Below are 57,671 nucleotides of genomic sequence, written 5' to 3' on the forward strand. Positions count from 1 at the left end.
CCACAAAATCCGGTGCGGTTCAAAGCTATATAAGGCACGCAGCGTTGCTCGATACACGAGCAATGGGAGGCCATATCGAAGATAGCCATAACGATGTGGCATATCAGACTCCCCGCCAACCGAGTTCGCGACTTTATGTCGCCACGCAACGATGTCGACCGGAGCAGCAAACTCCCACCGCAATCGCGCTGGCAAGGGATGGTAGAGCGCCATGGCTCCCGTTAAGAGCCGATCGTGCAACAACTTGAAGGGTGAATCTGAATCCGTCCAACGACAAGCAATCTCATTTAAAAATTGTAGCTTGCCAGCGGCCTCGGCAAACCATGTACTTACCGGTGCAAACCCGAATTCGATCGAACTGCGATGCCTTCGTAAGTCTTCTCCACCTCCATGAATGAACGGCGCTCCGGCGATCCAACCAGCGCATTCTGAACACTTAAACGGAGTGGCGAACAGTTTCGCGGTGAAACGATAGGCGCCTACGAGTGTGCCACATGACTGGCATCGGTCCGTCAACAAACATCGATGCATCGGACACTCCTGCATCGCGGAAAATTGGAACCACAAGCTATGAAAGCCATTTGACAAGCATATCGGGCAGAATCGCAGTACCTGAGACCATAAAGCGTCGTTCAGATGTGGCAGACGGCCGTCGACGTCCCGCTCCGCCGGTTGCCAATTCCAGCCTGTCATTTCAATGATTCGTTGCTGCAGTAGATTGTCACCGTCATAGAAGCTGAAATTATGCGCTGCATTGCCTACCTCGAAAACGCGGCAGATTCCGCGACGATTCCAAACATTGCGCGCGGCAAGTCGCAATAGTACAGAGAAGGTTGATTCGTGTTGTACTGGCGGGAGGTCAGTTCCGATAATCGGATCCCGGCGGTGCAGCGCTTGGCACTTGAGATGCGACATTGCACCTCCCTCAACGGCCACAACTCCCCGCTCCCGTGGCGAGTCGTTTCATCATTTCGCCCGTTTGTGTCAAAGGCCGATCACCCGCGGTTGCGCTCTATCGCCCCGCTCGACCCGACTCCGCATACTTGGTCCGATGTACTCTTGTCGGTGACGGGCGGCGTTCGCCCACCTGCTCCCCGGCTACAGGTTAGTGTCGCGTGGACGCGCACCATGACCATTCTCGTCGATCATGTGGCAATTCGGCGTTCTTTGTCGCAGAGCCAAGTCGCCCATCGTAGCCCGAGCCCTCCAACGGCATTTGTGTGGCGATTTCGCCAACCAGGATATCAGGCACGGCGACACGTGCCCCCCACAGAAGCGTAGACGCCTCTTGGAGACTCACGCAATGAGTCGCGCCTATGCGGAAATTTGCCATATGCGAGGTTCGCCTCGTGACAGTGCGGCCACAGCCTTCGCAATGCGCCCCCATGCGACCGCTTGCCTCCACGCATCGTCACCTATCACCATATCTGCCGCGTCACGTTCCCAATGAGCGTGGACGCATGCCTTGATCGCGGCAAATACGTTCGCAGTGGGTAGTGCCAAGCTCTTGCCGCGCGTTGCCTTTGCCAATGCGTTCACAAAGCTCGGGGCCTCGTTCTCCAGCCGAAACCCGGCGGCGTAGGCGGCAGGAAAGAGTGTGCTCGTCCAAGTATCATCGCTGCCGATCGAGAACGGCGCGGAATCGATTTCTCTGAGGACCCGCACGATATCTTCCTGCTTGTTCAATCCCCTGAGCGAGCACTTGTGCTGGGCGAACCTTGCGTCGATGCATTCTGGCCAGCTTGCAGCTACATTGTAAAATTTGGGGGCTTCCCCGAAGAGCAGTGAAACGAGTCGCACGCGCTCGTTATGCAATGCATTAAAGATGTCTTTCAGAAACTGCATGTCTAGTTCTCTGAGTTCCTGCGCTTCATCGACCATCAAGATCACGGTAGAAGTGCCTGATTGGCGTGCAGCGTCGGAAAGATAGTTTGTCACTCTCTGCCGCAAGTCGCCCGTTTCCCCTATCGCGCTGTCGTATCCGAGGCCATAAAGAAAATTCTTGAAGAAGCCGCGGATCGTGTTCGCATGCAGGTTCAACGCGTTATATAGCACGACGGGAATATCGCCGTAGTCACGCTGCAGCGCGCCGCGGAACTTTGCGATTGCAAACGTCTTTCCGGTGCCACTCGGTGCGGCAATCGCGCACGATGTCGCACCCGTCACCATGACAAGCCGTATGACGGCATACATTTCATCAAGTGGCGGCGTTCCAAGGGCATCGACATTCATGAACAGTGGATGCAGCCATGGCTTGACGCGGCCGAAATCCCCTGCATTGGCGATTACTTGAGGTTCAGTATAACTAACCGTATTCATCTCTTGCTCCTGTTGGCTCGCGATTGATCGTCTCAAACGCCCAGCTCGTTACGTCGCTAACCGCCCCTGCCTGTCCGACGGGGGGATGGTGGATCATGAGGGTCCGATGCGCACAAATACCCGTTGACGTCAATTTCGTCCGGTGATCGGAATGATCGAAATACCCAAAGCTTTAACAAGGTCGATCGATGATTGCCACCCCTCTTCAACAGTGGGTTCCGGATTCTCTCCTTGTTTTTTTTCGTTCAGCTCATATCGTGCCGCATCCAGCGCCAAATTCTTGGCGCTCATTGCACCTCGCTTGGTTTTCGCGGCCTGTGCAAGGGCCTTCATCTGTTCTTCCTGATAGATGCTGACCACCGCGCGGTATTCGTCGTCTCCGCGGCGTATGCGGCGGTCGCGCGCGATCAAAAGTGCATCGGACCAGGATACCCTGTACTCGCGCCACTTCCGTTCTGGCACAAGCTCAACGGATTGTTTGATGTCCGGTATAAAGCCAACTGCATGGCGAATATCCCGCAGGTCGACGTAAACCTTAATAGGCTTGCCAATCAGCCAAGGTTTGTCGGCAAAATCCCGGCTGCGATAGGTACAGCGAATGCCGTGTATCTTCACACTCGGCTGCTCACCTTTGGCCGCTCGTCCCGTGATGCGCGCCTCTTCGAGATGAGCGAAAAACATCCAGTCGTCTTTCCGTTGTGGAAGCGGCTGTGGAAGGTACGGTTGCTCCGGAAAATCAACCGCTGCGCGCACGAGTTGCTCCGGGCTGGCATTGTGCAAACCTTCGTTAGTCTGCATATTATGGTGCCTTATTTCACCGACGATGATGGCTATAAGGTCGCTTACCTTAATTTCGTAGCGAGTGGCCTTGCCGACGGGATCGTCTCGACGTCCATCTGTTGGACCACTGCCCAACGTCGACGGCACGCGCTGAACTCCTCGGCGAGTTAGCGTTCCATTTATCCGCTCAATAATGGCCCGTGCCCACCAAGCGCGTGCAGGACCAAAATTGATCGCGCACCCGAGCACATCCATCAGGTTGTTCGTCACATCAGCGCATGTGTTGCACCATGCTCGGTCCATCCTCAGCACCGTAAAGCCACTTCGGCGTACCTCTGGTATCAATGCACCGATCAGGTAACTTCCATCCGGCGCGTATCTAAAAAAGGGATGCCCGGAATCGACGGGGTCGGTACGAATCGCACTATCGACAATTTCGAGTACGTTCTGGGCGGTGGGAGCCGGCCGAAGCACCGCATTAAACCCATACACAGATTGGTTGCTTTCGTCGCACATCAACCCGATATAGAAGCGCGCAACAGGAATCCGGTGTTGTACCTTCCGCGCATCCTCGAAGATGAGGCAACCAATGGCGTCCGTGAAGTGGAAATCCAACTGCATGAACGAGCCGACCCTCTGGGCTCGAATAAGCGGGCTCGGGCCGCGCCCGTCCGCACGACGCGCCGCATCGGCCGACAACCGCGCCCGTCGAGCAAGAAGCGGGTAATTTTCCTCGAGCTCTTTACAATACTCGCGAACGGCTTTTTCACCTTGATTATCGGTCTTAAATGGCCAATCGCCGTCACCTACACCTCGTTCGCGAAGCGCAAGCTTGAAGTCTATCCAGATGGAGCGATACGGCACACGTTTCTCCGGCAATCGCTCGCTACCGTCAGGGAACAACCTGTCCTTAATGAACTCCGCCAAGTCCTCATAGCGCTCCAGCACCTGACCGAATACGCCCGCGTAACCGGCGGAGCCACTGCCTTGCTGAACCTCCACGCTTTTCGTGCGTGTGTACCCAACACGATAGCCACGCATCAGTGCGGGAAACCCGACAATGCCGCCAGCGCCATCCGGGAGCAAACACCGCTTTGTCCAGTAGCGTACGGCGGGTGCTGCACACCTTGTCCATAGATAGATCACGTCGTATTCGACGCCTTCGATGGCAAGTTGGACCGCCCACCGGCGGCTCTTGAACATTTCTCTGTCGGTTTCACTCAAGAACGTGAGCGTAAGATCGTCGACGTCCGGCCAGCGCGTAAAGTCGCGATGCTCCGCGGAAACAATGCAACGGGGACGACCGCGCGCGCTGCGAATTTTTAGTCCCTCGCATCGGTGTTCCGAATCAGGCGCGTCGACGGAATCGATGCTAGGCAAGGCGATAGCCGGCGCAACGTCACTGGCGCGTCCCGGGTCGTGCTGTGCAGGGCGCAGTTCCGACAGTCGACCCAGCAGTTGCGTAGCCAGGTCCACTTGCAGTTCGCCATTGAGAATGTAGTGTCCGAGCAAACCCAGCATAACTGCGGGATCGACATTGTCTTGCTGCAGTGTGTCGATCAGTTTGAAGGGCTTCCCGGCTTCTAGGCGTTTTACGGCGAGCCGTGCTTCATGCCATGCCGTGCACGAGCGAGCACGATTCACGAATCCGCAAAGATGTAGAACATTGTCGAACCTAATTGCTTGTGACTCGAGTGCCTCGCCAGCCTTCAGCACGATGTTCGACTCGACATCGGCTCCGCGCTCTCCGTGCGCGTCATTCGGGTTCGGCATAGTGGGCTGCCGCGCGGCATCAACGAACCGCCAGACTTCATGGCGGCCGTCCGCATAGTAGACCCACATATCCTGAGTGCCAGCCCGTCCGCCATTCTGCGCTATTCGGTCTCTAAAGAAGTAGCCAGCTACCGCAGGATCGGCTTCGAGTAGCACGGCGTGCATGAACGGAACGTCGCCGCTGATCACCTGCCGCTCGTTCATTTTCGGCGAATCAAACAGCCAGACGTTGGCAAGCTTATTCTTTTGGTCGCGGACGGCCATTGCGGCTGATCGACGTCTCCGAACGATTTCGCCAAGCGGGAATGCAGACAATCGTGCCATTGCAGTCTCGGTTCAAGGGATAAAAAAGAAAGCAACTCCCCTTGACTTCGACGTGTCGAAGTACGAGACTGTTACTCGAGGGCAAGAGAAGTTATGGTCTCGAGCGCTGCAACGCTCGAGAGTCACCGTGAGTGTCAGATCATCGGACTTGTCTCCTGTAAATGCGATGCGGCGTCGTTATCAACGGCGCCGTTTTCTTTTGGCGCTACCTCGCCACGAATTCACTCCGTGCAGCAATGGCGTGTCGTCGACGCCCACTCAGTAGGCGAGCGTAGTGGGACGATGGCCTCTTCGGTCTGGATAGCCCGCGGCACCGCCAAGGCGTCGCACGTCAGCGGTGTGATGGATAAGGTGGGAACACGCGCCGTACTTCCCGGCAGCCTAAGCCACCGCCACCAGCACGTGGGAAGTCACGTACCACAGTGTTTAGTGATAGCCAGCAAAATATCGTTTGACAAGCAATCGCTTCAAAAATCCCCCCACACATGTTGGATTTTTATCTAGATTTTTCACTGAAAGCTAAACTACGTCTTATTTCTAAAGCGTATATAACCCACTGCCCCGATATGGATTTCAGCATTTAATTATTTTTCCCTCGGCCGATTTATCGATACAAATTACGTAGGCGCGCTGACGATGCGCGAGCTGGACAGGTTCAAGGTCATCCAGAACGTCGCGGACGGCAAAAAAGTCATGCTGATTCCATGATGGCCGTGCCGCGGCCGTCGGCATCGAATTTGATTCGATAATCCGTGCGATTTTCGATCATCGCGAAATATTCGTGAAACTCGGTGTTAATGCGTAGCCTGTGGTGTTTACCGCAGGCATGCATCCGCTATCCGGCTGACGTCATTTTTCCATGACAGGGAACGTGGGTCCCCGGAAAGATGCATCGGGTCGGTCGATTATTCTGGATTTCGTGTTCGATCGATGCGATTGCTTCGAAAAATCGCTTGAAAATCGAGAACAGTTCATCCGCTGATCGAACAGTTGGCTGCGGCAAATTGTTGCATTGTTCGAATTCCCGCTTCACCCGATCGGCCGCAGCATCTGTTACTGCGCGGTTCCCGGCATTTGTCACGGCGATAGTTCGCGCGATCGCAATAACGAATGCAATCGTGAATGCATGGTTCGCATGCGGCAAAGTTTTAGCCCATGGTCAGTTCCTGATCACGACGGCGATCGATTATCCTATTCAGGATCCGCCACGCGCACGATCCGCAATCGAGATGCGCGAAACCCTCGTGGACCAACCCGCCCGCGCTCGCTCGCCTGCCGCTGCGTGCTACTCTCGCAACCGGCACCGGCCAGGACAGTACAGTGGTGCGCGACCAGTGAACATTGTGGATTCACGCATCATGTACTCGATCTTGCCCGCGTTCGTCTCTGCGTTGTTTCTCGGGTTCGGCCTCTACGTGCTGGCCACGAAGGGCCTCACGCGGGTCTCCGTCCCGTTCGCCTTGATGTGCGCGGCGACCTTCGTCTGGCAGGGAACGTGGGCCTTCCTGTTCCAGACGACCGACGCGGACGTCGCCAACTTGCTGGTCAAGGCTGGCTATCTGTTCATCCTGTTCCTGCCGACGACCTTCTATCATTTCGTGACGGAGATCGTGTCGCGTCGGGACGAGCGGCCGTTCATGTTCGCCTCCTACGGCCTTTGCGTGCTGCTGGCCGTGCTGCTGGTCACGGGCAATGGGGTCGTCGATGGATTCCGCCTGCATTTCTTCGGCCCGTATCCCAACGCGGGCCCCCTGCATCCGCTGCACGTCGTGCAGACCGTCCTCCTGGTCGGCCGCAGCGGCTGGCTCCTGATCGAGGCACGACGACAGACGCGCGCGCGAGATGTCCGGCAACTGCTCACGCAATGTCTCGTCAGCCTGGGCCTCTACTCGCTCGCGGCCACCGACTACGCGGTGAACTACGGCGTCGAGTTCTATCCGGTGGGCGTATTGTTCATCGCGATGAGTCTCGGGATTCTCGCGACGTCGATCGTCCGCTATGGCCTGATGGGCCCCTATCTCCTGGCCGCGACGGTCGCGCACGAAGTGGCCACGCCGCTGGCGGCGATCGGCCTGCACGCGGACGAGCTGCGCAACGTCCTGCCGGCGCTGCTGCGCGGGTATCGGCTGGCGGTGGAGCACCGGTTGTGCGCCGACAGCTTGTATCCGGGGCAACTGGACCGGCTGCCGACGCTCGCATCGTCGATCCGGCGCCAGGTCGACACCACGAGCACCGTGGTCGAAATGTCGCTGGCGTCCTTTACGCTGGACCGACTCGATCGCCACGGCTTCGCGGCCTATCCGATACGGGCCTGTGTCGACGCCGCGGTGGATCGTTTTCCCTTCCGGCCGGGTGAGCGCGACCGCGTGTCGGTCGGCGCGATCGATCCGGACCTCCGGTTCTCCGGAACCGACTCGCTCGTGATCTTCGTCATCTTCAACCTGCTGAAAAACGCCCTGTATGCGATCGACGCAAGCGGCCGTGGGCAGATCGAGATCGACGCGCATCGCAGCAACGGTTATTGCGTGGTGCGTTTCAGCGACACGGGCCCGGGCATCGCGCCCGAGGTGCTCCCTCAGATCTTCGACGCCTTCTTCTCGACCAAGTCGCACGGGTGCGGCGCGGGCATGGGCTTGAGCTTCTGTCGCCGCGCCTGCGAAGCGCTCGGCGGCGCCATCGCGTGTGAATCCATCCCCGGCGTCCGGACCACGTTCACGATTCGGCTGCCGGAGCCCGGCTCGCCGGCGGACCAGGCATTGCGCGATCCGCCGGCGCCCACCCGGCACTATCGCATCGGGTAAGGCAGTCTCACCTTCAGTTCGCGGCGGACGGCAGGATCAGTTCATACGCCTTGACGCGCTCGATGATGCCCGCCGGAAACCGGCTGATCCGCTTGTCGGGACCGGCGAACACGATCTGCTGGTACCCCAGCGACACCTGTCGTCCGTCGACGTAGAAGCGAAACAGCAGATACGCCGAACACTGCCGAACCTCGAACGTATTGAGGAAGCAGTCGACCCGCTGGAACGGAAAAGTCTCCTGGACGTATTCCTGATGCGCGCGCTTCGTCACGAACGAACCGCCGGCCGCCAGCAGGTTGTTGTGGATGCATTCGTGAAACCAGCGTTCACGGCACACGCCCTGCCATTCGAAGTAGCGTGCGAAATAGGTATTCATGAAGGCATTGGAATCCTTGAGGTAAATGTCGACCACGTGGTGGAAGGTTTTTTCGGACTGATGTGCCGTTTCGTTTGAAAGGACGTGAAGAATCGCGTCTTGCGTCAACATGGATAACTCCTTGAATCGCTACTGGCGGTAGCGGCGCATTCCTTCAACGAGAAGGAATGGCCAGATTCTCGCCGTGCAATTCTGTTGAGCGCTTCGGTCAATACATGCCAAATTAGTGGTTGACAAATGGTTGATGCAAATCCCACTTTCGCCGGATAATTGGCCCGGTCATGCAACGCGGCCGTCATTTTTGGAAACGCGTCTCCGTTATCGAATCTTTTTCTGCTGATTTATCGACACTCGTATGCAAACCTTCGTCAGGCAGCCGGTGCTTTATCCCGTGTCCGTGGTGTTTGTCGACGACAACCCGGATTTCCTGCAGGCGCTGCGGGGCGCATTTCCGGATGAACACCTGAACCGCTTTTTTACGCAACCCCGGTTGGCGCTCGACTTCGTGTCGTCGCGTGACGTGGAGATCCCGCCAACGGCCGCGGACTATTTCGGTGCGGAGAAAAAAGGCGGCAATGCGATCGGCGAGGATGCGCTCACCGATCCCGCCCGATTCGAGGCGGTGGGCGCGGTGGTCGTGGACTTTTCGATGCCGGAGGTCGACGGCATCCAGCTTCTTTCCTCCATCCGTAACGCAAACTGCATGAAAATCCTGCTCACCGGCGTTGCCGACGAGCGCGAGGCGGTGGACGCGTTCAACGCGGGACTGATCGATTGCTTTCTGAAGAAAACCGACGTCGAGATGCCGCGCAAGCTGGCAACCGTGCTGGACAACGCGAAACGCAAGCACTGCGCGGCTCGCGGGCACATCAGCCTGCATGAAGCAGGGTCGACCTACCGGGATCCGAGGATCGTCAAACTGATCGACGAGGTGGCCGCGCGGGAAGGCATCGTCGAATATTACTGGCGCCCCAATCAGGACGCGGTGCTGATGTTCGACGCCGCGGGCGCGCCAAGCGTATTTCTCGCCTGGAACGAGGAGGACTGGTCGTTTCACTGCGATATCGTGTCCGACGCGAACGGTCCGGCCGAATTGCGTCAAGGCATGGAGGCGCGCAGCATCATGCCGCTGTTCTGGCCATCGCAGGCCTATCGACCGGGCCTCGCCGACGTCAAATGCGCGGCGCCCCTGCCCGTTCCGGGATGGAACGGCACGTTTTACAGCTGGACCCGTCTGGACGATACGGCCACCGAACGCGAGCTGCCCACGTTGGCAAAATGGCGTCACGCTTGACGGATCATCCGCCTGTCTTCAATCAGGTCGTGCTGTCGTCGAGTCGGCAAGCACTCGATTTGAAGCAATCCCTGTCAATGTTGACAGTTATCGGCGGCGCCGACTTTTGTTTCAATAGCGCCCTATTCCGAGGGCCACCCACTATTCCAATCAGGTGGCACATTCATTCAGGGCAGGTATCAGAGGCGCGGAAGGGCCATTCAGCAAGCGACTGATACCGCTGAGTATTGTTTCAGGTGCCGCTTGGCAAGCCTTGGCGGATCTGGTTCGATCTACGCCGATAAAACGCAGCAAAATCAAGGCTCCCTGATATCCCCGCGCGACCTCGATCGGTCGGCGGCACGTTTCCGGATCCGGTGCCCATCGCGGTCGACCATCAATGAACGGATGGATCTTCGCGAATCGCGTGTGCAGCTCCGCCGCCCGCTCGACCGGATGCATGTCTCCAGCCGCTTCATACCAGTCGATCAGCGCGGCCATTTCAGCAGGCAGATGCATGAAATCCGGCGGGGTTGTACTCGCACCCGCGATCACCACGTTTTCGCGGCGATACCGGCCTGCTTCTTCAGCATCGATGCCCTTCGACCATAGTCCCCGCCACCTGCTCCGGTCGGGCGTCGTTGCTTTGCTGCGCTTCCAGCGCCATTCGACGTATCGGCTCAGGGCCGCGCGGTTTTCGGGTGATTCAGGGAGACATATCGGTGATCACACCTCGAAGGCCCACTTCCTCGCAGCGCCCACAGCCATCGCGCGACATGGCCGATTTTCGGTGGATCCTCGGGCAGCGTTAGAATAGCGCCCCTTCTCATGGGAGACGAAAATGTCCTGGTTCGTTTACGAAGTACCCGAATACCACGAAGACGCTGCGCGCATCGAGCCCTTCAGCGACCTGCGCAACCGTGTGTTGAAAGTCGGTGACCCGGCCATGGCTGACGAACTGGAAAGCGTTCGCGAGAACGCCGCAGCGACCGCCGACACGCCCGAGCGCCCCCTGCGGACTCCGGAAAATCCGCATGTCTTTCCGATTCCTTACGCCGAATCCATGATCCTGGTCGGGTTCATCTTCGATCTGAAACGCGAATTCCGGCAGCTGGTAGTGTCACCCGTGGAAATGCCCTGGCTGAAAGACGCGTAAGAAGCGGTCGGAACGGAAGCGCGACCTCGCGCTCGCGCGCGCTTCCCGTTGACGTTTGGTCAGGCCCGGCACTCACTTGCAGAAGAAACCGGTGCCTGCGTCGGGCATCGGCGCAGGAGCGAACGTCGGCGGCAACTCGAAGGCGCGACAGGCGCAAGGTGCCTGCGATCGGCGGTTCTCTACAACAACGACAACTGAGCCGGCATGCTTGTGCGACCTGTCTGATCGCTTTCCTTTGCCGCCAGGTCCTGCCGGTCCGTGGGCTGTGCATCGCCGTCGTCCTGTCGATATTTCCGCGCCCAATCGACGCCAAGCACATCAGATGAGAACACAACGCCGGGCGCAATCTGAACAAGCTGGCTCATCTGCGGATTCTCCTGGAGCCTGTTGACAATATCAAGCAAACGAAATCAAGGATCGGGGAAGCACGCGCGCTACGGATATCCACTACTGCCGCCTTGAGTTGCGGCAGGCCCTAACGGTAAATCATGGCCAGAGGCTACCCTTCTCGCCCAACCCACGCACAGCCAGACGGACCTCGGCGTCGTCGTTCCATTTCATGCTGCCCGAAAACAGGCTGACAGAACGAGTAGCCGGAGACCAATCCCGGTCACGCAATGCATTCAGGTCAAGCGCCACGCCCGAAGCGCGAAACTCCCGCAACCGGTCCTGCACGTCTAGTCCGGGTAATTCGGCCAGGTTCCGGCAATTGAACAGCGACAGCCGTTCCAACTTCGCGCCGCACAGGTCCAGCCTCGAAAGCTGCAACTGGTCCTCGATGCGCAGGGCAGAAAGCGAGGGCAAGCGTGATAGGTCGCCCAACGTGGAAAGCCCGCGCACGCGCAGGATTTGCAGCATCTCGATGGTTGTACTAGACAGGTCGTCGATGTCATCGCGACCGCCCAGGATCAGCGTCATTTCCCTCAAGTTCGAGATGGCCGAGATGAAGCCGAGCGGATGCTTTTTCGCATAGGAACTGAGCGTCAGCTTGCGCAGGCGGGATAGACCTGCGATCGCGTCGATATCCTTTGAATGGCCTTGGATGAATAGTTCGGTCAGCGATCCGCACCGCGCCAGAGGCGACAGATCGATATTCCGCTTATGGTTTTCAGCCAGCACAAGCCGCTCAAGTCGGCCAACGTCGATCGTGTCGAGGAAGTCGGGCCGATTCAGCTTGAAAACCCCGAAGCTCAGGCGTTTCAGCTTTGGAAGCAGGCCGACTTCTTCTTCATGGACGATCTCGGAAAGGCAATCGACTGCAAGGTCGCGTATTTCGGGCAAATGGCGCAGCGAGGCCGCATCGAACGGCGTCCGGTAGTGCCCGTAGAACCGGACCTGAAGGCGGTCCCCGGCTAGCCGGCAAGCTTCGTTCAGCGATTGCAGGATCACCGGGTTGTAGGCTTCGGGCGTGCTGAACTGGACAACCAGCTGCCCGTGCTCCCCGCAGGCCTCCGCGATCTCGATCGGCGAAAGCGTATTCGGGTCGGTAACCCGGCCACGGTCTACCTGCAGCATGCACTCCCCCGTTATTCGTTAATGGCCACGTCATTAGATGGCTACGGGCCACATCTTAGCGCCTCCTGAAGCCTGCTTGATATTCCGAACGCTGGTGGCACTTACTCAGCGTCGTGCGTTATCCGACAGTGATTTAAACAAGCCATATGAACGAAGCGGCTGCAGCAACGAAGGACGCGTAGCGCCGGGACAATTTATCGTATCGGGTAGCCATGCGACGGAACTGTTTGATTCGAACAAGGAACCGTTCGACCAGATTGCGGGAGCATGCCGGCCTGGGATCCGCGCGCGAATCGCTTGTATATGCTGTTCCAGCGGCCGAATTCTTCTGGGAGGTCGCGCCACGGGCTGCCTGTGCGGGCAATCCACGAAACAGCCTCGACAAATTCCCGGTTGTCGATTGCCGGTCGGCCTCGGCCTCCCGCCTTGCCGGGCAGCAACTGCGCAATGTGTTCGTATTGGTCACCTCGCAACAGCCTCCGCACCATCCCCGCCTCGCAAAAGACAGGATGTAAACAGATTGCCGTTGAAGGTGACAGCGCCGGACGTCGTCTCGTTGCTTTTGGTCGACAGCCCCTAAGCAGCCTGAACGTCGAAGTGTGCGGCTGCATAACGTGCACTGCAGTTCCACACCTCGACGCCGTCGCGGGTGAAGGTGGCCCATCCATCCTTGACGATCACCTCTGCACCGGGAAAGACATCACCATATCCATTTGCCGTGGCAGCGAAAACCGTTCGCTCGCGACACGTCGCCCAGTATCTCCCGTTTTCCAAGGTTAGCGGCTTTGTGCTCAATCGACGACTCGACTCATTGTTTGTTCAAAAAACGATCGCGCTTCTTTGCTCCCGCAATCCATTGAGGCGCCCTGTCAGGGGCATGAGCAAGGTAAGCGCAATTCCCTATCATAAGCCGTGACGTCATGAAATCTGTTGTTATCGGCCCGGCATCGACCCTACGCTTTCTCGTCGCTTGTATTCACGGTCGCTAACCGGCCGTAGCCATCGGAACCGGGAACGAATCGACCATCAATTCCGCAGGTGCCTGCTTCGCGCCCGGCCCTCGGCTTTCGACCGGCACGCTAGATCCGCCGGACATACCGCTCCGAAACGACCGAGCGTTGCTGGATCCATGCGACGGCAAGCTCCAGCGCTTCATCGCGTGCCTCCTGGGCGTTGGCGAAATCACCATCGACGCCGAGCGTGCGTGTTTCGCCAGCCCGGTCGGTGACCATGGCCGCCGCTGCGTAGCGATTGTTTTCGGTGGCGGTTACCACCGGCCGGACCTCGCAGCCGTGATACGCGATGACGTTGTCCGTTTGCATATGACACCTCCTGCAGCGTGTTGCGCCCGAAGCGAGCCCGGCGATGCGGGATCTTTGCGTGCTTGCCCTAGCCGATATCGATCGCGCGACTGGCGGACTGCACCGGCTCCGATTTCGGCACGGTCAACGTGAGCACACCGTTGTCAAACTTTGCCAGGGTGTGGTCGGGGTCGGCGTTTTCAGGCATCGGGATCGTGCGCATGAAGCTTCCATGGGCGCGCTCCAGCCGGTAGCAGCCGTTTTCCTCGTCGCGCACATCCTGCTTTTTCTCTCCGCGCAGCACGATTGCCCCATCCTCGACGCTCAGCTTCAGATCTTCGCGGTCCATTCCGGGCAGTTCGGCGGTCACGCGCAGCACCAGCCCCTCATCGACGACGTCGATACGCGGCTGGAAGCGCGATGAACTGAAGTCGCCAAACCAGCGCTCGAGCACGCCACGGCCGGCAAACGGGTCGTGAAAGAACGCCTCCATTGCACGCCACGAGTCGCGTGAGAACAGTCGCGGGATGTCAGGCCACGAGGCCCGCCACTGTTCGTCTGTCGGCGGACTTTCCGTGCCTTCCACATCGGACTTGCGGGCAGTTCCGCGAAGGAACTTGAAGGGGTTCCACTTTTTCAAATCGGTATTCATGGCGTCCTCCGATTCAGCTTCAATCTGATTTCACCGCGTACTCGACCGCATCCCACCGCGCTTCGGTCGCGCTTGTCCAGCGTTCGCTGAAACCCGGCAGATGCCGGTCGGTCAACACCTCATCGCTCCGTTCGATTCGGACTATCCGGACGATGGCGACGTAGCCGTCCAGTGCGGACAGGCGGGTCACGATCCGTCACACGGGAATCGCGTGGAGATCGATCGTGTGTCCTTTACAGGACTCCTGTATAAAATCAGACACCCGCCCCCCTGCTCCCGGTTCGCGCAGGCGGCAGCGCGATCGCTGCCGCCCTGGTTGCCGACCTTGCCGTTGCCGACGGGTCAGCCGGTCCTGACTTCAACGCGCCGTGGGCGCGCCTCGTCGCGGCGCGGGATTGTCAGCTTCAGCACCCCGTCCTGGAGGCTCGCCTCGATCCTTGACGTGTCGAAGTCCGGTGACAGCGTGAACGTCCGGGCGAAGTGCGGTTCGCGGACCTCGGCATGCTGCAGCCGCAGATTTGCCGGCGTCGGCACCGCCGCCTCGGCCTCGATCGAGAGGTTGTTGTCGTGAACCTTGACGTCCAGCTTGTCCTTCGTCACACCGGGCAGATCCGCCCATAGCGTGACGACCTGGCTGTCCTCGTATATGTCGACGGCCGGGACGAGCGTGATCCGGCGCCTGGGTTGTTCGGTGCCGCGACGTGCGACGTTGGACGGGCCGCGTTCGGCCAGTTGGGTCGTGTCATTCATGATCGGCTCCTCGGATTACTGGACAGTGATGGCGCGCGGCCTGGACGATTCTCGCCTGCCGACGCTGATCGACAGGCAGCCATTTTCGTAGCGCGCCTGGACCTTGTCCGGATCGGCGGTGTCGGGCAGCTCGATGACGCGCCTGAAGGCACCGGCAAAGCGCTCCTGCGCATACGTACGCGTCGCGCTTCCCGTGTCGGGCTGTGTCGATTTGCGTTCACCGCTGATGGTCAGCAGGCCCTTGTCGATCGATACGTCGAGTTCGGTGGCGTTGATGCCCGGGGCAAAGGCGACGATCTCGATCGACTCGTCGGTCGCACCGATATTGATCTGGGGAAACGCGCCCAGCCGGCCAGCGCGGATGCTGGACGGGAAGCCGCCGAAGTGTTGCGCCATCTGCTGCTGCAGGCGGTCTAATTCGCTGAAGAGGTCGGTTCCGAAGTAAAGATCGCTCACGATCGTATCCTCCTTGAATGCAGCCGGGGGGCGAACGGGCCTACGCGCTCCAGTTCGCCTGCCAGACTGCCGGCAAACAAATAGAAACACGCAGCACGCGGGATCCGGAGGCCCGCGCGTCTGCCTGAGCGAAACTCAAGATAGACACTCTGCGAAAAATTTCAAGGTCCGTCGGCAGATTTTTGCACTTGAAATTCCGGTGCTGGAACCTATCATCGCAGCGGCTTGGAACTGCATGCGGAGGACGCCATGGAATTCGACACGGACTGGCTTACGCTGGGCAGGCATCGTATCCGGCTACGCTCGACGAAGGGCTTTCCGACCGAGACGATGCGTACTGTGACCGAGGTCGTCAGGCTCGCGATCGACAACAACATGAGCGCGCGGGCGCGACTCGTCGAGGTCGTCTGCCGGCACGAACAGACCTACGACGTGCTGGTCGGCACGACGATGGCGGAGGACAAGGTTTGTGCACCGCAACTTGAAGCCGCGGTTGCGGTTGTGCTGGGCCTGTTGCCCGACCAGATCAACATCACGGTCACCCCGGTCACGCAAAAGGAGGTCGATCTGCACTTTGGCGTGTACGAGCGGATGCTGTCGGAGAAGCTGAGTACGGCTCCGCCGACCCGCTGACCGATCGGTGCAGCGCTCCGCCGCGCGTCAGCAGCGTCGTGGCCGACATTCAGCTCGGCTGGACGCCAGGCGGGCAGGACCGGGCACTTGCTGCTGTTGCCGTGTCTGAACCAGCGGGGCGCGGTGAAAGGACGCATTGCCTGCCCGGGTTACGGAATCCAGTTTGCGCCGACGTGTGATCCACGAGCATCGTTTCGACCGGCGCGGGACGACGAAGCGCACCATCGCGATGGGATCACCGCAGCTCAGCGTGCATCGGGAGGCCGGCAACGCCGGCCTCCCATGCGCACGTCGCGGCATCTCCAGGCCCACACGTCGCAAGCGGCTGCTCCGCTGCCGGAAAGCGGGATTCGAAAGACGTCACGCTCAGCCGGCGTTGCGCTCGATCAGGAACCGGTCGCGACGGCCGCCTTTGATCCAGGCCGGCTCGCGCCCGCGCCCGCTCCAGGTCGCGCCGGTCTTCGGGTCGCGATAGCGCGGCGCCGATGCGCTCTTTCGCGGCATCGCTTTCGCCGCGCCGCCGTGGCGGCCGAATATCTGCCCGGCGGTCAGCCCATATTCGGCGACCCGGGTGCGAATCTCCTGTATGACGGCCTCGAGTTCGGCGAGCCGGGCTTCCTCGACGCGCTTCATCAATTCATCGGCTTGCGCCTTCAATTCGCGATAACCGGGCATGCAATTCCTCCACATTCTCTTGATGTAAAAAGACGAACGGCCGCGACGGTGCAATCTCGTGAAAAGGCGCGACCGGAACATCCATTCGGGAAAACCGGAAAACGAATCACGCGCGGCCCGGCGCGTTTTCGGCACGAAATTCACAAACCAGCTCGCCGCCGGCCGCGAGTTCATCGATCTGATCCAGCGTCAACGCGTCGATCGATGCAGCAATGGCATCCGAGATACCCAATTGCCGCTTGCCTTGTTCGTAATCGATACGCAATATGCGCTGCGCGAGCACGAGATACGCCCGGTTGAATTCCGCAATTGCATCGAAGATATCGCCCTGTCCGGTCATGACTGCTCCTGAGCCGACGGCGGTCGTCGCATGCCGCACGCGCGGCGCCGCGACCAGCCGTCCAGTAATGGATGCCTGAATCTATGTCAGGCAATCGACGTCATGCCGACAAATCCTAGATGGCATCCGACATATTCGAAATCGGCAATTGCAATTCACCATTCGCCATTCATCCCTGTCGGATTCGGCCTAGATTCGGTCGCCACTCGAAACGGGAACGCCCATACGATTGTCGAACGGCGCGGGTCCGGCCGCGCGAACGATATGGCACCGGCGAGCGACGATTGCATGCGCGCATCGCCACCTTCCCTCGGCATTGTTGATGCCTGATCCTGAACGGATGGAATTCGAAAATCATGTTGAAAGTGACGAAAGCCGTATTTCCGGTTGCCGGTCTCGGTACGCGATTTCTGCCGGCGACCAAAGCCAGTCCGAAAGAAATGCTGCCGGTCGTGGACAAGCCGCTTATCCAGTATGCGGTCGAGGAAGCGATCGACGCGGGCATCACCGAAATGATTTTCGTGACCGGGCGCAGCAAGCGCGCGATCGAGGACCACTTCGACAAGTCCTACGAGATCGAGGCCGAGCTCGAAGCGCGCGGCAAGGAAAAGCTGCTGTCGCTGGTGCGCGGCATCAAGCCGAGCCACGTCGACTGCTTCTACGTGCGTCAGGCCGAAGCGCTGGGGCTCGGCCATGCCGTGCTGTGCGCGGAGAAGCTGGTCGGCGACCAGCCGTTCGCGGTGATCCTCGCCGACGACCTGCTCGACGGCCCGACGCCCGTGCTGCGCCAGATGATCGACGTGTTCGATCACTATCACGCGTCGGTGATCGGCGTGGAGGAAATCGCGCCCGACGCATCGAGGTCGTACGGCGTGATCGAAGGCAAGCGCTGGGAGGACAACCTTTTCAAGCTGTCCGGCATCGTCGAGAAGCCGGAGCCGGCCAAGGCGCCGTCGAATTTCGGCGTGGTGGGCCGCTACGTGCTGAAGCCGAAGGTGTTCGAGCATCTGCGCGCACTGCGGCCCGGTGCCGGCGGCGAATTGCAGCTGACGGACGCGATCCAGTCGTTGCTGTCGGACGAGCAGGTGCTCGCCCATCGCTACGACGGCACCCGTTTCGACTGCGGCAGCAAGCTCGGATATCTGAAGGCGACGGTCGAGTTCGCGCTGCGGCACCCTGAAGTGGCCGCGGATTTCGAAAGCTACCTGGCCACGCGCATGTCGGCGCTGCTGGTCGCCTGACCAGGCGGGCATCGATCGCGAACCCGGTCATGTGGACCGCCGTCAGCGATCTCGGCGACGCGGCGATGACGCTGCCGCTGGCCGTCGTGTGCATCGCCTGGCTCACACGCTCGACGGCTGGACTGCGTCACGCGGCATCGTGGGCGCTGATGCTCGCGGCCGGCATGGCGCTCGTCGGCGCGACCAAGATGCTGTACGCCGGCTGCGGAATCCAGATCCGCCCGATACATTTCCGCGTGATCAGCGGGCACACGATGCTCGCGTCGGCAGTCTGGCCGATGGTGTGCGTGCTGGCGCTGAGCGGTGGCGTGCAACCGCGGGCGAGTTCGTCGCGATCGCTGCCGCTCGGGGTCGGTCTCGCGCTCGGCGCGCTGATCGGCGTCGCGCGCGTGCTCGACGACGCGCACACGCCGTCGGAAGTCGTCGCCGGCTGGCTCGTCGGCTCGGCGGTCGCGCTGGCGTTCATGTGGCGGCACGGCACGCCGCGCGTCGACGCACGCTACCGCGCGCTCGTCGCCGGCTCGCTGCTGGCCGTGTCGGCCGCCGCCTATGGGCGCCACGCGCCGATTCAGGCGGCGATCGAGCTGTATTCGCCGTTCTTGTGCGGGCGATTCGCGTTTCAGCCGTGACGGGCGCCGCGCGAACACCCGTCGCCCGCCTCCGGCACGTGCCCCGCTCGGCCGCCCCCGCCGGGAACGGACAGAATGCCGCCCGGATCGGACATCCCGGCTCGCCTGGCCGTCCCGTCGTCTATCCTCGGTCGCCGAAGCGCTTCGTCCCGGACGACGGACGCGCATTCCGCGTGCGACGCGGCACGCAAGCCTGCCCTCCCGGCAGGCATCTTGCCGCGCGTTGCACGACATCTCGCCGCGCGGCGCCGGCACGGCCGGCACGCAGCGGATCCGGAGCCTCCGATCGGGCACACGCATGTCGACCTTGCTCTTTTCAGCCAGCGTACTGTTCTTCTCGCTCAACGCGTTCAGCGTGCGGGCGACCTTCGCCGCGTATGTGCTGCTCTGCGCGCTCGCCTTCCTGCGCGCGCCGACGCTGATGAACCGGCAGCGCCACCTGTTTCCCGTTTGCACGTACTGGCTGATCAGCACCAGCCTCGCGTTCATCCTGTCCGCGTTCGGCGATTTCTACGTGAACTTCTTCATCAAGTTCGTGCTGATCCAGACGTACATCGCGCTGAGCTACTGGATGTTCGCAGGCGGCGTGCTCACGCGGGCATCGCTCGACACCGCGTGCAAGACGCTGATCTACGTGCACGCCGCATTCTTCACGTTCCAGCTCGTCTTCTACCTCGGAACCGGCACCTTCATCGACTTCGACAGCTATGTGCGCGAAGCCGACTCCGAAGCGCTCTATGCGACCAAGGCGCTGTCCGACAGCCTGATTTCGATCCGCGCGCTGGGCCTGTATTCCGAACCGTCGTTCTATGCGATGACGGTCGTCCCGAGCGCGGTGATCCTGCTGTTGTCGAAGCGGCGCATCACGCTCGCGCCCGTCGTCGGGTTCGCCACCGCGCTGCTCAGCTTCTCGGTCGCGTCGATGGCCGTCTGCGCGGCGCTGTGCGGGCTGCACGTGCTCACCGGGCGCGGGCGGCTGCGAACCCGGATCGCCGTCGTCGTCGTCGCGCTCGCATGCGTGCCCTGGCTCTACAGCGTGTACGACCAGCGGGTGAACCAGTCGGTCGACTACGATGCGGTCGGCAGCCGGACGCTCGTGCTGACCGAGCTGACCGAGCGCGACGTCGTCGCGGGCGTGTTCGGCGGCGGCCTGTTCTGGGACGAGCGCAACAACGTCGGGAAAACGCATCTGCGCGGCTACCAGGTGCGGGACAGCTCGTTCTACGTCTACCTCGTGTTCGCCGCGGGCATCGCCGGTTCCGTCGTGTTCCTCGGTACGCTCGTCATGCTGTTTCGCCGCAAGGGCCGGCGCAAGTATCTGCTCTATCTGCTGCCGATCCTGCTGTTCAAGTATCACGTGCTCTATGGCATGCTCTGGCTCACCATCCTGCTGTTCGTCGTGCTGGCCGACCAGGACGCGCCGTACCGGCGCACGGTTGCCCGTCCCATCCCGAACGCGTCCGGCGGCAAGCCGCTCGCGCACCTGACATGAACTCACTTCGACCTGCTTCGACGTTCCACGCGCTGAAACGGTCGCTGATCGCCGCGCTGTGCGTGGGCTGCGTGGGCTGCATGGCGACGGCGGCGCACGCGCAAGCCGTGCCCGCGCCGCCCGGCGAGGTGATCGCGCACAGCCGGGCCGCCACGCGCGTGTATCTCGGCTCGCCGTCGCTGGCCGTGCTGCCGAACGGCGACTACGTCGCGAGCTTCGATACGTTCGGCGCCGCGTCGGCGCAGAACGAGGTGTCCGTGTTCACGTCGCACGACAAGGGCACGACCTGGTCGAAGCTCGGCGACGTGCAGGATCAGTACTGGTCGTCGCTGTTCGTGCTGAACGGTGCGCTGTACCTGATGGGCACCAACCGCTCGATGGGCACGCCGACGATTCGCCGCTCCGACGACGGCGGCGAAACCTGGACCACGCCGGTCGACGCGTCCACCGGGCTGCTGCCGTATGCGGGGCGCTACATCACCGGGCCGGTGCCGGTGCTCGTCGATCGCGGACGCGTGTGGCGCGCGTATGAAAGCGTCGAGGACGGCGACCTGCGCGCGCTGGTCCTGTCCGCGCCGGTCGATCGCGACCTGCTCGACGCGCGCAACTGGCGCGTGTCCGCGCACCTGCCGTCGGACAAGCACTGGCTCGACGGCAAGTTCCAGTCATGGGAAGAAGGCAACGTGGTCGGCCGGCAAGGCGCCGCGCCCGCCGTCATGCTGCGCGTGAACACCCCCAACGGCCCGGAGAAGGCCGCGCTGGTGGCGACGGGCAACGACGGCCGCACGCTGTCGTTCGACCCTGCACGCGATTTCGTCGACCTGCCCGGCGCCGGCAAGAAATTCACGATCCGCTTCGATCCGCAGTCGAAGCAATACTGGACGATCACGAACGCGGTGCCGAAGCGCGCCGGGCGGATGAACCTCGAACGTATGCGCAACACGCTGGTGCTGCTGTCGTCGCCCGATCTGCGGCAGTGGACCGCGCGGCGCGTCGTGTTGCAGCACGCCGACACGAAACGGCACGGTTTCCAGTACGTCGACTGGCAATTCGACGGCAGCGACCTCGTCGCGGTGCTGCGTGTCGCGTTCGACGACCCGGAAGGCGGCGCGGCAAGCCAGCACGACTCGAATTTCATCACGTTCCTGCGCGTGCGCCGGTTCCGGCAGGACGCGGCATCCGGCGCGCTGACGCAAAGCCTGCAATAGCGCGCCGGTGTGCCGGCACGCTTCCCGCGCGTCACCCGACGCCGCGGGAGCCGCCCGTTCGCTATTTCTTGAACACGCCGACGACGTCGCCGCCGTCGACCACCAGCAACGCGCCGATCCGCTGCTGCTGCATCAGCAGCAACGCATCCTCGACCCGCGTGCCGGGCCGCACCGTCGACGGCTCGATCGACATCATGTCGGCGGCCGTGCGCCGCAGTACGCCGTCGCCATGCCGCTCGATCGCGCGGCGGATGTCGCCGTCGGTCACGATGCCCCAGCCGGCGGCGCGCCTCACGATCGCGAGCCCGAGCCGCCCGCGCGTCATCGCATCCAGCACGTCGAGCGTCGACATGTCCTCCGTGACGAACGGCAGGTTGCCGCGCGCCATTTCGTCGTCGACCGTCGACAGCAGCCGGCGGCCGAGCGAGCCGCCCGGATGGAAGCGCGCGAAGTGTTCCGGCTGGAAGCCGCGCGCCCGCATCAGCGTGACCGCCAGCGCATCGCCCATCGCAAGCGTTGCCGTCGTCGACGCGGTCGGTGCGAGCTGCAGCGGGCACGCCTCGCGCTCGACACCGATGTCCAGATGAACCCGCGCGGCGCTCGCAAGCGTCGACGCCGGGTTGCCGGTCAGCGCGATCAGGTCGTTGCCGTTGCCGCGCAGGAACGGGATCAGCTTGATCACTTCATCCGTTTCGCCGGAATTCGAAATCGCGAGAAACGTGTCGGCCGGTGTCACCATGCCGAGGTCGCCGTGATAGGCCTCGCCCGGATGCATGAAGAAAGCCGGCGTGCCCGTGCTCGACAGTGTCGCGGCGATCTTCCGGCCGACGATGCCGGACTTGCCCATCCCGCAGACGACGACGCGGCCGCTCGACGCGAGGACGATCTCGACCGCCTGCTCGAAATTCGCGTCGAGCCGCGCGGCCACGCCGGCCAATGCCCGCGACTCGATCTCGAAGACCTGCCGGGCGGATTCAATATGGTTCTGTCGCATCATGGGTTTGCCGTTTGAGAAGGGAGACGACACGGGCGACGTCGTCGGGCGTATCGATGCCGGCGGGCGGCGCGTCGGGCCAGCGCATCACGTCGATCGGCATGCCGAGCCACAGCGCGCGCAACTGCTCGAGCTTTTCCAGTTGCTCGAGTTCGCACGGTGCCGCGCTCGCCAGCGCCTGCAACGTCGCATTCGCGTAGCCGTACAGGCCGATGTGACGCAGGAACACGCCGCCGATCGAGCCGTTCGAGCCGTTCGCACCTTCCGCCTCCGCCGGCCGCCCGTCGCGGCAGAACGGAATCGCCGCGCGCGAGAAGTACAGCGCGCGGCTGCGGTGATCGACGACGAGCTTGACGATCGCCGGCTCGTCGAGCAGCGCGACTTCCCCGACCGGGCAAGCAACCGTCGCGACACCGAGATCCGGCGCCGCGCCGCAGAACCCGGCGAACGCCTTCAGCAGTGCCGTCGGCACGAGCGGTTCGTCGCCCTGCACGTTGATTACCGCATCGGTGCCGGGCCAGCCCAACACCCGCGCGACTTCCGCCGAACGGTCGGTGCCGGACGCATGACCGGTATCGGTCATCGCGAACCGGATGCCGCGTGCGTCAAGCACGTCGGCAATGCGTGCATCGTCGATCGCGACGACGATGTCGGTATCGGGCAGCGCGCGACGCACGCGCGCATGCACGCGGACGATCATCGGCTCGCCGTCCAGATCGACGAGCGGCTTGCCCGGCAGCCGCGCCGACCCGTACCGCGCCGGAATCACGACGCGCACCGTCCGCCCGTTATTGAACGACGTCATGACCGCTCCATTGTTCGAGCAACGGCCGGTACGCGTCGTCGAGCGACAACCCGGCATCCATCAGCAGATGCTCGGCCACTTCGCGCGCGACGCCGCGGCCGCCGGCCGTGCACGCGACATGGTCGACGCGCGCGCGGACGAGCCGATGCGCATCGGCCGGCGCATACGACACGCCGACGCGCTCGATGACCGCGAGATCGTTCACGTCGTCGCCGACATACGCGACCTCGTGATCGTCGACCCGTTGCCGCGCCTTGATGTCCGCATAACCTGCCCCCTTGTCGTCGCAGCCGCTCACGAGCACGTCGACACCGAGCTGCGCCGCGCGCCATGTCAATGCGCCGCTGTGCTTGCCCGACAGGATGCCGGTGCGGATGCCGTGCGCGCGCAGCAGCGCGACCGCGACGCCGTCGTGCGCGTGAAAGCTCTTCATGAACTCGCCTTCGTGCGTCACGTGCAGCAGGCCGTCGGTCAGCACGCCGTCGACGTCGAACAGCACCAGCCGCACGGGCCCGCGATACGTCGCGCCGCTCACCGGATATCGAGCGGCGGCAGCCGCTTGACCAGGTCGTCCACCGCCTTCACCTGCTGCAGGAACGCGTCGAGCAGCGCGAGCGGCAGCGCGCTCGGGCCGTCGCAGCGCGCGCGGTCGGGGTCGGGATGCGCTTCGAGGAACAGCCCGGCCAGCCCGACCGCCATCCCGGCGCGCGCGAGGTCGAGCACCTGGCGCCGCCGGCCGCCCGACGCGGCGCCGCCCGGATCGCGCATCTGCAGACTGTGCGTGACGTCGAAGATCACCGGGCAGTCGCCCGTCGTGTCACGCATCTGGCGGAAGCCGAGCATGTCGACGACGAGATTGTCATAACCGAACGACGAGCCGCGCTCGCACAGGATCACGCGGTCGTTGCCGGCTTCGCGGCACTTCGACACGACGTGCTCGATCTGCGTCGGGCTCATGAACTGAGGCTTCTTGATGTTGACCGCGTTGCCGGTCCGCGCGATCGCGACCACGAGGTCGGTCTGACGCGCGAGGAACGCCGGCACCTGCAGCACGTCGACGACCTTCGACGCCGGCTCGGCCTGCCACGTTTCATGCACGTCGGTGATCACGGGCACGCCGAACCGGCGCTTGACCTCGTCGAAGATCCGCAGCCCCTCGTCGAATCCGACGCCGCGATACGAGTGGATCGACGAGCGGTTGGCCTTGTCGAAGGACGCCTTGAACACCAGCGGAATGCCGAGACGGCGCGTGACCTCGACGAACGTGCCGCAAACGTCGAGCGTGAAGTCCAGGCTTTCGAGCACGTTGAGGCCGCCGAACAGGACGAACGGCAGGTCGTTGCCGACGGTGACGTCAGGGTTGAGGGTTACATTCATACAGTTCTCCACGAAATTGGGGCGGTGTCGGGCGCGTTGCGCCGCGGCGAAAGCCGCGCGCGCCGGTCGGGCGCAGCCGGATGCGGGTGTCAGCGCGCCACCCACGCAGCATAGAGCGGCACGAGCTCGGCCAACAAGCGCGCCTCGCCGAAGCGATGCCGCGCCTCGCGGCTCGCCTGCCGGGCCAGGTCCCGGCGCAGCGCGCCGTCGACGGCGAGGCGCTCGAGCCACGCGACCGCGTCGGCCGCCGTCGCGTAGATCACGCCGGTCTGCAGATGGCGCACGACATCCACGTTGCCGGCGCACCCGGACACGACGACGGGCCGCCCCGCCAGCATCGCCTCGATGACCGACACCGGCATGCCTTCCCACGACGACGTCGACAGATACACGTCCGTGCCGGCGAGCCGCCGCGCGACCTCGTCGTGCGGCAGCCATCCGGTCACCTCGACGCCTGCCTCGGCCAGCCGCGCCTTCGATGCATCGTCGCCGTCGCCGATCCAGACGAAGCGCATGCCGCGCGCACGCAGGCCGTCCGCGATTTGCGCGAACAGCGCCGGATTCTTTTGCGCGCGAATGCCGCCGACGGTCACCACGCGCAGGGGGCCGTCCGCCGGCCGCCCTTCGTCGCCCGCCCGTGCCGACGACGGCGTATCGACTACCGCATTCTCGACCACCACCACCGGCTGGCGCAGCCATGCGCGAATCGCGCGGCCCTCGCTTTCCGAGCACGCGACGTACAGGCATTTCCGCACGCACGCGATCCATTCGAGCCCGACGAACGCCAGCCGCTTCACGCCCGAGATATCGCGGCGCATGAACGAGATGCAGTGCGGGCTGTAGAAGAACGCTGCCGTCGGCAGCGCGAACAGCGTCGACAGCCGCCCGAGAAAGCCCGCGAACGACGAGTGCAGATGCACGACGTCCGGGCCGATCTCGTTGAGTGTCGCGCGGAGCCGGCCGACGGTCCGCAGCAGGCCCACGCCTTTCATCTGGACGTGGCGCAGCGACACCCGCGAGTCGAACATCGCGGCAATGGCGGGCGGCGTGTCCGGCCGCACCGAGTAGACGACATGCACGTCGTGGCCGTCGCGTGCCAGGCGATTCGCGATCAGGCACACCATCGACAACGTGCCCGTGGCGCTGGATTCGACCATGTGGACGATCTTCATCGGAATCCGTTCCATGAGGGATGAGCCGTCGCGCACCGACGGCGAATGACGTCGTCACGCATCCGGACGACGCCCCGCGGCCGCATCGATGAACGCGAGCACGCCCGACCGCTCGATCACGCGCCCCCATTCGAGCGATTGCATCGCCGCCGGGTCGGGACGGGTCGCGCGGATCCGCGACAGCGGAAACAGTTCGTCGAAGATCGTCGCACCGGTGACGTGGCACTGGATGCCGAGTTCGTGCGCGGTGCGCACGTTCGACGGCGCGTCGTTGCAGATGATCTTCTTGCCGAGCGACGCATACTCGAGCAGCTTCGTCGGCGTCTGGAAACAATGCGGCCGGTGATACGGAAAGAAGCACACCGCGTATTCGCTGTCGCGGACGATCCGCAGCGCGTCCGGCTGCGGCACGCGGCCGACGAAGCGGATGCCCGGCGTATCGACGAACTCGGCGTGGATTTCGGGCTCCGGCCGGCCGACCAGCACGAGCGTGTCCGACTCGTCGCGCTGCGCGTCGCGATAGGCGGCCAGCACCTTGTGAAAACCGCGCTCGCGGCTCATTTCGCCGATATAGCAGAACCTGCCGGACACGATCGGCGCGGCATCGGCGCCGCCGGGCGCGACACGGTCGCTGCCCGCATCGGCCCGATCGAAGATCCAGTCCGGCACGCCCATCGGCAACAGCAGCGCGCGCACGCCGTCGCGAAACGCCATCGCGTCGCGCATCTGCTCGTTCTGGAAGATCCGCAAGTCGGGCCGCACGTTCAGCATGCGCTTCACGCCGTCCTTGACGGCCGCGAGCCGGCCGACCGACAGCGACCGGTAGTCGTGAATCACGAACCGCGCGGGCGGCAGCGCGCGATAGAAACCCATGATGCACCACAGGATGCAGACGTCCCGAGCGGGAAAGCGCGCGTACGCATCGAGATCGCCGTCGAACACCTCGAACCCGTGCGTGCCCAGGCGGCTGCGGTAAGCGGCGATCTCGGGATAGTTCGCCTTGCCGGGATGCAGAATGAACACTTTCATGTGGGTTCCTGTTCGTTGTCGAGAATGCGCGCGGGAACGCCGACGGCCACGCAGCGGTCCGGCACGTCACGCAACACCACCGCGCCCGCGCCGATCCGCACGCCGTCGCCGACCCGCACCGCGCCGAGCACGACGCTGTGCACGCCGAACTCCACGTGGTCGCCGATCGTCGGCACGCCGCCGAGCGTGCCGTCCTTCCGGATCGTGTTGCCGATCGTCACGCCGTGCCGCAGCGTGCAGTAGTCGCCGATCACCGCGTAGCCGTTGATCACGAGGCCGGTGCCGTGATAGAGCGCGAGCCCCTTGCCGATCTTCGTCTTCACCGGAATCTCGATGCCCATCAGCCAGTCGCACAGCACGATGTAGAGCAGGATCAGCGGCGCGCCGGCCAGCAGCGTGAACCGGCTCCGGCACGCGAGGTAGTGCACGACGCGGTAGAAGACAACCACGCTGCGCGTCTTCACGAACGCATTGCGGCGGCAGTCTTCGGCGATCGCCTCGGCGGTTTGTCGCAACGTGACGCCCATGTCAGTGCCGCGTCGCGAACACGCGCCGGGCCGCATCGGCGGGAATGCGCGCGGCGCCGAAGTAGTCGATACCGTCGACCAGGAATGAATGGATGTACTTCAGCAGCCGCTCGCGATCGAACTCCTTGTAGAAGCAGCGGCCGAGCGACACCACGCGCTTGCCGTACAGCATCGCCTCGAGCCCGACCGTCGAATTGATCGTGACGACCGCATACGCGTGCCGCAGCAGGTCGGTGGTCGGCGACGTGACGATTTCGAAGTGATACGTCTCCTGCAGGCGCACGATCGCTTCGATCTCGGCCGCATCGGTCTCGGCGGGATGCAGCTTCACGAACAGGTCGGCGCTCTCGTTCGCCGCGAACTCGAACGCATGGCGGATCGCCTCGAGATTGTCGACGTCCGAGTGCAACTTGATCTGCGTGTCGCCGGACACCTGCAGCGGCAGGAACACATAGCGGTTCGCCGCCAGCGTGTCGGCCGGCATGTACGTGGCCTGGCGCGGCGCCGGCATCCCGTTGCGCGCCCGCACGCTCGCCAGGCGCCGGCGGCCGACTCCGCGGCTGAGCACCTTCAGCACGTAGTTGGCCGCCGACATGGCCTTGCGCGCGAACGACGTCCGCGCCTGCGGCAGCGGCATCTGCTTGTAGCGCTCGTAGGCCGACAGCCAGCGCGCATGCGTGTGCTCGTCGGGCAGCGGCAGCCGATCGATGGCCTCGGGGTTGCGGCTGATCGTCGACAGCGCATTGACACCCAGCGAATCGACGAACAGCTTGCCCGGCAGGTTCGAGATCTCGATGAAGCGGGTCGCGACGCCGTACACCGTGCATGCCTGCCGCACCGCGCGGCACACCAGTTGCTGCCCGTTCCACATCACGCACTGCTCGACCCGCAGGCCGCGCAGCACCTCCGATGCGATATGGAAGATCGCCGCCGACTCGCGCTTCGCGCGCGCCTCGGTCATCTGCCCGTTCAGCACCTCGATCGACAGCTGGTACGGCGTGCGGTCGGCCGCCTGCCCGTCGGGCACGTCGATCGGCATCAGCCGGTTCAGGTACACCGAGCGGTAGCCGCCCAGCAGCAGGCCGAGATGCGCGACCGGCTCGCTCGTCAGGAACGCGAACTCGTATTCGTGCCGCACCGCGTTCACGAGCCGGGTCGCGAAGGTGTAACGCTCGAGGGAATCGATGACGATCAGGATCATGGTGTACTCGTTCGTCGTTGCGGAAATTTCACGCCAGCGCGCGGGATCGGGACAGGTTCGTGTCGAGGACCCGGTACGTGAGCGCGATGCCGGCCGCCATCAGCGCCGCGCCGGTCAGCGAAAAAACCTGCACGCTCGCCGGGGCCGACAGGTTCATCAGCCTTGCGATGCCCAGCGCACCGGCCAGGCACACGCCGCAGGTCAGCTGAAACAGGAAATCGATGCGCTGCGCGCGCGTCGCGAGGAAGATCTGCGACAGCGGCACGTAGATCAGCTGCAGCGCGAACAACGGCATCAGGCTGTGATAGAACCCGACCGAGCCGCGCCAGCTTGCGCCGAAGAACTGGTTCACGAGCGGCGCGAACAGCAGCAGCCCGCCGGCCATGTACACGACCGCGAGTACAGCGAGCGCGCGGGCGTAAGTCCGGTACACGCGCGGCACCGTCGCGCCCGCATCCGGACGCGCCATCGCACCGATCGCGTCGCGACGGAATACGCCGCCGACGCTCTGTGCGATCAGCGACACCGGAAAGAAACCGAGCCGGTACGCGGCCGCGAAGTAACCGGCGCTCTGCGCATCGAACCAGTGCGGAATCGCGATCGACAGCGCGTAGGTCAGCACCGATGCGCACAGCGTCGACGGCAGGATATACAGCGCGAAACGGCGGTTCCTGACGAAGAAAGCGCGCGACAGCCTGAACGCGTACCCGGCGCGATAGCCTGAGTACAGGATCGCCGCGACCATCACGATCGACACCGCCGCGGTCACCCACGCATACAGCGCGAACACGTCGACGCGTCCGCACGCGGAACAGGCGAGCGACAGCACGAGGCCCGCGAGGAACAGGCCGTTGACCACCACGCGCGACAGCGCGATCCAGCCGTAGCGCCGGAGGCTGTTCAGGTAGGACCCGGCGGCCAGCTGCACGAACGTCGCCAGCGCATAGACGGCGACGAGACGGAGATCCCCGCGTCCGGCGACGGCGATCACGAAACCGAACACCGCGGTCACGACCAGGCTCAACGCCGTCACGTTGACGAACGCGTTGAACGACTCGCCCGGCGCGTCGTCGACGCAGGCGAGTTCGTAGCGGAACGCGAGCAGCGTGCCGACGAAGGTCGCGAGCGCGAGCAGATAGTTGAAATGGCCGAGCGACTCGGGCCCGAAGCGCCGTCCGATCACGAAGATGCACGCGAACAGCGCGATCTGGCCGACCACGACGCCGGCGAGCGACACGATCGAATCCCGTGGATTGATCATCTCGCCTCCGTGCGCGGTACGCGGCCGGATACGCGGGTCGGGCCGCCGCCAGCGAGGTGCGCGTCACGCATCCTGCGCCCCGTATTCGTACGCGACGTAGCGGTAACCGCCGTACTTCGACCCGTACCCGTACTGCCCGAGCCGCGGGTTGACGCCGTTGAAGATGACGCCGCTCAGGCGGACGCCGTTCTGCGCGAAGCGCTTCGCGGATTCGGCGATCTCGCCGAGCTTCGTCCTGCCCGCCATCGTGACGAGCAGCGCGGTGCCGGCGACCGCGCCGAGAATGCCGGTATCGGGCACGGCAAGCACCGGCGCCGAGTCGATCACGACGATGTCGTAGCGCGACGACAGATCGTCGACCAGCGCCGCGAGATTGCGGTTCAGCAGCAGCTCCGCGGGGTTCTTCGGCATCGTCCCGGTCGAGATGAAGTCGAGACCGTCGACCACCTCGCGATGAATCACGTCCTCCACGCGCGCGCTGCCGGCGATCAGCTCGGTGAAGCCGCGCCCGCGCGGAAAGCCGAGATAGTCGTGCAGCCGGCCCTTGCGGATGTCGCCGTCTATCAGCAGCACGCGCTTGCCGGCGCTCGCCATCACGACCGAGAGGTTCGACGACAGGAAGGTCTTGCCGACGCCCGGCGCGGGGCCGGCGATCAGCACGATGTTGTTCTTCGCCTCGAGCATCGCGAACTGCAGCGCGGTGCGCAGGCTGCGCAGGCACTCGACGGCCGGCTCGTTCGGGAAGTCGATCGACAGGATCGACTTGTGGCCGCTCTTGCGCGCGGCCTCCTCGGCCAGGTCGCGCTGATGGTCGCTGATCGGCACCGTCGCGTACACCGCGAGGCCGAGGCGGCGCTCGATCTCGTTGTGATCGGAGATGCCATGGAACAGCATCGAGCGAGCGATCGCGGTGCCGCAGCCGGCGAGCAGCCCGAGCAGCAGCGATGCCAGCGCGACGAGCGCCTTCTTCGGCCGCACCGCCACTTCCGGCACCGCCGCGGTGTCGACGAGGCGCACGTTGCCGGTCTTGCCGGCCTGCACGAGCTGCAATTGCTGCATGTTGTTCAGCAACGCGGTGTAAAGGTCGGTGTTGACCCTCACGTCGAGCATCAGCCGCACCGTATCCTGCTGCAGGTCCGGCAGGCGCCGGATCTGTTGTTCGGCCGTATTCCGGTAACCGTTCAGCGCGGCGATCTGCTCGTCGATCACCGCGACGCTCGGATGCCGCTCGGTGAAGCGCGACATCAGTTCCTGACGCTTCTGCTGCAACTCGAGCAGGCGCGTCTTCGCGTCGGCGGTCTGGGCCAGCGCGAGCTTCGCCTCCTCGGTAAGGTCGACCGTGCCGTGCTCGTTGCGCAGCTTCGTCAGGCGCGCTTCGGAATCGGTCAGCTGCTGCTTGAGCTGCGGCAATTGCCCGCTGAGAAACTCGAGCGACTGCGCGGCTTCCGCCGACTTCCGCTCGATGTTCTGCCGCACGTACTGGCGGCCGATCTCGTTCATCGTGTCGCTGACCCATTTCGGATCGGTGTCCTGCAGGCTGGCGACGACGACGTCCGATTGCTTCACGCGCTCCTGCACGTTGAGGCGGTCGCGGATGTCCTCGATCGTCTTCAGACGCGAGTTGCGCACCAGCACGAACGCGGCGCCGGGCTTCGCGGCGATCGACGCGACCAGCAGTGTGACCGGGCCGCGCGGCGAGCTGAAATGCTCGAGCGTACCGACCGTGCCCTCGACCGGCGCATTGAAATCGCCGCCGTCGAGCCGATAGCGCTTGCCGCCGAGGCTCGTCAGCGTGAACGCATCGCCTTCGTTCTTGCGCGGCACGTCGAAGCGCGCCACGTCGATCCGTTCGCGACCCCATGCGTAGCCGCCGAAGCCGGCCAGGCCGGGGTCGGACAGGCCGTCGGCATGGCGTGAGATCCAGTCGCCGATCAGCGGAAAACGCTTCGGCCCGGCATCGATGAAAAGGTTGAGCTTGTCGACCGCGCGTTCGACGACGAGGCGCGACGCGAGGATCTGCTGCTCGGCGGCGGCCGACGACTTCACGTCGAACAGCGCGGATACGTCGCCGAGCAACGACTTGGCGGCCGACGTGTCCGGGCTGTCCTCGACCTGGACCATGATGTTGGCTTCGAACACGGGCTTGCCGAGAATCGCGTAAGCGAGGCCGGCGGCCAGCAGCACGCACGTGATGATCGCGATCAGCCAGCGGCTTTCCAGCAGGATGTCGAGCACCGCGACGAAGTCGGTCTCGCTGCCGTCTTCGGCGGCGTGCTGCGGCGGGGCGGAGGGTTGGGTCATGGCAACGATGGGGAGGCGTATGGGGTTCCAGTGGGGCATCGACCTGTGGCCGCGTCAGACGATACGCAGGCGCTTCGACCACTCGGACACGCCGAGCTCGATCAGTCGCGCACAGCGTTCGAACACGAATCGGGGCTGGCGGTAAGGGTCGTGCACGTCGAAATCCGTGTACTCGCCGAGACGGAACACGCGCCCCCGCACGAACGGGAACTGGTTCTCGAGCGACGTGCGCTGGCGACGGTCCATCACGAGGATCAGGTCGGCATCGGTACACAGCGAGCGGCCGATCTGCTGCGCGCGATGCGTCGACACGTCGAAGCCGCGCATCCGCATGACGTCCTGCGCATACGGCGCGGCCGGCAGGCCGACCAGTGCATTCAGGCCGGCGGACGCGACGCGACGCCCGGGCATCGCGTGACGCAGCATCGCCTCGGCCATGGGGCTGCGGCAGATGTTGCCCTCGCAGACGATCAGGATCGATTCCATCATTTGGTCGCGATCGCCGCGGTCAGGCCGGCGTTGATGGCCGGCAGCAACAGGCTGAGCACGCGGCTGAAGCGGACGAGCCCGTTGCCGTCGACGTACACGACATCCTTCGGCTTCAGCTGGAACTGATTCGCCAGCACCATCGCGACCGGCGAGCGCGCATCGAGGTGATAGACCTGCGGCTGCTCGTCCTGCATCCCGCGCACCACGTAGAGCTGCGCCGCATCGGCCGTGTTCGCGTTCAGGCTGCCGGCCTGCGAGATCGCCTCGCTCAGCGTCAGCCGGCCATTGCGCATCGGCAACGCCGTCACGGGCTTGTTGACCTCGCCCATCACGAACACCCCGCTCTCGTCGCGCGGCAGCACACGCACGAGATCGCCGTTGCGCAGCACGATCTTCGACGGGTTGCGCCCCTGCTCGGCCATCTCCGTCAGGTCGATCCGGCGTTCGACGCCGTCGCGCACCAGCACGATGCGGCTCTGGTCGGCGGATGCCGCAAAGCCGCCGGCCCGCCCGATCGCGTCGTACAGCGTCATCGGGATATCGTTCACGGGCTGCGAGCCCGGCGTATGCACCTCGCCCTCGATATACACCTGCTTCGCGCGGAACGACGCGATGCGCACCGTGACCTGCGGATTCCTGAATGTCCTGTCGAGACGCCGCGTGAGCTGCGTCTGAACCTGCTCGGCCGTCAGCCCGGCCACCGGCAGGCGCCCCGCGAACGGAAACTGCAGCGTGCCGTCCTGGTCGACGACGAAACCCGGCGGCGCATCCGCCGCGCGCGGCGCGGCCTGCGCCGGCGCGCCGAGCGCCGCCGCGAGTTCGGGATGATCCCAGACGGTGATCTGCAGCACGTCGCCGCGCCCGATCGTGTACGCATCCGGCGCCGCGACGATATCGCGCGCTTCGCCGCGCGTACTGCGTTCGGTGTCGCGCATGCGCCGGATCAGCGACAGGTCGATGTTGGTGACCGGCACCGGCAGCGCGGCGCTCTCGGCCGGTGTCGCACCGCCTTGCAGCGGAATCGACGCCGGCTGCTGCATGCGCATGCCCGGCGCGATGCCGCACGCGCCCAGCAACGCACACAGCGGCAGGATCATCACGAGCGAACCGACGCGCATTGGTCGGTGCGGCGCGATCGCGCGCGCCGACTCCATTTGACGCAACCTCTGCATTACAACCTCGCACTCTTTTAATTTGAAATTGCACCGGTCGCCCCGCGTCGTGTCGCGCGCGAGTACAGCACCCCTGTCGAGACCGGACATGCTTGCCGCCACTGCTCACTGCCGAACCCCGCCGCGCCTGCCGCGCCCGCTGCCGTCACGCGCCGCCGCGTATCCTTCGCGACGTGCGCGCGGCAGCGGCTAATACGCACCCGAACCGCGCACCACCACGTTGATCGTCCGGAACAGGATTCCGATGTCGCGGCGCAGCGACCATTCGCGCACGTAGGACACGTCGAGCGATACGCGCGTCGAATAGTCGGTGTCGTTGCGGCCGCTGACCTGCCAGAGTCCGGTCATGCCCGGTTTCGCCATCAGGTAGTAGCGCACGTCGGTGCCGTAGCGTTCGAGTTCGGCCTCGACGATCGGGCGCGGCCCGACCAGGCTCATGTCGCCCTTCAGCACGTTCAGCAGCTGCGGCAGTTCGTCGAGGCTCGTCTTGCGGAGCAGGCGGCCGATCGGCGTGATGCGGACATCGTTCTTCAGCTTGAATTCGCGATCCCATTCCGCACGGGCGTCGGCATCCCGATCGAGCAGCGCCTTGAGCACCGCATCGGCGTTCGTCACCATCGAGCGGAATTTCAGGCACTTGAACCGCCGGCCGTTGCGGCCGACGCGCTCGTGCCCGAAGATCGCCGGGCCGCCGTCGCGCCGCACGGTCCACGCGATACCCAGCAATACCGGCGCCAGCAGGAGGAGCAGCAACGACGCGCCGACCAGGTCGAAGCCGCGCTTGACCATGCGCTTCACGCGCCCGGCCGCCCGGTGGCCGATCTCGCGCTGGCCGCGCAGGTCGGCGTGCGCGATGGCCGCCGCACGCACCTGATCGCCGGCACGCTCGATCATTCCGAAGATCGCGAGCGTCAGCGCGCGGAACACGATCAAACCGATCCCGCTGGCAAGCGTCCAGCACACGAACCACTCGCTCGACAGCACGTGCGCACGGTGCAGCATGTACAGGAGCGCCGTGCTCATGCCTTGCACGACGATCCACGCGAGCACGGTACGGCCGAGCACGTGGAGCGCCGAACGCGTGCGCGCCGTCTCGTAAATGCCGCAGGCGGGAAATACCGACAAGGCCAGCGCGGCGGCAAACGCGACGAGTGCACCGTCGAACAGCGTCCCGCGCGCGCCGCCGGTGGCGCCGATCAATGCGGGAATGAACGCGCCCAGCACGATCAGCCCGATATCGGTCGCTCGATTGATCAACGAATTCATCGGTATGAACTCCTAATTTGTCATTCAGCACCCGTCCGCGTTGCGCACCGGCACTGCACGCCTGTCATTCAATGTCGCCCGAGGCGGTCATTCGGCCATGCCGCGGCACGCTGCAGTGCGCGTGCCGGTCAGCGTGCCCATCCGTTTGCCCGTCGGCATGCCGTCACTTCCGTGTTGCCGCAGTGCATCATATTCACCGCGACTCGCGCTTTTATCGCCAGCGTCCGAATTCGCCTTGTTGATGGCGGATGGAATCAAGGGTGATTCCGTGCCGGATTTATTCGATCGATTTCACGATTTGACGGATAACGTTCCATGCGGAATGACGTGCGTTTTTTATGGATTCTCGAATCCGGATCGCGATGGCGACACGCCGTTTCAAGCCAATGCATTGATTCATCTTGCCGGTGTCATCCGGCACGGCAGGTCGCGATTTCATCGCCGAATACCGCACGGAACGTGCGAGCGAGCATCGGCGGATATCGACCGCGCGAATACTGGCTCGAGGAATAAAAAGGCCTGCACAGTGCGCTCACGAAGACACGGCAGGCAAAATTCCGAGGAGTACCGGGGTGCCGCCTCCTCGAAAGTCCAGTCGATAACTTAATCGAGCGGGTACGCATTTCGGGCGGCTGCTGTCGGACGGCGCCACGATTGTGGCCGAATCCACCTTTGTTGCACTGCGATCGATCGATATCCGATTTTTTCGATTCGAATCGAGCGCCCCGTCATTCGATCGAAATCCCGTTTATCCGGATATTCATGACGCTCGACACGATGAATTCACGTATCGCCTTCGAGTAACGAACGACGCGCGCGTGACTACGATGCGGTGTTGTTCATCCAGCTGCTCAGGTCCGACGCATACAGCATTTCCGCCGAAGCGTCGCCGCCTTTTCGAGCGGCGGCCCGGTATTCGGTCGGTGAAGTCTGCAAATGCTGGCGAAACAGCTTGGCCATCCGGTCGCCACTGCCAAGGCCGGTTCGTCTCGCGACCTTGTCGGCCGGAAGATCCGTCTCGATCAGCATGCGGCAGGCCTTTTCGAGGCGGATTCTCAGCACGAACTCGGTTGGCGTCACACCGATCTCGTTCTTGAAGCGCCGCAGGAAATTGCGCTCGCTCATCGCGGCGGCCTGCGCCTCGTCCGCGATGGAGATCCGGTTCTCGCTGTTGACGCGCAGGTGATGTGCCGCGCGCCGGATCAAGGTGCTGGCGCGCGCGACGCGTGCGCCGAACAGCACGTCGGTCAGCTTGCGATTCGCACCGGACACCATGCACGCCACGATTTCCTGCGCGATTTCGTAGCCCATGTCGACGCGCACGATCGACAACGCATCCGAGAACGGCCCGTCGTCTTCGTCATCGGAACATTCGACGTCGTCGCGTCCGGCGTGCGAAGCGACGCCGTCGTCCGCCGCCGGCAACACCTTTTCGACCTCCTTTTGCGCCAGGTGAATCTGCGTCAACAGCTTCCGGCCGCCACCGCTGCCCCTGACGACGCGCGCACGCTGATGCGCGTGCCTGAGCCACGCGATCAATTGCTCGTCGAGGGCGTCGATCCCGCCCTCTCCGCTCAGGACGAACATCGCGTGAACCGTGCTTGCCTCGAGCATGCGGGTGGCATCCGTCCAGATCCCCACACCCGACGACGAACGAACCGGGCCGCCATGGATCGAATAAAGCCGCAATTCGTAGTGGTCGGCGAATACGCCGTCGGCTCGACCGAGCTGATTGGCGAGTTCGAAAACCGCCGCCAGCTTGCCCATCTGCATAATCGAAAAACCCTCGAGCAACAGTACGATTACGCTTGCCCGTTGATGCCCGGTTCCAGGGCCTCTACCACGATTCACGCTTAACCCCGCCGACGAATGATTCGATACTGTTTGCATCTTGCGGCCCTTTAACAATTGCTTACATTTCTTGATTTCTGCGCCGCATCATATGCGGCTGTGATTGTTAGCCGATTTATCAATGTCCGTTTCCGCCGTGTTGTTGTCGGAATCAATCAAGCCCGTGATGCGCCCCTATTTATTGACAACGGTCGAATCGGATGTGAATTCATTCGCAAAAATCGATAAAAAATTGACGCAAGTCATCGACAGCGGATATCGATCTGGATATCGGGATACCTCGGCAGTTCTGGCTAATTGCGACGGAATTCGGGCCGCCCGGCGCATTACACATGCCGCCGGCAGATCAGGATGAGGGGAGATGTTTTGGCGCCAGCGCGTGGACGGCGTGGCCTCCGCTTCGACCACGAGCCGTCCAGTACGGCCCGCATTCGGATCCAGCCATCGTCAACTGACAGAGTCGCAATACACGTCGGCGACACGTTCAAATCGATGTCGCGCGCACTGGCTCGGGGTGTAATGCAGACGGCAATCGATGTAATTGCGTGAGCGCTGATCGGCAATTGCTGAGCGCGCATTGGCGGCTCGGCATGCGATTCGAATTCGCTTCGGTGTCACGCAAACGTTCGCCGCAGAATTATGCATTCGATTTCATTGGAAATTCGTGCAGTATCCCGCGCTTATTCGGCAATCGAATATCGGTGCAGTTACCGAATATTTCGATATGGCTCCATGCAAACGTTTCCTTTCAATCAGCGTCTATCCACTGACGAATGCACGACATTGGTGCGGCAATGTCGCGCCGACGCGATATTCGACATATCGATGTCGCAGGAGAAAGGTAAAGGACGCGGCGTTGCGTCCGGATGGGTTTCGACGGTAACGGTAGCGCACGCGGCGCAATCCAGTACGCATTCGACTGTATCGGCCCGCGGATCGGCATCGGCACGGTCGATGCCCGACTCACGGAAATCGGTCATGCGGCGAACGACCCCGCCGCCATGTCGCTCGATGCTCGTCGGCAAGCGCGACTCAGGTCATGGCCCCGGTTGACAACCGGGGCCGAATCCGCAAGCGGCGACATGCGCGAGGCCGCGATGGTTCGAGGCCGAGTGCGGGAAAGCGCGTGCCGAACGCCTCAAGGTGCGGCTCGATCAGGGTCCTGGCCGTGACGCGGGCGGCCAGGACCAGACGCGCCGGCCCTGGGCCGGCGGCTACGACTACCTACGTGGACGGAGCGCGAACACCGCGCCGCCGGCACGCGCCCGACCGCGCCCGTGCCGATCGCCCGGCCCTTCCCCGTCCCGGCCTACTCGACGTTGTCCGACACGTCCGTCATCCGGATCATGTGCGGTTTCACACCGTCGTCGTCATCGGCAGGCACGGCCTCCTTCGGATGAATCAGCGCTTCGAGCCGCGCCTTCGTCGCGACGAACGCCGGCGAATTGACCTGCGAATAATCGCGCGGCCGCGGCACCGGCACCTCGATCAGTTCCTGCACCGCCCCCGGATTCGCCTTGAGGACGAGAATGCGATCCGCCAGGAAAATCGCCTCGTCGAGATCGTGCGTGATGAACAGGATCGTCACGTCGATATTGCGCCAGATGTCGAGCAGATGCGTCTGCATCCGCGCACGCGTCTGCGCGTCGAGCGCACCGAACGGCTCGTCCATCAGCAGGATGCGCGGGCGATTCGCCAGCGCACGGGCGATCGCCACGCGCTGCTTCATCCCGCCGGACAACTGGTGCGGATACACGTCGGCGAAACGCGTCAGCCCGACGAGATCGAGCCACTGCAGCGCTTCGCGTTCGGCCTCGCCGCTGCTGCTCCCGTTCATCCGGAGACCGAACATCACGTTCTTCTTCACGGTGAGCCACGGAAACAGCGTATAGCCCTGGAACACCATCCCGCGATCGGCGCCCGGCCCCTGCACGGGCTTGCCGTCCAGCAGCACTTCGCCGCTGGTCTGCGCTTCGAGTCCCGCCAGGATGCGGATCAGTGTCGACTTGCCGCAACCGGACGGGCCGATCACGCACACGAATTCGCGGCGGTGTGTACGGAAGCTGATGTCGTCGAGCGCGACGCACTCGCCCTGCGGCGTCGCGAAGCGCTTGCCGACGTGGCGCACGTCGAGTATCACGTCGCGGGTTTTCAGCCGTGCGAAGCGCTCGCGCACCGCGTCGGACTGCATCAGGTACTCGGGAACGGCTTGCGGATTCTGCATGATGCCCTCTGCGGAAATCGGTTGACGGTTGCGAATCGAAGGGCATCACGCTTTCAGCGTGCGGTCCCACGGAAACAGCTTGCGGCCGAGCACTCCGAGCACGATGTCGGTCCCGAGGCCGATGACCCCGATCATCAGGATCGCCGCATACACGTTGTCGAAATGCTGGTAGCGCGCCTGCTGGCTGATGTACCACGTGATGCCCGAACTGGTGCCGACGAGTTCGGCAACGATCAGGTAAGTCCACGCCCAGCCGAGCAGGATCCGCTGGTCGCGATACAGGTCCGGCAGCACACCGGGAATCACGACGTGGGTGAGCAGCTTGAGCTTCTTCGTGCCGAGCGTCATCGCGGCCTCGAACAGCCCGTATTCGAGCTTGCGTGTCGTGTTCGCGATGATCAGCACCTGCTGGAACAGCGTCCCGATCACGATGATCGCAATCTTCGGTGCGTCGTAGATGCCCAGAATCGCGACCATCAGCGCGCCGAACGCCGGCGCGGGCAGGTAGCGGAAGAACTCCAGGAACGGCTCCTGCAGCCGCGCGAGTGCGCTGAAGGTGCCGCAGACGATGCCGAGCGGCACACCGATCGCGGACGAGATCACGAAGCCCCAGAAAATGATCCGGATGCTGTGCCACAGGCTCTCGTGCAGCCATACGCCGTCGCGGGATGCGGGCGGTGTCGTGAACGCGGTGTAGAACGCGCGCAACACCTGGTGCGGCGCGGGCAGGTAGACCGGATTCGCGCGCACGCCCTCCGGCACGGCCGTATGCATCTCCCGTGCATGCGCGAGCTCGTCGTCGAAGACTTCGCGGTCGATCTGCATGCCGGTCTGGAAATAGTCGACGCTTCCCGGATTCGTGATGCGCATCTGCGGATGCCAGACGAACGGCACATAGCTGATCAGGCACCAGACGGCGAACGGCAGCAGGAAGGACGCCAGGCCGAGCGTCCATTTGCCGCGCGTCGTCAGTTCGCGGCGCACGGCCAGCCATCCGGTCGTGTTGCGGGTCATTGACATGGAAATCTCCGTATCGTTTCGGGTGCCGGTCGCGCAGCGCCCGTGGCATCGCGCGACCGGACGTTCATTGCGAGGCGCTGTTCGCGGCGTGGGCGCGATACGCCCGCCAGCCGCCGAAGCGCGTGATGTCCGTCGCCTCGTCGAGCGCCGCGCTTTCGCACAGGAAGCCCTGCACGCGCGACCCGTCGGCGAGCGTCAGCGTGCCGATGCCGAGCGGCGCCGCAATGCCCGCGACGAAGCTGCCGTACGCGTCGACCGGCATCTCCCAGATCTCGACCGCGATCGGCGCACCGCCTTCCGGCACGCGCACGAGCCCCGGCTTGGCGACGCTGCCGCCGGATGCCGCACCGGACAGCGCGTAGAGACGGTACGTGGCCGCCGTCGTCGTTGCCGCGACGAAACGCGCGCGTCGCTGCGTGAGCTGCCCGTTCAACGGCTCGCCTCGCAGATGCGCACCGACGACGGCCACGCGCACGACGCCGGTGGCTTCCGTCGGCGCCGCGTCCGCCGTTGCAGCGCCCCAGGCCTCGCGGACAGCCTGATCGCCGTCGCCCCACGCCTGGGCGAGATCGAGCAGCCGCGCATCGTCGTGCGCGCGGCCGACGAATGTGATCCCGAACGGCAACCCCGCGTGCGCCCCGGTCTTGCAGACGCCGGCAGGCACCGCGATTGCCGACAGGTCGAGCAGGTTGACGAAGTTCGTGTAGTAGCCGAAGCGCGAATTGATGCCGATCGGATCGGCTTCGAGCGCGTCCACGGTCGCGGTCGTGGCCGAGGTCGGCATCACGATCGCGTCGAGCCCGGCCCATGCGCGCCCGCCTCGATGCGCAGCGTCGCGAGCCGGTCGAACGCGGCGAACGCGTCGGCCGCGCTGAAGCGCGACGCGCCGCCGACGATCGTGCGAATCACCGGATGGAGCGCATCGGGCTCCCGCGCGGCGAATGCGCCGAGTGCGGCAAGCCGCTCGGCGACCCACGGGCCCTCGTAGAGCAGCCGCGCGGCGGCCAGGAACGGGCTGAAATCGATCTCGACGATCCGCGCGCCCGTCGCCCGAAGGCGTTCGAGCGCCGCCCCCCAGGCCGCGCGATACGATTCGTCGCCGAAGAATTCGAGCTGATCGGCACGCGGTACGCCGAAACCCGACCGGCCGAGCGAACGCACCCGGTCGACATCCGGCTGCGGCTGCCATGCGCGCCCGTAAGGATCGCCTTCGGTCACGCCCTGCGCGACGGCGAACACCGACCGTGCGTCGGCCGGCGAGTGCGCGAACACCGACACGCAATCGAGCGACCGGCAAGCCGGCACGACGCCGAGCGTACTCAGCACGCCGCGGGTCGGCTTGAGTCCGACGAGCCCGTGAAACGCCGCCGGCACGCGCCCGGAACCGGCCGTGTCGGTCCCCAGCGAGAATGCCGCGACGCCGAGCGCGACCGCCACCGCCGACCCGGAACTCGATCCGCCCGACGCATAGCGCGGATCGAGCGCATTACGGCATGCGCCGTACGGCGAGCGCTGCCCCGACAGCCCGGTCGCGAACTGGTCGAGATTGGTCTTGCCGACCGGAATCGCGCCGGCCGCGATCAATCGCTCGACGACGGGCGCGCTGCGATCCGGCGTGTACGCATAGGCCGGACAGGCCGCCGTCGTCGGAATGCCGGCGAGGTCGATGTTGTCCTTGATCGCGAACGGCACGCCGTAGAGCGGCAGCGATGCGATGTCGCGCCCGGCCAGCGCGTCGGCGTAGGCCGTCATCTCGGCGTGCGTCAGCGGCCGGATCCACGCATGATGCGGATCGCCCGCGTCGAAATGCGCGGCGATCGCGTCGACGAGCGCGTGCGGCGTCAGGGTGCCCGCCTCATAGCGCGCGCGCAGCGCGGCGATCGAGCCCGGCCCGGGCAGCGGCGAACGTTGTGTCGTGCTCATGCGACCTCCTCGGCGGCGCCGGTCTTCTGCACCATCAGCCGCTGGCCGGCCACGACCGCCGCGCCCGGCGCGCAATCGATCGTCTCGATCGTGCCGTCTTCCATTGCCGTCACCGCCACCTCCATCTTCATCGATTCGACGATCGCGACGACCTGCCCTTCGGTCACACGCTCGCCGGGTTCGACCAGCACCTTCCACACGCTGCCCGACACGTCCGCGGCAATCGCGCGCTGCGTATCGTCGAGCGCGGCCGTTTCCCGCGCCGCCTGCGCGTCGCCCTGCTCCGCTTCGCCGACGTACTCCGCGTGCCCGGCCGCCCGCCACCGCTCGCGCTCGGCTTCGAACGCGGTTTGCTGCGCGGCCTTGAACGTCGCGATCGACTCCGCCTCGTCGCGCAGAAAGCGGTTGTACGCGCCCAGGTCGAACACGGATTCCTCGATCTTCAACGACGCGCGGCCCGCGATGAAATCCGCGCGCAGCGTGGCCAGCTCGGCCTCGCTGACTTCGTAGAAGCGGATCTCGTCGAAGAAGCGCAGCAGCCACGGCTTGCCGGCTTCGAACTCCCGCGTGGTGCGGTGACGGTTCCACATCTGGACGGTACGGCCGACGAACTGGTAACCGCCGGGCCCTTCCATGCCGTACACGCACAGATACGCGCCGCCGATGCCGACCGCGTTCTCGGGTGTCCAGGTGCGCGCGGGGTTGTATTTGGTCGTCACGAGCCGGTGCCGCGGATCGATCGGCGTCGCGACCGGCGCGCCGAGGTAGACGTCGCCGAGCCCCATCACCAGATAGCGCGCGTCGAACACGATGCGCTTCACGTCGTCGATGCTCGCCAGCCCGTTGATCCGCCGGATGAACTCGATATTGCTCGGGCACCACGGCGCATCGGGCCGCACCGACTGCATGTAGCGTTCGATCGCGATGCGCGTCGACGGGTCGTCCCACGACAGCGGCAAGTGCACGATGCGGTTCGGCACGCGCATGTCGGCCACGTCGGAGAGCTCCCGCTCCGCGGTCTGCAGATGCGCGAGCAGTGCATCGAGCGGCAGCACGCGTGCATCGAACTGCACCTGAAGCGAGCGGATGCCCGGCGTCAGGTCGAGCATGCCGGGCAACCGGTGCGCGTCGAGCCAGCACATGAGGGCGTGCACGCGAAAGCGCAGGTTCAGGTCGAGCACGAGCGGCCCGTATTCGACCAGCACGTTGCGATCGCCCGAGCGCCGGTAGACGACGCCGATGCCGCCGGCCGACGGGTCGCGATGCAGCACGCATTCGCCGGGCGTGGCGGAGGCAGCAGTGGCGACATCGCGCGTCGGTTGCGCGATCGCAGCAGCCGGCTTCCCGGCCGACGCGGCCGCGCGCACGAACTGCACGGTATCGCCCGGGCGCAACTGCCCGAGCTTCCACAGCTCGTCGCGCACGACCGTCACCGGGCACACGAAGCCGCCGAGGCTCGGGCCGTCCGGGCCGAGGATCACCGGCATGTCGCCGGTGAAATCGACCGCGCCGATCGCATACGCGTTGTCGTGGATGTTCGACGGATGCAGGCCGGCCTCGCCGCCGTCCGCGCGTGCCCATTGCGGCTTCGGTCCGAGCAGCCGGACGCCGGTGCGGCTCGAGTTGTAGTGGACCGTCCACTGCGTGCCGTAGAGCATCGCGATGTCGTCCGGCGTGAAGAAGTCCGGCGCGCCGTGCGGGCCGTCCAGCACATCGAGCGTCCACGCATGCGTCAATGCGGGAATGTCGTCTTCGGCCAGCGTCGCGCCGGCGTCGCCGCGCCCCGCGTCCGCGTGCAGATGCAGCACGTCGCCCTTGCGCAGCGCGCGCCCCGCGTGACCGCCGAACTGGCCGAGGGTGAAGGTCGCCTTGCTGCCGAGATAGTCGGGCACCTGCAGCCCGCCCTTCACGGCCAGGCACGCGCGCACGCCCGCGCCCGTCACGCCGCCGAGCTTCAGTACCGTGCCCGGTCGGGCGCGCAGCACCTGCCAGAACGGCGCGGGCTCGCCGTCGAGCGTTGCCGCGAGCGGCGCACCGCCGAGCACGAACAGCGTCGCGGTGTTGAAGCGCAGCGTCGCGCCGACCATCGTGAATTCCAGCCCGGCCGCGTCGCGTGCGTTGCCGAGCAGCGCGTTGGCGAGATCGAACGCGCGATCGTCCATCGGACCGGACGGCGGCACGCCGACGCTCCAGTAACCGACGCGCCCGGGCGCCTGCTGCACGGTGGTCTGCACGCCGCCGTCGAGCACGTCGATCGTGTGCGGCGCGAATGCGAAGCGCGACAGGAACGCCGTCGTCGGCGCGCCGCGCGCGAACGTGTCCGAGCCGGCAATCGCGCGCAGGTAGTCGAGGTTGGTTTCGATCCCGTACAGCTCGGTCCGCGCCAGCGCGGCCTGCAGTGCCGCCAGCGCGTCGCGGCGCGTATCGCCGCGCACGATCAGCTTCGCGAGCAACGGATCGTAATGCGCGCTGACCTCGGTGCCCGCGTCGATCCAGCCGTCGACGCGCACGTCGTCCGGAAAGGCGACATGCGTGAGCACGCCGGCACTCGGCTGGAACTGCTTGTGCGGATCTTCCGCATAGAGCCGCACCTGGATGCTCGCGCCGCGCGGCGCGACGGCGAGTGTGTCGAGCGGCGGCAGGTCGCCTTCGGCCTGCAGGATCATCCATTCCACGAGATCGATGCCGGTGACTGCTTCGGTCACGCAATGTTCGACCTGCAACCGCGTGTTCACTTCCAGGAAATAGAACCGGCGCGCGTTCGCGTCGAACACGAACTCGACCGTGCCGGCCGACGCGTAGCCGACCGCGCGGGCGAGCCGCACCGCGCTCGCGTGCAGCGTGTCGCGCTCGGCATCGGTCAGGTCCGGCGCGGGTGTCTCCTCGATCACCTTCTGGTTACGGCGCTGCACGGAGCAATCGCGTTCGCCGAGCGCGATCGCGCCGCCGCGGCCATCGCCGAAGATCTGCACTTCGATATGCCGCGCGTGCTCGACGAATTTCTCGAGATACACGCCCGCATGCGCGAAGTTCGCCTTGCCGAGCCGCACGACGGATTCGAAGGCCGCCTCGAGCTGCGCGGCGTCACGGCACAACGACATGCCGATCCCGCCACCGCCGGCCGTACTCTTCAGCATCACCGGATAGCCGATCGCACCGGCTTCGGCAAGCGCCGTCGCCACGTCGTCGAGCAGGCCCGTGCCCGGCAGCAGCGCGACACCCTGTGCGGCCGCGAGCGCGCGCGCGGTGTGCTTGAGGCCGAACGCGCGCATCTGGTCGCCGCGCGGCCCGATGAAGCGCACGCCCGCCGCTTCGCATGCATCGGCGAAACCGGCATGCTCGGACAGGAAGCCGTAGCCGGGATGCACGGCCTGCGCGCCGGTCTCGCGCGCGGCGGCGAGGATCGCCGCGACGTTCAGGTAGCTCTCCGCCGCCGGCGCGGGGCCGACCCGCACGGCTTCGTCGGCGAGCGTCACGTGACGCGCGTCGCGGTCGGCGTCCGAGTAGATCGCGACCGACGCAATGCCGAGCCGCTTCAGCGTCCGGATCACGCGGCACGCGATCTCGCCGCGGTTCGCAACGAGGACTTTGGCGAATCTCATTCGGCCTCCCACACGGTGAGACGCACGGGCGTCGGGTTGTAGCCGTTGCACGGGTTGTTCAGCTGCGGGCAGTTCGAGATCAGCACGGTGACGTCCATCTCCGCGCGGATCTCGACGTACTTGCCGGGCGCGGAAATGCCGTCCTCGAACGTCAGCCCGCCGAGCGGCGTGACGGGTACGTTCATGAAGAAGTTGACGTTGCCGACGAGGTCGCGCTTGGTGAGCCGCGCGCCCGTGCCGCACGTGCAGTGCGCGATTGCATTGAGGAAGCTGTCGCGGCAGTTGTGCATGTGCCGCTTGTCGAGCGCATAACGCACCGTGTTGCTCTCGGCCGCGCATGCGCCGCCGAGCGTGTCGTGACGCCCGCACGTATCGGCGACGATCGTCGCCATCGCGTTGCCCCGGCTCGACAGCAGCACGCTGCCGGCGCTCAGGTACAGGTTGCGCTGCGCGCGGATCGTGTCCTGCGCGCTGTAGCGCTCCTCGGGGTCGTCGGACCGGTAGAACAGCGTGTCGACGGCCTGGTTGCCTTCGAGGTCGAGGATGCGGAAGACCTGCCCGCGCTTCAGGTCGTGCAGCCACGGTTCGCCCGCGTTCAGCGTGATGTCGTGGATCGCGTCGCGCGGGTCGAGGCGGCTTTCGATGATCGGCATGGTGCGGCTCCTTACGCGAACAGGCGGTCGGTGTTGGTGAAGCCGCGCATGTTCTCGGCGCACGCGCGCCGGCACGGATCGTCTTCGGGGGCGGCGGCGTCCGCCGGATACGCGCGGTATGCGATCAGCTTCACCGGCTTCGGCGCATAGTCCGCGCGCGGATCGAGCGGATGCGGCGCGGTCGAGAATGCCGCGAGCGTGTTCATCTCGAAGCGCAGGTCGACGGCACTGCCGGCCGTCGAATGGCCGGGGACGAAATCGAGCGTGCCGTCGTCCGCCGTCTCGAGCTTGCTGAAGAAATTGACGTTCGCGACGAGGTCGCGCGCCGACAGCCCGTACTTCGCGAGTTCGAGCACGAGGCTGTCGCGGCCGTTGCGGATCATCGCGTTGCGATCGGCCTGGTACGTCGTCGTGCCGTACTTGTGTGCGAACAGGCGCGCGTCGCCGACGCCGCCGAGCGGGTCGTGCCAGCCGAGCGTGTCGGCCGTGATCGACGCGATCACGCGCCCCATGTCCGTGTACAGCGCATGGCCGCGCGTGAGATGCGCGGTGTGCTGCGCCTTCAGCGTATCGGCCATGTTGTAGCGTTCGAGCGGGTCTTCCTGGCGATGAAATACGGCGGATAGATTCGCGCCGCCTTCGACATCGACGATGCGCAGCGCGAGGCCGCGGCGCAGGATGCCGGACCAGTGGGTGCCGGCGGGAATCAGCGTTTCCCACGCGACATGCGGTGGTGGGGCGAGGACGGCTTGGGGGCTCGGCGACATGGCGGCTCCGTGGTCGGTTGGATAAAAGGCGTGAGAGGGCGACCGAACGACATCGCGACCTCCCGGGCTTTTATCCCTCCGTGGAGCCTCGCCGTTGCCTCGTATCGAGGCGAAGGCAAGACCGGATTGCTCTCGGACCAGGCATCGTGCGGCGCGAACGCCGCATGACCGGAACCCTAGCGATCCTGAAGATGATGCAAATTGCTTCGCACCTCTCGGGCAACGATCTAGCGAGTTGCGTGCCAGCCTCGACGAAACGGCTGCACAACGCGGTGCGGCGGCCCGCACGTGCACCGCCTGCACGACATGGCGGCGGCCCCGTGCCCTCGCGGCGGGCGTGCCGCGCACCAGGCGAACGCGATCCCGCACCGGTGCAGTGCGTGTCGCATGCGCATGCACGGCACGATCCGCAGTGGCATGGGCATTGCATCGATGGCGGCACCTTCACTCGACATCCGACCGCTCATGAACAAGCTCGACCTGCTCCGGCGCGTGCTGACAGCCCTCTTCTCCGCCCGCTTCATCGAACTGCAACGCGCCGCACGCCGCCGCTGAGCCGACCTCGTCGCACGTCGTTGGCACGGTTTTCGCTCGGCATGACGCCGAGAGGTGCGGCGGCGTCGCATCTTAGGGGTGCTAGGGTTCCGGTTCATCGAACGTCTGGTCCGAGAGCAGCCCGGCACGGGTTCGTCCGATCGCGAGAGCGGACGCGCACGCGCTACACGGCGGGACAAAAGCCCGGGAGACTGGCGATGGCAACGGCCATCGCGCCTCTCCGTGGCCGCTTCGTTCGTTCCGCATCCGCAGGAACCGGCTACGCAGCCGGACCGTGCTCCTGCACGGTCCGTATCGACGATCCCGATCCCGGTCTCCTGGAGAAACACGATGACCCGTCCCGCCTCGGCACTCCGCCGCCTGCTGTCCTTCCGTTCCACCCGTCGTGCATGGGGTGCCGCCGCCACGGCTGCGGCGCTGCTCGCGGCGCCCGCCGTTCACGCGGCGGCGCCGCTGAAGATCGGCTACAGCGACTGGCCCGGCTGGGTCGCATTCCAGGTCGCGCTCGACAAGGGCTGGTTCAAGGAGGCCGGCGTCGACGTCGATTTCGAATGGTTCGATTACTCGGCGTCGCTCGACGCGTTTTCCGCGGGCAAGCTCGACGCGGTCGCGGCAACCAACGGCGATGCGCTCGTGACGGGCGCATCCGGCGCGAAGAACGTGATGGTCCTGCTGACCGACTATTCCGCCGGTAACGACATGATCATCGCGAAGCCGCCGCTGCGCAGCGTCGAGGGGCTGAAGGGCAAGAAGGTCGGCGTCGAGCTCGGCCTCGTCGATCACCTGTTGCTCGAGACTGCGCTGCAGAAGCACGGATTGAAGGATGGCGACGTGACGCTGGTCAATGCGAAGACCAACGAACTGCCGCAGGTGCTCGGCTCGTCGGCCGATATCGCCGCCGTCGCCGCATGGCAGCCGAACGCAAACGAGGCGTTGAAGCGCGCACCGGGCGCACGCGCGATCTTCACGTCGGCCGACGCGCCGGGGCTGATCTACGATGCGATCACGGTCGCGCCCGCAAGCCTCGCCGCGCGCCGGGCCGACTGGGCCAAGGTGATCAAGGTCTGGTACCGCTGCGTCGCGTACATCAACGACCCGAAGACGCAGGCCGATGCGGTCAGGATCATGTCCGCGCGCGTCGGGCTCACGCCGGAGCAATACCTGCCGCTGCTGAAAGGCACGCACCTGCTCGACGAAGCAGCCGCGAAGCGTGTGTTCCGCAAGGGCGACGGTCTCGATTCGATCTATGGGTCGACGCGCAACGCGAATGCGTTCAACGTGCGCAACGGCGTGTACAAGCAGTCGCAGAATGTCGATGCGTATATCGATCCGCAATTCGGGATGTCGAACTGACCGTTGCGTGCGGTCGGAATTTTGACGGCTCGCTCAGGGTAGCGCCTGTTCACGCTGATGGCAGGCTTGCGCTGGGCCCGGAAGGGCCGAGCGCAAGGATTGCGACGACCAACGGAAGTCCCCGTGGGGCGAAGCGAATACTCGACGTATTCGCGAGGAGCACGACGCGGCGATCGGCCCTTCTGGGGGCCAGCCCCACGAATGAATTTTTTAAACAGGGGGACGTGCCTCTTTTCCATCATTTCGCTCATTCTCCCCAATCGTTTCTCAAACAAAAATTGATTGATTTGGCGAAACCGCATTCGCATACTGCGCAAGCTTCGTTCGCAATGCGTTGTCGTTGTCCTGAATCGGTCCCGACGCGCTGTGCCAGCGGCAATCGGGATCGATATCGCGCGGTTTCCACTCTCTCGATGGAGAAACGTCATGGGCGTTACCGTCATTCCCCGGCTGCTCGGCCTGAAGAACGAGAAGAAGATTGCCACCACCGTTGGCGAAGCCCGGTTGCGCGGGATCAACTACCGGCATCCCGATTCCGCGCTGGTGTCCTATCCGGTCGCCGCCGCCGGGCCGTTGGGCACGCTGCCCGCCGGCAACTACAGGATCGCCATCGTCGGCGGCGGAGCAGGCGGCATCGCCGCACTCTACGAACTCGGCCGGCTCGCGGCGACGCTGCCGGCAGGAAGCGGCATCGACGTGCAGATCTACGAAGCCGATCCCGATTCGTTTCTTCATGACCGGCCGGGAATCAAGGCGATCAAGGTGCGCGGGCTCAAGGCCGGAAGAGTGTCGGCGGCGCTCGTTCACAACGGCGATCCCGCCAGCGGCGACACGATTTACGAAGTCGGCGCGATGCGCTTTCCGGAAATCGCCGGATTGACCTGGCATTATGCGTCCGCCGCATTCGGGGACGCGGCACCGATCAAGGTATTTCCGAATCCGGGCAAGGTGCCGACCGAATTCGTGTTCGGCAATCGTGTCGATCGTTACGTCGGGATCGATCCGAAAGACTGGGAAGATCCGGATTCGCCGACGTTGAAGGTACTGGGTGTCGTCGCCGGCGGGCTGGTGGGCAACCCGGAAGGCGAGAATGTCGCGATGTATCCGATCGCCAACGTGGATCCGGCCAAGATCGCGGCGATCCTGAATGCGGCTACGCCGCCGGCCGACGCCCTCGAGCGGATTCAGACGAAGTACTGGCCCGAGTTCATCGCGCAATACGATGGCCTGACGCTCGGCGCGGCCGTCCGCGAGATCGTGACGGTTGCGTTCGAGAAGGGAACGCTGCCGCCGGTCGACGGTGTGCTCGACGTCGATGAATCGATCAGCTACTACGTCGAGCTGTTCGGCCGCTTCGGCTTCGGCACCGGCGGCTTCAAGCCGCTGTACAACATCTCGCTGGTCGAGATGATGCGGCTGATCCTCTGGGACTATTCGAACGAATACACGCTGCCGGTCACGGAAAACGTCGAGTTCATCCGGAATCTGTTCCGCAAGGCCCAGGACGTCGGCGCCGGCAAGCTGGCCGTCCAGGTTCGTCAGGAACGCGTCGCGAACGCCTGCCATTCCGGCACCGCGTCGGCGCGCGCGCAACTGCTGTCATACGACAGCCATAACGCCGTCCACGCCGAAGCCTACGATTTCGTGATTCTCGCCGTCCCGCACGATCAGTTGACGCCGATCGTCAGCCGCAGCGGCTTCCAACATGCGGCCAGCCTGAATCTGGGGGACGCGGGCCTGGGCCTCGAAACGCATACGTACAACCAGGTTTATCCGCCGCTGCTGCTGAGCGATAACAGCGCCGCCGCGAACGCCCGGATCGTCACGGCGATCGGCCAGCTTCACATGGCGCGCTCGTCGAAGGTGTTCGCCACCGTCAAGACCGCCGCGCTCGACCAGCCGTGGGTCCCGCAATGGCGCGGCGAACCGATCAAGGCCGTCGTCTCCGACAGCGGCCTCGCGGCGAGTTATGTGGTACCGAGCCCGATCGTCGAAAACGGCCAGGCGCCCGAGTATTCGAGCCTGCTCGCCAGCTACACGTGGGAAGACGATTCGACCCGGCTTCAGCACGATTTCGGGTTGTATCCGCAAAACCCGGCAACCGAGGCCGGTACGGCGGACGGGATGTACCGGACGATGGTGAATCGCGCGTATCGGTACGTGAAGTACGCGGGCGCGTCGGATGCTCAACCGTGGTGGTTCTATCGGCTGCTCGCGGAAGCACGCACGGCGGACCGCTTTGTGTTCGACTGGACGACCAACAAGACGGCCGGCGGCTTCAAGCTCGACATGACCGGCGACCATCACCAGAGCAACCTGTGCTTCCGGTATCACACGCATGCGCTCGCCGCGTCGCTCGACAACCGCTTCTTCATTGCCAGCGACAGCTACAGCCACCTCGGCGGCTGGCTCGAAGGCGCGTTCATGAGTGCAATGAATGCGGTGGCGGGCCTGATCGTGCGCGCCAATCGCGGCGACGTGAACGCGCTGTCCAGTGCCGCGCGTCCGCTCGTGACCGGTTTGCGGCCCGTCGTGAAGGTTCCCGCAGCGGAGCTGGCCACCAGCAAGTAATCCGCGAACGAAGAGACGCGCGCGTCGCGCGTCATCATGCGCCCGCCGCACGGCGGGCGCGTTTCAGATGGATCGAAACAGGGTGCGCGGCCGGACGGCGGAATCGGTGTATCCGGATTAGCGCTCGCTCACCTTCACGCGCGGCAGCCATTCCGCCTCGGCACCCTGCGTGCCTTTCAATTGGGCGGGAATCGCGTCTTGCACTTGCGCGTCGTGGCGGCGTACCGCCTCGGTGTCGAGATGACGGCCGTCGAACGTCGATTGGCGACGGGTAATCATGTTGATGCGAAGGCGTTTTGCCGCCATGGTCGGTCTTCCTTGAAAAATCGGCACCCCGCCGACTGGCGAAGTGCAATAGATGTACGTGAGAAAGATGTCGCCAGGATGACGTGATGTGAAACACACGTCTCCCGCCATCCTACGGCGGCGGCGCATGCACCGCAATGACTTCGAGCAAGCATCGCAGTTCACTTCTCCGCGATCCGCCTGCCGTCCGGACTGAAAGTCGTTTCAAGGAAGGCAACGATGCGCGCCGCACGATCGACACGCTCCGCACTGGGTGCGGCGTCGAGGTACAACAGGTCGAAGGCCTGCCGGACGTGACGCCGTTCAACTTCGACCGCATCTGACCGCGCCGGCCGGGCCTTGATCGGGCCGCCGTTATAATCGGTGCGACTCTGCGGCGGCCGCGCTTGTCGGCTGCCGGCTACACGCCGGGATGATTTCCCTTTCGGGTGCGACGCGCTCGAGGATTCCTTTCTCCCAGAGCGTGAAGCGCGTTGCGCCATTCCCCGCGCCCGCCATTCGTGCCCGGCCGGGCAACGAATGGTGACTGCGCGAGTTGCTTCAGATATGACGGTTTCCCGTGATGCCACCGGGTTCACGGGAATCCTCGACAAAAAAGACAGAGGGCCTCGCCGATGCCGGTTTCCACTGGTTTTGACCGCAACGCATTCAGGGCGTATCCGCTGGACGGCGCGCTGCTGCGCTTTCACCCCGCGACAGGAACGCACGTCCGGGTCGAGAACGCGTCGACCCGCCACTTGCGGCGCCTCGCACCCCGGGTCGTGATGTTCGGGATAACGAACAAGTGCAATCTGTCTTGCGACTTCTGCTCGCGTGATGTGCGGCGCGACAGTGCCTGGTCCGTCGAGTCGGCCGCTAACGTCCTTCGCGGCCTCGCCGCGGGAGGCACGCTGGAAGTCGCCTTCGGCGGCGGAGAGCCGTTCGCGTTCCGTGGATTCGCCGAGCTGATCGACATCCTTCATTGCACTACGCCGCTTGCACTGAACGTCACGACCAATGGAACGCTGATCCGGCGCAACACGTTTGCGCCCTACGCGGGCCGCTTCGGCCAGGTTCGCGTCTCGCTCTACGACGACGTGCGCTGGCGCGACGCGGGCGCGGTCCTGTCGGAATACGGGCAAAGGTGGGGCGCCAACCTGATCGTCGACGACGCGGTACTGCCAGGCCTCCCCGCACTGCTGGCCGAACTGGCCGCGCTGGGTTGTCAGGATGTCTCGTTGCTGTCGTACATCGGCCCCGATTTGCGCAGGCACCTTTCGCCGAGGGGGCGCGCGCAGCTCGCGGCCATCGTGCAGGATTCGCCGATCGTCTGCCGCCTGTCGGTGTGCTTCGGCGACGCGGTGCCCGTATCCAGATTGTTCGACGGAGCCGATGGCAGTGGCGACTGCGGCGCGGGGCTCGACTTCGTCTCCATCACGCCCGATCAGCGCATGCAGGGCTGTTCGTTCCAGGACGGCGGCCTGCCTGCCGCCAGTGCGGAGGACATCTTGCACGGGTGGCGCAACGCGCGTCCGTACCTGGAGCAACCAAGCGTGCGGCGCGGTTGCGCACGTCGCGGCGCAGATGCCGGTCGAACCCGGTCAACGCCACCGGTCAGCGTGTGGCAGGCATTCTCCGGCAACAACAGCGGCGAGTGCGTGATGGTCGCGAAATTCGAGACCATCGCGGATGCGGACGCCTACCTCGCACAACTGCTGCCGTCATGGGCGCCCGATGCCGAGTATTCGTCCGAGTGGAAGCGCCTGTTCAAGGAAGAAGCGGTCGCGGGGCCGGGCTTGTCGGGCGGAGGGTCGCCTCGCGAGCTGGCGGCGATCGGCCGCTCGGTGATCGCGACGGGATACGAGGCAGACGACCTGTTTCCGGAATTGCGTGCGCTGGCCTGGAAGAAAGGCGCATACGTGGTGCCCGACGGCATCCACGCCCACGACGTGTTCCTGCTGGCCGCGGTGCGTGCGTCAGGCGCGGACGACGCACGCGATCTGGCCGCCCGGAAGCCCCATCCCGCCGCCAGGACCTGGCTGCATGGAGAGGTCGTCCTCGTCACGCTCGAGCTGCAGGGTGACGGCGCTCCAGGTGAACTCGTCGAGATCCGGCAACTGCTCACCGACTATTGCGCCGGTCGCCCGCTCGCCGCGGAACTCGTGTTCGACGACATCGACGACGCGGCCATGCTGTCGGTCAAGAAGCGGCTCGGCGCGGAAATCGGTAGAACGCCAAGGCTTGCACTGCATTTCGGCTCGCGCGAGGATTCCGCCGAGCGCGCGGTTCGATTCGCGCAAATGATCGTGGAAGGCCAGGCCAACGTCGCCGGCACGTGTGTGCTGGTATCGGGAATCGAGCGGCGCAAGCGGCTCGCGGTGCTCGCCTATCGGCAGGGTGCGCATGTCGGCGCCATCGACGGCCCGGAAGTGCGCGTCAGCGCCTGGTTTTTCGTGCGTGATGCCGCACCCCGGAAAGGCCGGCGCGCGGAACCCGGCGAGATCGATATCGGCCTGGTTCGCGAAGCGCTTCACCAGCGCTTTCCGGGCGGCGTTCGCATCGAAGTCAAGGCGGGATATCGTCGGGGTATGGCCTTCGTGAACATCGTCACCGCGGACCCCGGATATGCTTTCGGTCAACTCGAGCAGCTTGCGGCGTCGTTCGATGCGAGGCTCGGCATCGGGGTGCACGAGGTCGATCCGCTGGCGTTTGCCGTTCGACGCGTGATCGCGGACGTGTATTCCTGACCTTCAACGCAACCCGCCGGGCGCGCGCAATCGTCTTTCTGGAATGCGCGTTTTCGGCCCTCAATCGATCCGGGTATCCCGCAGTCCGGTCGCGTCGCCGTCGCTCACGCCCGCCTGCCCGTAGCCTGCGCCGCCAACGCGGCCCGCTCGATCCAGCGGATGGCCGGCGCATCGTGCTCGCCCGGCGCGGGCCTGCCGATCAGGAAGCCCTGCACCTCGCGGCAACCCGCATCGGTGATGCACGCCAGTTGCTCCTCCGTCTCGACGCCTTCCGCGACGGTCGTCACGCCGAGACGCTTGCCGAGATCGGCCACCGCGCACACGACGGCCGCGCAGTCCGGTCGCGAGATCGCATCGCGCACGAAGCTGCCGTCGATCTTGATCTTGTCGAACGGAAACGCGCGCAGATGCGCGAGCGACGAGAAGCCCGTGCCGAAATCGTCGAGGGCGACGCGCACGCCCATCGAACGCAGCGCGCGCAGGTCCGCGATCGCCTTGCCCTCGTCATGCAGCAGCGCGGTTTCCGTCACCTCGATTTCCAGCCGGTCGGGCGTGAGGCCGGCGCCGGCCAGCGCCGCCGCGAAGGCCGGCACGATCGTGCCGTGGCCGAGCTGCGCCGCCGACACGTTCACGGCGACACGCGCGCCATCCGGCCAGCGCGCCGCCTCCCGGCAGGCATGGTCGAGCACGAAGCGGCCGAGCCGGTCAATCAGGCCGCCGCGCTCGGCCATCGGAATGAAGTAGCCCGGCGAAATCCAGCCGGAGCGCGGATGATGCCAGCGCAGCAGGGCCTCGCGCGTCGTCACCCGGCGGGTACGGACATCGACGATCGGCTGGTAGAACACGTACAGCCCCTGGTTCTCGTCCAGCGCGACGCGCAGCTTCGATTCGAGCGCGATCCGCTCCTGCGCGCGCGTTTCCATGTCCGGCGAGAACATCCGGTACGTCCCCTTCCCGGCTTTCTTCGCCGCATAGAGCGCCATGTCCGCGCGTGACAGCAGCACGCCGGCGTCGTTGCCGTGATGCGGCGCCAGCACGCAGCCGATCGACGCGCCGATGCGGAACTGTCGCTCGGGCGACGGCGCATAGGGCGCGACGAGCGTGTCGACGAGCCGCGCGGCCGCGCCCATCGCGCCGTCCGCGTGGGTGTCGCGCAGCAGCACCGCGAACTCGTCGCCGCCGATGCGCCCGAGCATCATCCCCGGCTCGGGACACTGCCCGCGAAGGCGTTCCGCGACCTGGCGCAGCACCTCGTCGCCCGCCGAATGCCCGCACGCGTCGTTGATCAGCTTGAAGCCGTCGAGGTCGATGAAGAGCAGCCCGAGCGTCTTGTCGGAGCGGCGCAGGCTCGCGTCGAATTCGGCGAGGAAGGTTGCGCGGTTCGGCAGGCCGGTGAGCGAATCGTGATGCGCGAGCTGGTGGATGCGCGCTTCCGCCTCGGCCTGCTGCGTGACGATCGACCACGAAAGCATCGGGCCGATATAGCGCCCCTCGGCATCGCGCCCCGCCGAGACCTGGAAGTCGAGCACTTCCGGCCCGAGCCGCACGCGGCCGCGATGCGGCAGGTTCGCCGGATCGGCGAGCAGGCGGCGCTGGTGCTGCGGGTGCGGATGGAAGAAGTCGATCGACGCGCCGAGCGCATCGTCCGCACGAATCGGCAGCAAATGCTCGATCGAGCGCAGCAGGTTTCGCGACGCCGTGTTCAGGTAGTTGATGCGGAACGTCTCCGGGTCGGCCGTCATCACGGCCAGCGGCATGTCGTCGATCATCCGCATCAGCCGCGTCTGCGCCTGCTCGCGCATCCGCGATTCGGCCTGCGCGTCGACGGTGCGCACGAAGCCCCGGTAGTTGACCGAGATGACGGCGATCAGCGCGGCCGACACGAAAGCCATGTTGACCGCGGTGGCGACGAGCGTCGGCTGGCCCGTCGAGAGGAAGAACGCGATGAACGCGGCGTTGACGATCACGGCCACGATCAGCGCGGCCGTGCGCAGGTACATCAGGCTGAAGATGCAGCCGATCACAGTGATCGCCATGTAGAACGCGACCTGGGCCTTTTGCCACGCGTCGCCGTACGGGAACAGCAGCAGCGCCCAGAGGGTGAACGTCACCGCGATCGGGATCACCAGCCAGTTCGTCATCGTGAGCGCACGCGACACGGTGTCCGGCGTCGGCTCCACCAGCCGGGCGCGGCGCCAGTGCAGCAGCCGCGCGAGCGACACGAGCGTCATTGCGGCCGGCATCGCGACCGACAGCCACCACGGCGTGCTGCGCAGGTGCGTGACGGCGAGGCTCCAGGTGCTCGAGATGAGGATCAGGTACATCACCGGGAGCTGGCCGGCGAATACCCGGAATTGCGCCGCGAGCAGGTCCGGGTTCCGGGCCGGCGCCGCGATGCTTGCCAGTCTGACCATCCGTGCGTAGTGGGTTTTCATGTGAGCCTGCCTGCTGCAACCCGCGTGCGGATTGCCGTATCCGGCGTCGTCGGTTACCGGCGCGGGCCCGGATCCAGCTCGGCCGTGACGGCCGATCCGGACGCGGGAACCGTCGCGCTGGCGCGGTTGCTGCCGGTCAGCGCGATCTGCCCGCTGCCGACAATCTCGTTGAGTGGTGCGGGCCTGCCGAGCAGGAAGCCCTGCGCTTCGTCGCAGCCTTCGTCGGCCAGCAGCACGAGCTGGTCGCGCGTCTCGATGCCTTCGGCCAGGATCGGAATGCCCAGGCTCTTGCCGAGCGCGAGCACGGCGCGGATGATCGCGCGATCCTGCGGTTTCGCTTCCGCGTCCGCGACGAACGACTGGTCGAGCTTGATGCGGTCGAACGGGAACGAGCGCA

The 57,671-nt window shown here is 64.7% G+C and carries 50 protein-coding genes, 3 pseudogenes and 2 riboswitches (1 of these 55 running past the window's edge); of the genes and pseudogenes, 13 read left to right on the plus strand and 40 right to left on the minus strand.

Features of this window, described 5'->3' with window-relative positions; genetic code table 11:
• The 3 genes from L810_RS46970 to L810_RS09070 form a co-directional block, all read right to left on the minus strand.
• The coding region (locus L810_RS46970) for a TniQ family protein (RefSeq protein ID WP_179945666.1) at positions 1-915 on the minus strand (915 nt) is incomplete at its 3' end.
• Positions 916-1,314: 399 nt separating this feature from the next.
• Positions 1,315-2,319: an ATP-binding protein gene (locus L810_RS09065; protein ID WP_021158074.1), complete on the minus strand. Its 1,005-nt coding sequence runs from the start codon at positions 2,317-2,319 to the stop codon at positions 1,315-1,317.
• Positions 2,320-2,448: 129 nt separating this feature from the next.
• Positions 2,449-5,196, minus strand: coding sequence for a hypothetical protein (locus L810_RS09070; RefSeq protein ID WP_021158075.1), 2,748 nt, complete (start codon positions 5,194-5,196; stop codon positions 2,449-2,451).
• A 1,358-nt stretch (positions 5,197-6,554) separates the two neighbouring features.
• Here L810_RS09070 and L810_RS09075 point away from each other — a divergent pair.
• Positions 6,555-7,997 (plus strand): sensor histidine kinase, encoded by a 1,443-nt coding sequence (locus L810_RS09075; RefSeq protein WP_042973854.1) that lies wholly within the window; start codon positions 6,555-6,557, stop codon positions 7,995-7,997.
• A 13-nt stretch (positions 7,998-8,010) separates the two neighbouring features.
• Here L810_RS09075 and L810_RS09080 read toward each other — a convergent pair whose 3' ends face one another.
• Positions 8,011-8,484: an acyl-CoA thioesterase gene (locus L810_RS09080; RefSeq protein WP_021158078.1), complete on the minus strand. Its 474-nt coding sequence runs from the start codon at positions 8,482-8,484 to the stop codon at positions 8,011-8,013.
• A gap of 244 nt (positions 8,485-8,728) precedes the next feature.
• Between L810_RS09080 and L810_RS09085 the strand changes: the two genes are divergently transcribed.
• Positions 8,729-9,667: a response regulator gene (locus tag L810_RS09085; protein ID WP_021158079.1), complete on the plus strand. Its 939-nt coding sequence runs from the start codon at positions 8,729-8,731 to the stop codon at positions 9,665-9,667.
• 363 nt (positions 9,668-10,030) lie between these two features.
• Here L810_RS09085 and L810_RS44915 read toward each other — a convergent pair.
• Positions 10,031-10,249: pseudogene (locus L810_RS44915) on the minus strand (Fic family protein); the annotation flags it as partial.
• Positions 10,250-10,487: 238 nt separating this feature from the next.
• On the opposite strand from L810_RS44915, the gene L810_RS09090 reads away from it, so the two are divergent.
• The gene (locus L810_RS09090) at positions 10,488-10,802 is read left to right on the plus strand and encodes a hypothetical protein (protein WP_021158081.1); all 315 of its coding nucleotides are present in this window, start codon (positions 10,488-10,490) and stop codon (positions 10,800-10,802) included.
• A gap of 179 nt (positions 10,803-10,981) precedes the next feature.
• Here the strand turns inward: L810_RS09090 and L810_RS09095 are convergent, their stop codons facing one another.
• The 8 genes and pseudogenes from L810_RS09095 to L810_RS09125 form a co-directional block, all read right to left on the minus strand.
• Positions 10,982-11,167 carry a hypothetical protein gene (locus tag L810_RS09095; RefSeq protein WP_042973879.1) on the minus strand — a complete coding sequence of 62 codons (186 nt, stop codon included), beginning with the start codon at positions 11,165-11,167 and terminating at the stop codon, positions 10,982-10,984.
• 121 nt (positions 11,168-11,288) lie between these two features.
• Positions 11,289-12,317, minus strand: coding sequence for a hypothetical protein (locus L810_RS09100; RefSeq protein WP_021158082.1), 1,029 nt, complete (start codon positions 12,315-12,317; stop codon positions 11,289-11,291).
• 257 nt (positions 12,318-12,574) lie between these two features.
• Positions 12,575-12,805, minus strand: a pseudogene (locus tag L810_RS48975) (transposase); the annotation flags it as partial.
• A gap of 591 nt (positions 12,806-13,396) precedes the next feature.
• The gene (locus L810_RS09105) at positions 13,397-13,639 is read right to left on the minus strand and encodes a hypothetical protein (RefSeq protein WP_021158083.1); all 243 of its coding nucleotides are present in this window, start codon (positions 13,637-13,639) and stop codon (positions 13,397-13,399) included.
• A 67-nt stretch (positions 13,640-13,706) separates the two neighbouring features.
• A complete protein-coding gene (locus L810_RS09110; RefSeq protein WP_042973855.1) occupies positions 13,707-14,270 on the minus strand; it encodes an Hsp20/alpha crystallin family protein in 564 nt (187 codons plus the stop codon).
• 19 nt (positions 14,271-14,289) lie between these two features.
• Positions 14,290-14,460 carry a hypothetical protein gene (locus L810_RS09115; RefSeq protein ID WP_021158085.1) on the minus strand — a complete coding sequence of 57 codons (171 nt, stop codon included), beginning with the start codon at positions 14,458-14,460 and terminating at the stop codon, positions 14,290-14,292.
• 152 nt (positions 14,461-14,612) lie between these two features.
• Positions 14,613-15,020: an Hsp20/alpha crystallin family protein gene (locus tag L810_RS09120; protein ID WP_021158086.1), complete on the minus strand. Its 408-nt coding sequence runs from the start codon at positions 15,018-15,020 to the stop codon at positions 14,613-14,615.
• A 15-nt stretch (positions 15,021-15,035) separates the two neighbouring features.
• Complete coding sequence (locus L810_RS09125; RefSeq protein ID WP_021158087.1) at positions 15,036-15,476, minus strand: Hsp20/alpha crystallin family protein; 441 nt, start codon at positions 15,474-15,476, stop codon at positions 15,036-15,038.
• Between the two features lie 249 nt (positions 15,477-15,725).
• Here L810_RS09125 and L810_RS09130 point away from each other — a divergent pair, with 249 nt between their 5' ends.
• The gene (locus L810_RS09130) at positions 15,726-16,109 is read left to right on the plus strand and encodes a hypothetical protein (RefSeq protein ID WP_021158088.1); all 384 of its coding nucleotides are present in this window, start codon (positions 15,726-15,728) and stop codon (positions 16,107-16,109) included.
• 366 nt (positions 16,110-16,475) lie between these two features.
• Here the strand turns inward: L810_RS09130 and L810_RS09135 are convergent, their stop codons facing one another.
• The gene (locus L810_RS09135) at positions 16,476-16,784 is read right to left on the minus strand and encodes an H-NS histone family protein (protein ID WP_021158089.1); all 309 of its coding nucleotides are present in this window, start codon (positions 16,782-16,784) and stop codon (positions 16,476-16,478) included.
• Positions 16,785-16,890: 106 nt separating this feature from the next.
• A complete protein-coding gene (locus L810_RS09140) occupies positions 16,891-17,124 on the minus strand; it encodes a flagellar transcriptional regulator FlhD (protein WP_021158090.1) in 234 nt (77 codons plus the stop codon).
• A 356-nt stretch (positions 17,125-17,480) separates the two neighbouring features.
• On the opposite strand from L810_RS09140, the gene galU reads away from it, so the two are divergent.
• The 4 genes from galU (at position 17,481) to L810_RS09160 (ending at position 21,694) form a co-directional block, all read left to right on the plus strand.
• Positions 17,481-18,365 carry a UTP--glucose-1-phosphate uridylyltransferase GalU gene (gene galU / locus L810_RS09145; RefSeq protein ID WP_021158092.1) on the plus strand — a complete coding sequence of 295 codons (885 nt, stop codon included), beginning with the start codon at positions 17,481-17,483 and terminating at the stop codon, positions 18,363-18,365.
• Positions 18,366-18,394: 29 nt separating this feature from the next.
• Complete coding sequence (locus L810_RS09150) at positions 18,395-18,994, plus strand: phosphatase PAP2 family protein (protein ID WP_021158093.1); 600 nt, start codon at positions 18,395-18,397, stop codon at positions 18,992-18,994.
• A 298-nt stretch (positions 18,995-19,292) separates the two neighbouring features.
• Entirely contained in the window at positions 19,293-20,486 is a 1,194-nt protein-coding gene (locus L810_RS09155; RefSeq protein ID WP_042973881.1) for a hypothetical protein, read from the plus strand.
• Positions 20,487-20,566: 80 nt separating this feature from the next.
• Positions 20,567-21,694 (plus strand): sialidase family protein, encoded by a 1,128-nt coding sequence (locus L810_RS09160; protein ID WP_051392197.1) that lies wholly within the window; start codon positions 20,567-20,569, stop codon positions 21,692-21,694.
• A 61-nt stretch (positions 21,695-21,755) separates the two neighbouring features.
• Here the strand turns inward: L810_RS09160 and L810_RS09165 are convergent, their stop codons facing one another.
• The 15 genes from L810_RS09165 to L810_RS09230 form a co-directional block, all read right to left on the minus strand.
• A complete protein-coding gene (locus L810_RS09165) occupies positions 21,756-22,691 on the minus strand; it encodes a KpsF/GutQ family sugar-phosphate isomerase (RefSeq protein WP_042973858.1) in 936 nt (311 codons plus the stop codon).
• Positions 22,669-23,493: a 3-deoxy-manno-octulosonate cytidylyltransferase gene (kdsB, locus tag L810_RS09170; protein WP_021158097.1), complete on the minus strand. Its 825-nt coding sequence runs from the start codon at positions 23,491-23,493 to the stop codon at positions 22,669-22,671. The genes L810_RS09165 and kdsB overlap by 23 nt, the downstream gene beginning before the upstream one ends.
• Positions 23,477-24,028: a KdsC family phosphatase gene (locus L810_RS09175; RefSeq protein WP_021158098.1), complete on the minus strand. Its 552-nt coding sequence runs from the start codon at positions 24,026-24,028 to the stop codon at positions 23,477-23,479. Before L810_RS09175 ends, kdsB begins: the two co-directional genes overlap by 17 nt.
• Positions 24,025-24,870, minus strand: a complete 846-nt coding sequence (gene kdsA, locus L810_RS09180) for a 3-deoxy-8-phosphooctulonate synthase (protein ID WP_021158099.1) — start codon at positions 24,868-24,870, stop codon at positions 24,025-24,027. Before kdsA ends, L810_RS09175 begins: the two co-directional genes overlap by 4 nt.
• 89 nt (positions 24,871-24,959) lie before the next feature.
• A complete protein-coding gene (locus L810_RS09185; protein ID WP_042973884.1) occupies positions 24,960-26,042 on the minus strand; it encodes a glycosyltransferase in 1,083 nt (360 codons plus the stop codon).
• 54 nt (positions 26,043-26,096) lie between these two features.
• Complete coding sequence (locus L810_RS09190; protein WP_021158101.1) at positions 26,097-27,071, minus strand: glycosyltransferase; 975 nt, start codon at positions 27,069-27,071, stop codon at positions 26,097-26,099.
• Positions 27,068-27,598: a serine O-acetyltransferase gene (locus L810_RS09195; protein ID WP_021158102.1), complete on the minus strand. Its 531-nt coding sequence runs from the start codon at positions 27,596-27,598 to the stop codon at positions 27,068-27,070. The genes L810_RS09190 and L810_RS09195 overlap by 4 nt, the downstream gene beginning before the upstream one ends.
• A gap of 1 nt (position 27,599) precedes the next feature.
• Entirely contained in the window at positions 27,600-28,799 is a 1,200-nt protein-coding gene (locus tag L810_RS09200; protein WP_021158103.1) for a capsular polysaccharide export protein, LipB/KpsS family, read from the minus strand.
• A 28-nt stretch (positions 28,800-28,827) separates the two neighbouring features.
• Entirely contained in the window at positions 28,828-30,060 is a 1,233-nt protein-coding gene (locus L810_RS09205; RefSeq protein WP_021158104.1) for a lipopolysaccharide biosynthesis protein, read from the minus strand.
• A 63-nt stretch (positions 30,061-30,123) separates the two neighbouring features.
• The gene (locus L810_RS09210) at positions 30,124-32,361 is read right to left on the minus strand and encodes a polysaccharide biosynthesis tyrosine autokinase (RefSeq protein ID WP_042973860.1); all 2,238 of its coding nucleotides are present in this window, start codon (positions 32,359-32,361) and stop codon (positions 30,124-30,126) included.
• Positions 32,362-32,415: 54 nt separating this feature from the next.
• Positions 32,416-32,850: a low molecular weight protein-tyrosine-phosphatase gene (locus L810_RS09215; protein WP_042973863.1), complete on the minus strand. Its 435-nt coding sequence runs from the start codon at positions 32,848-32,850 to the stop codon at positions 32,416-32,418.
• A complete protein-coding gene (locus tag L810_RS09220) occupies positions 32,847-34,022 on the minus strand; it encodes a polysaccharide biosynthesis/export family protein (RefSeq protein ID WP_051392199.1) in 1,176 nt (391 codons plus the stop codon). Before L810_RS09220 ends, L810_RS09215 begins: the two co-directional genes overlap by 4 nt.
• Before the next feature lie 189 nt (positions 34,023-34,211).
• The gene (locus tag L810_RS09225; RefSeq protein WP_021158106.1) at positions 34,212-35,288 is read right to left on the minus strand and encodes a sugar transferase; all 1,077 of its coding nucleotides are present in this window, start codon (positions 35,286-35,288) and stop codon (positions 34,212-34,214) included.
• An 87-nt stretch (positions 35,289-35,375) separates the two neighbouring features.
• A complete protein-coding gene (locus L810_RS46975; RefSeq protein ID WP_021158107.1) occupies positions 35,376-35,546 on the minus strand; it encodes a hypothetical protein in 171 nt (56 codons plus the stop codon).
• A 564-nt stretch (positions 35,547-36,110) separates the two neighbouring features.
• Entirely contained in the window at positions 36,111-37,178 is a 1,068-nt protein-coding gene (locus L810_RS09230) for a GlxA family transcriptional regulator (RefSeq protein ID WP_174414838.1), read from the minus strand.
• An 82-nt stretch (positions 37,179-37,260) separates the two neighbouring features.
• Between L810_RS09230 and L810_RS46980 the strand changes: the two genes are divergently transcribed.
• Positions 37,261-37,494 (plus strand): hypothetical protein, encoded by a 234-nt coding sequence (locus L810_RS46980; protein WP_155836148.1) that lies wholly within the window; start codon positions 37,261-37,263, stop codon positions 37,492-37,494.
• A 397-nt stretch (positions 37,495-37,891) separates the two neighbouring features.
• On the opposite strand, the gene L810_RS46985 is transcribed toward L810_RS46980, so the two are convergent.
• The 7 genes and pseudogenes from L810_RS46985 to L810_RS09260 all read right to left on the minus strand — a co-directional run bounded on the left by L810_RS46985 (position 37,892) and on the right by L810_RS09260 (position 47,328).
• Complete coding sequence (locus L810_RS46985) at positions 37,892-38,164, minus strand: hypothetical protein (RefSeq protein WP_021158110.1); 273 nt, start codon at positions 38,162-38,164, stop codon at positions 37,892-37,894.
• A gap of 284 nt (positions 38,165-38,448) precedes the next feature.
• On the minus strand, positions 38,449-39,363 hold the full coding sequence (locus L810_RS09235) for an ABC transporter ATP-binding protein (RefSeq protein WP_021158111.1): 915 nt from the start codon (positions 39,361-39,363) through the stop codon (positions 38,449-38,451).
• Positions 39,364-39,408: 45 nt separating this feature from the next.
• A complete protein-coding gene (locus L810_RS09240; RefSeq protein WP_021158112.1) occupies positions 39,409-40,383 on the minus strand; it encodes an ABC transporter permease in 975 nt (324 codons plus the stop codon).
• 64 nt (positions 40,384-40,447) lie between these two features.
• Positions 40,448-42,306 (minus strand): annotated as a pseudogene (gene atzF, locus L810_RS09245) (allophanate hydrolase).
• Positions 42,303-45,908: an urea carboxylase gene (gene uca, locus L810_RS09250; protein WP_021158113.1), complete on the minus strand. Its 3,606-nt coding sequence runs from the start codon at positions 45,906-45,908 to the stop codon at positions 42,303-42,305. The pseudogene atzF and the gene uca overlap by 4 nt, the downstream one beginning before the upstream one ends.
• Positions 45,905-46,561, minus strand: a complete 657-nt coding sequence (locus L810_RS09255; protein ID WP_021158114.1) for an urea amidolyase associated protein UAAP2 — start codon at positions 46,559-46,561, stop codon at positions 45,905-45,907. The genes uca and L810_RS09255 overlap by 4 nt, the downstream gene beginning before the upstream one ends.
• 11 nt (positions 46,562-46,572) lie before the next feature.
• Positions 46,573-47,328, minus strand: coding sequence for an urea amidolyase associated protein UAAP1 (locus tag L810_RS09260; RefSeq protein WP_021158115.1), 756 nt, complete (start codon positions 47,326-47,328; stop codon positions 46,573-46,575).
• A gap of 57 nt (positions 47,329-47,385) precedes the next feature.
• Positions 47,386-47,519: riboswitch (guanidine-I (ykkC/yxkD leader) on the minus strand.
• Between the two features lie 434 nt (positions 47,520-47,953).
• Positions 47,954-48,075: riboswitch (guanidine-I (ykkC/yxkD leader) on the plus strand.
• A 138-nt stretch (positions 48,076-48,213) separates the two neighbouring features.
• Here L810_RS09260 and L810_RS09265 point away from each other — a divergent pair.
• Both L810_RS09265 and L810_RS09270 read left to right on the plus strand, forming a co-directional pair.
• A complete protein-coding gene (locus tag L810_RS09265) occupies positions 48,214-49,236 on the plus strand; it encodes an ABC transporter substrate-binding protein (RefSeq protein WP_042973866.1) in 1,023 nt (340 codons plus the stop codon).
• 426 nt (positions 49,237-49,662) lie between these two features.
• Positions 49,663-51,807: a hypothetical protein gene (locus L810_RS09270; RefSeq protein WP_021158118.1), complete on the plus strand. Its 2,145-nt coding sequence runs from the start codon at positions 49,663-49,665 to the stop codon at positions 51,805-51,807.
• Positions 51,808-51,924: 117 nt separating this feature from the next.
• Here L810_RS09270 and L810_RS09275 read toward each other — a convergent pair whose 3' ends face one another.
• Positions 51,925-52,113 (minus strand): hypothetical protein, encoded by a 189-nt coding sequence (locus L810_RS09275; protein ID WP_021158119.1) that lies wholly within the window; start codon positions 52,111-52,113, stop codon positions 51,925-51,927.
• Between the two features lie 137 nt (positions 52,114-52,250).
• Between L810_RS09275 and L810_RS09280 the strand changes: the two genes are divergently transcribed.
• Positions 52,251-52,436: a hypothetical protein gene (locus L810_RS09280; protein ID WP_042973868.1), complete on the plus strand. Its 186-nt coding sequence runs from the start codon at positions 52,251-52,253 to the stop codon at positions 52,434-52,436.
• Between the two features lie 291 nt (positions 52,437-52,727).
• Positions 52,728-54,839, plus strand: a complete 2,112-nt coding sequence (locus L810_RS09285) for a radical SAM protein (RefSeq protein ID WP_021158121.1) — start codon at positions 52,728-52,730, stop codon at positions 54,837-54,839.
• 104 nt (positions 54,840-54,943) lie between these two features.
• Here the strand turns inward: L810_RS09285 and L810_RS09290 are convergent, their stop codons facing one another.
• Together L810_RS09290 and L810_RS09295 are read right to left on the minus strand one after the other, a co-directional pair.
• Positions 54,944-57,274, minus strand: a complete 2,331-nt coding sequence (locus L810_RS09290; protein WP_021158122.1) for a putative bifunctional diguanylate cyclase/phosphodiesterase — start codon at positions 57,272-57,274, stop codon at positions 54,944-54,946.
• A 53-nt stretch (positions 57,275-57,327) separates the two neighbouring features.
• A protein-coding gene (locus L810_RS09295; RefSeq protein ID WP_021158123.1) for a putative bifunctional diguanylate cyclase/phosphodiesterase crosses the window boundary here: on the minus strand, positions 57,328-57,671 show its 3' end. The gene runs 1,759 nt beyond the window's last position; 344 of the gene's 2,103 nt are visible here — the last part of the coding sequence; its start codon lies beyond the right edge, outside the window — the gene reads right to left on this strand; the stop codon is at positions 57,328-57,330.

The organism is Burkholderia sp. AU4i, assembly GCF_000466765.1.
Lineage (GTDB): Bacteria > Pseudomonadota > Gammaproteobacteria > Burkholderiales > Burkholderiaceae > Burkholderia > Burkholderia cepacia.

What these genes read in the sequence shown, in the direction of transcription:
- L810_RS09065 (WP_021158074.1), bottom strand. Translation starts at nt 2,319, where the DNA reads ATGAATACGGTTAGTTATACTGAACCTCAAGTAATCGCCAATGCAGGG.
- L810_RS09070 (WP_021158075.1), bottom strand. Translation starts at nt 5,196, where the DNA reads ATGGCACGATTGTCTGCATTCCCGCTTGGCGAAATCGTTCGGAGACGT.
- L810_RS09075 (WP_042973854.1), top strand. Translation starts at nt 6,555, where the DNA reads ATGTACTCGATCTTGCCCGCGTTCGTCTCTGCGTTGTTTCTCGGGTTC.
- L810_RS09080 (WP_021158078.1), bottom strand. Translation starts at nt 8,484, where the DNA reads ATGTTGACGCAAGACGCGATTCTTCACGTCCTTTCAAACGAAACGGCA.
- L810_RS09085 (WP_021158079.1), top strand. Translation starts at nt 8,729, where the DNA reads ATGCAAACCTTCGTCAGGCAGCCGGTGCTTTATCCCGTGTCCGTGGTG.
- L810_RS09090 (WP_021158081.1), top strand. Translation starts at nt 10,488, where the DNA reads ATGTCCTGGTTCGTTTACGAAGTACCCGAATACCACGAAGACGCTGCG.
- L810_RS09095 (WP_042973879.1), bottom strand. Translation starts at nt 11,167, where the DNA reads ATGAGCCAGCTTGTTCAGATTGCGCCCGGCGTTGTGTTCTCATCTGAT.
- L810_RS09100 (WP_021158082.1), bottom strand. Translation starts at nt 12,317, where the DNA reads ATGCTGCAGGTAGACCGTGGCCGGGTTACCGACCCGAATACGCTTTCG.
- L810_RS09105 (WP_021158083.1), bottom strand. Translation starts at nt 13,639, where the DNA reads ATGCAAACGGACAACGTCATCGCGTATCACGGCTGCGAGGTCCGGCCG.
- L810_RS09110 (WP_042973855.1), bottom strand. Translation starts at nt 14,270, where the DNA reads ATGAATACCGATTTGAAAAAGTGGAACCCCTTCAAGTTCCTTCGCGGA.
- L810_RS09120 (WP_021158086.1), bottom strand. Translation starts at nt 15,020, where the DNA reads ATGAATGACACGACCCAACTGGCCGAACGCGGCCCGTCCAACGTCGCA.
- L810_RS09130 (WP_021158088.1), top strand. Translation starts at nt 15,726, where the DNA reads ATGGAATTCGACACGGACTGGCTTACGCTGGGCAGGCATCGTATCCGG.
- L810_RS09135 (WP_021158089.1), bottom strand. Translation starts at nt 16,784, where the DNA reads ATGCCCGGTTATCGCGAATTGAAGGCGCAAGCCGATGAATTGATGAAG.
- L810_RS09140 (WP_021158090.1), bottom strand. Translation starts at nt 17,124, where the DNA reads ATGACCGGACAGGGCGATATCTTCGATGCAATTGCGGAATTCAACCGG.
- galU (WP_021158092.1), top strand. Translation starts at nt 17,481, where the DNA reads ATGTTGAAAGTGACGAAAGCCGTATTTCCGGTTGCCGGTCTCGGTACG.
- L810_RS09150 (WP_021158093.1), top strand. Translation starts at nt 18,395, where the DNA reads ATGTGGACCGCCGTCAGCGATCTCGGCGACGCGGCGATGACGCTGCCG.
- L810_RS09155 (WP_042973881.1), top strand. Translation starts at nt 19,293, where the DNA reads ATGTCGACCTTGCTCTTTTCAGCCAGCGTACTGTTCTTCTCGCTCAAC.
- L810_RS09160 (WP_051392197.1), top strand. Translation starts at nt 20,567, where the DNA reads ATGGCGACGGCGGCGCACGCGCAAGCCGTGCCCGCGCCGCCCGGCGAG.
- L810_RS09165 (WP_042973858.1), bottom strand. Translation starts at nt 22,691, where the DNA reads ATGATGCGACAGAACCATATTGAATCCGCCCGGCAGGTCTTCGAGATC.
- kdsB (WP_021158097.1), bottom strand. Translation starts at nt 23,493, where the DNA reads ATGACGTCGTTCAATAACGGGCGGACGGTGCGCGTCGTGATTCCGGCG.
- kdsA (WP_021158099.1), bottom strand. Translation starts at nt 24,870, where the DNA reads ATGAATGTAACCCTCAACCCTGACGTCACCGTCGGCAACGACCTGCCG.
- L810_RS09185 (WP_042973884.1), bottom strand. Translation starts at nt 26,042, where the DNA reads ATGAAGATCGTCCACATGGTCGAATCCAGCGCCACGGGCACGTTGTCG.
- L810_RS09190 (WP_021158101.1), bottom strand. Translation starts at nt 27,071, where the DNA reads ATGAAAGTGTTCATTCTGCATCCCGGCAAGGCGAACTATCCCGAGATC.
- L810_RS09195 (WP_021158102.1), bottom strand. Translation starts at nt 27,598, where the DNA reads ATGGGCGTCACGTTGCGACAAACCGCCGAGGCGATCGCCGAAGACTGC.
- L810_RS09200 (WP_021158103.1), bottom strand. Translation starts at nt 28,799, where the DNA reads ATGATCCTGATCGTCATCGATTCCCTCGAGCGTTACACCTTCGCGACC.
- L810_RS09205 (WP_021158104.1), bottom strand. Translation starts at nt 30,060, where the DNA reads ATGATCAATCCACGGGATTCGATCGTGTCGCTCGCCGGCGTCGTGGTC.
- L810_RS09210 (WP_042973860.1), bottom strand. Translation starts at nt 32,361, where the DNA reads ATGACCCAACCCTCCGCCCCGCCGCAGCACGCCGCCGAAGACGGCAGC.
- L810_RS09215 (WP_042973863.1), bottom strand. Translation starts at nt 32,850, where the DNA reads ATGATGGAATCGATCCTGATCGTCTGCGAGGGCAACATCTGCCGCAGC.
- L810_RS09220 (WP_051392199.1), bottom strand. Translation starts at nt 34,022, where the DNA reads ATGCAGAGGTTGCGTCAAATGGAGTCGGCGCGCGCGATCGCGCCGCAC.
- L810_RS09225 (WP_021158106.1), bottom strand. Translation starts at nt 35,288, where the DNA reads ATGAATTCGTTGATCAATCGAGCGACCGATATCGGGCTGATCGTGCTG.
- L810_RS09230 (WP_174414838.1), bottom strand. Translation starts at nt 37,178, where the DNA reads ATGCAAACAGTATCGAATCATTCGTCGGCGGGGTTAAGCGTGAATCGT.
- L810_RS46980 (WP_155836148.1), top strand. Translation starts at nt 37,261, where the DNA reads ATGTCCGTTTCCGCCGTGTTGTTGTCGGAATCAATCAAGCCCGTGATG.
- L810_RS09235 (WP_021158111.1), bottom strand. Translation starts at nt 39,363, where the DNA reads ATGCAGAATCCGCAAGCCGTTCCCGAGTACCTGATGCAGTCCGACGCG.
- L810_RS09240 (WP_021158112.1), bottom strand. Translation starts at nt 40,383, where the DNA reads ATGTCAATGACCCGCAACACGACCGGATGGCTGGCCGTGCGCCGCGAA.
- uca (WP_021158113.1), bottom strand. Translation starts at nt 45,908, where the DNA reads ATGAGATTCGCCAAAGTCCTCGTTGCGAACCGCGGCGAGATCGCGTGC.
- L810_RS09255 (WP_021158114.1), bottom strand. Translation starts at nt 46,561, where the DNA reads ATGCCGATCATCGAAAGCCGCCTCGACCCGCGCGACGCGATCCACGAC.
- L810_RS09260 (WP_021158115.1), bottom strand. Translation starts at nt 47,328, where the DNA reads ATGTCGCCGAGCCCCCAAGCCGTCCTCGCCCCACCACCGCATGTCGCG.
- L810_RS09265 (WP_042973866.1), top strand. Translation starts at nt 48,214, where the DNA reads ATGACCCGTCCCGCCTCGGCACTCCGCCGCCTGCTGTCCTTCCGTTCC.
- L810_RS09270 (WP_021158118.1), top strand. Translation starts at nt 49,663, where the DNA reads ATGGGCGTTACCGTCATTCCCCGGCTGCTCGGCCTGAAGAACGAGAAG.
- L810_RS09275 (WP_021158119.1), bottom strand. Translation starts at nt 52,113, where the DNA reads ATGGCGGCAAAACGCCTTCGCATCAACATGATTACCCGTCGCCAATCG.
- L810_RS09280 (WP_042973868.1), top strand. Translation starts at nt 52,251, where the DNA reads ATGACTTCGAGCAAGCATCGCAGTTCACTTCTCCGCGATCCGCCTGCC.
- L810_RS09285 (WP_021158121.1), top strand. Translation starts at nt 52,728, where the DNA reads ATGCCGGTTTCCACTGGTTTTGACCGCAACGCATTCAGGGCGTATCCG.
- L810_RS09290 (WP_021158122.1), bottom strand. Translation starts at nt 57,274, where the DNA reads ATGAAAACCCACTACGCACGGATGGTCAGACTGGCAAGCATCGCGGCG.